This is a genomic window from Pseudomonas sp. PDM30, from assembly GCF_019218985.1.
In the GTDB taxonomy this organism is placed as follows: Bacteria; Pseudomonadota; Gammaproteobacteria; order Pseudomonadales; family Pseudomonadaceae; genus Aquipseudomonas; species Aquipseudomonas jessenii.
The window spans coordinates 631,978-686,845 of sequence record NZ_JAHUWM010000003.1 but is presented as its reverse complement, the minus strand read 5'-3'; the positions used below and the strand labels follow the sequence as shown (position 1 = coordinate 686,845).

General features: G+C 59.6%; 60 protein-coding genes, 1 tRNA gene and 1 pseudogene (2 of these 62 running past the window's edge). 28 read left to right on the top strand and 34 right to left on the bottom strand.

Annotation, left to right across the window (positions count from 1 at the left end):
* A protein-coding gene (locus tag KW840_RS10515; RefSeq protein WP_218495105.1) for an enoyl-CoA hydratase/isomerase family protein crosses the window boundary here: on the top strand, positions 1–646 show its 3' portion. Its footprint begins 467 nt before the window's first position; 646 of the gene's 1,113 nt are visible here — the last part of the coding sequence; its start codon lies off the left edge, out of view; its stop codon occupies positions 644–646.
* A gap of 144 nt (positions 647–790) precedes the next feature.
* Here KW840_RS10515 and KW840_RS10510 read toward each other — a convergent pair whose 3' ends face one another.
* Positions 791–1,243 (bottom strand): hypothetical protein, encoded by a 453-nt coding sequence (locus KW840_RS10510; RefSeq protein ID WP_218495104.1) that lies wholly within the window; start codon positions 1,241–1,243, stop codon positions 791–793.
* 167 nt (positions 1,244–1,410) lie between these two features.
* Positions 1,411–1,665, bottom strand: a complete 255-nt coding sequence (locus KW840_RS10505) for a hypothetical protein (protein WP_079246796.1) — start codon at positions 1,663–1,665, stop codon at positions 1,411–1,413.
* A gap of 287 nt (positions 1,666–1,952) precedes the next feature.
* On the opposite strand from KW840_RS10505, the gene KW840_RS10500 reads away from it, so the two are divergent.
* The 9 genes and pseudogenes from KW840_RS10500 to KW840_RS10460 form a co-directional block, all read left to right on the top strand.
* The gene (locus KW840_RS10500; RefSeq protein ID WP_218495103.1) at positions 1,953–3,446 is read left to right on the top strand and encodes a sensor domain-containing diguanylate cyclase; all 1,494 of its coding nucleotides are present in this window, start codon (positions 1,953–1,955) and stop codon (positions 3,444–3,446) included.
* Positions 3,433–3,651, top strand: coding sequence for a cysteine-rich CWC family protein (locus KW840_RS10495; RefSeq protein ID WP_008050697.1), 219 nt, complete (start codon positions 3,433–3,435; stop codon positions 3,649–3,651). The genes KW840_RS10500 and KW840_RS10495 overlap by 14 nt, the downstream gene beginning before the upstream one ends.
* Before the next feature lie 34 nt (positions 3,652–3,685).
* Positions 3,686–4,378, top strand: a complete 693-nt coding sequence (locus tag KW840_RS10490) for a pseudouridine synthase (protein WP_218495102.1) — start codon at positions 3,686–3,688, stop codon at positions 4,376–4,378.
* A 313-nt stretch (positions 4,379–4,691) separates the two neighbouring features.
* Positions 4,692–5,576 carry an alpha/beta fold hydrolase gene (locus KW840_RS10485; protein ID WP_090453634.1) on the top strand — a complete coding sequence of 295 codons (885 nt, stop codon included), beginning with the start codon at positions 4,692–4,694 and terminating at the stop codon, positions 5,574–5,576.
* Between the two features lie 181 nt (positions 5,577–5,757).
* Positions 5,758–5,831, top strand: a tRNA-Gly gene (locus KW840_RS10480).
* A gap of 252 nt (positions 5,832–6,083) precedes the next feature.
* Positions 6,084–6,386, top strand: coding sequence for a type II toxin-antitoxin system HigB family toxin (locus KW840_RS10475; protein ID WP_218495101.1), 303 nt, complete (start codon positions 6,084–6,086; stop codon positions 6,384–6,386).
* Positions 6,386–6,745: a type II toxin-antitoxin system HigA family antitoxin gene (locus KW840_RS10470; protein WP_007984691.1), complete on the top strand. Its 360-nt coding sequence runs from the start codon at positions 6,386–6,388 to the stop codon at positions 6,743–6,745. The genes KW840_RS10475 and KW840_RS10470 overlap by 1 nt, the downstream gene beginning before the upstream one ends.
* Before the next feature lie 487 nt (positions 6,746–7,232).
* Positions 7,233–7,502, top strand: coding sequence for a short-chain dehydrogenase (locus tag KW840_RS10465; RefSeq protein WP_218495100.1), 270 nt, complete (start codon positions 7,233–7,235; stop codon positions 7,500–7,502).
* 77 nt (positions 7,503–7,579) lie between these two features.
* Positions 7,580–7,834: pseudogene (locus KW840_RS10460) on the top strand (type II toxin-antitoxin system HicB family antitoxin); the annotation flags it as partial.
* A 370-nt stretch (positions 7,835–8,204) separates the two neighbouring features.
* Here KW840_RS10460 and tam read toward each other — a convergent pair.
* Together tam and KW840_RS10450 are read right to left on the bottom strand one after the other, a co-directional pair.
* Positions 8,205–8,975: a trans-aconitate 2-methyltransferase gene (gene tam, locus KW840_RS10455; protein ID WP_218495099.1), complete on the bottom strand. Its 771-nt coding sequence runs from the start codon at positions 8,973–8,975 to the stop codon at positions 8,205–8,207.
* A gap of 261 nt (positions 8,976–9,236) precedes the next feature.
* Entirely contained in the window at positions 9,237–10,322 is a 1,086-nt protein-coding gene (locus KW840_RS10450) for a type I restriction endonuclease (protein ID WP_102672066.1), read from the bottom strand.
* A 212-nt stretch (positions 10,323–10,534) separates the two neighbouring features.
* Between KW840_RS10450 and KW840_RS10445 the strand changes: the two genes are divergently transcribed.
* Positions 10,535–10,945, top strand: a complete 411-nt coding sequence (locus tag KW840_RS10445) for a low affinity iron permease family protein (RefSeq protein WP_090453624.1) — start codon at positions 10,535–10,537, stop codon at positions 10,943–10,945.
* Positions 10,946–11,000: 55 nt separating this feature from the next.
* On the opposite strand, the gene KW840_RS10440 is transcribed toward KW840_RS10445, so the two are convergent.
* The 5 genes from KW840_RS10440 to KW840_RS10420 form a co-directional block, all read right to left on the bottom strand.
* A complete protein-coding gene (locus tag KW840_RS10440; protein WP_218495098.1) occupies positions 11,001–11,504 on the bottom strand; it encodes a DUF4142 domain-containing protein in 504 nt (167 codons plus the stop codon).
* A gap of 72 nt (positions 11,505–11,576) precedes the next feature.
* On the bottom strand, positions 11,577–11,735 hold the full coding sequence (locus KW840_RS10435) for a KGG domain-containing protein (protein WP_007976786.1): 159 nt from the start codon (positions 11,733–11,735) through the stop codon (positions 11,577–11,579).
* A gap of 118 nt (positions 11,736–11,853) precedes the next feature.
* Positions 11,854–13,200 carry a bifunctional diguanylate cyclase/phosphodiesterase gene (locus tag KW840_RS10430; protein WP_218495097.1) on the bottom strand — a complete coding sequence of 449 codons (1,347 nt, stop codon included), beginning with the start codon at positions 13,198–13,200 and terminating at the stop codon, positions 11,854–11,856.
* Between the two features lie 79 nt (positions 13,201–13,279).
* Positions 13,280–13,918, bottom strand: coding sequence for a LysE family translocator (locus KW840_RS10425; protein WP_218495096.1), 639 nt, complete (start codon positions 13,916–13,918; stop codon positions 13,280–13,282).
* An 87-nt stretch (positions 13,919–14,005) separates the two neighbouring features.
* Positions 14,006–14,914 carry a LysR family transcriptional regulator gene (locus KW840_RS10420; protein ID WP_218495095.1) on the bottom strand — a complete coding sequence of 303 codons (909 nt, stop codon included), beginning with the start codon at positions 14,912–14,914 and terminating at the stop codon, positions 14,006–14,008.
* 77 nt (positions 14,915–14,991) lie between these two features.
* Between KW840_RS10420 and KW840_RS10415 the strand changes: the two genes are divergently transcribed.
* Positions 14,992–15,480: a DMT family transporter gene (locus tag KW840_RS10415; RefSeq protein WP_218495094.1), complete on the top strand. Its 489-nt coding sequence runs from the start codon at positions 14,992–14,994 to the stop codon at positions 15,478–15,480.
* A gap of 65 nt (positions 15,481–15,545) precedes the next feature.
* On the opposite strand, the gene KW840_RS10410 is transcribed toward KW840_RS10415, so the two are convergent.
* From KW840_RS10410 to KW840_RS10395, 4 genes are all read right to left on the bottom strand, one after another.
* Complete coding sequence (locus KW840_RS10410) at positions 15,546–16,877, bottom strand: MFS transporter (protein WP_218495093.1); 1,332 nt, start codon at positions 16,875–16,877, stop codon at positions 15,546–15,548.
* A gap of 184 nt (positions 16,878–17,061) precedes the next feature.
* Complete coding sequence (locus KW840_RS10405) at positions 17,062–17,988, bottom strand: hydroxymethylglutaryl-CoA lyase (RefSeq protein WP_218495092.1); 927 nt, start codon at positions 17,986–17,988, stop codon at positions 17,062–17,064.
* Entirely contained in the window at positions 17,985–19,178 is a 1,194-nt protein-coding gene (locus tag KW840_RS10400; RefSeq protein ID WP_218495091.1) for a CaiB/BaiF CoA-transferase family protein, read from the bottom strand. Before KW840_RS10400 ends, KW840_RS10405 begins: the two co-directional genes overlap by 4 nt.
* A gap of 236 nt (positions 19,179–19,414) precedes the next feature.
* A complete protein-coding gene (locus tag KW840_RS10395) occupies positions 19,415–20,323 on the bottom strand; it encodes a LysR family transcriptional regulator (RefSeq protein WP_218495090.1) in 909 nt (302 codons plus the stop codon).
* A 131-nt stretch (positions 20,324–20,454) separates the two neighbouring features.
* Here KW840_RS10395 and KW840_RS10390 point away from each other — a divergent pair, with 131 nt between their 5' ends.
* A complete protein-coding gene (locus KW840_RS10390; protein WP_218495089.1) occupies positions 20,455–21,474 on the top strand; it encodes a DUF4917 family protein in 1,020 nt (339 codons plus the stop codon).
* A 98-nt stretch (positions 21,475–21,572) separates the two neighbouring features.
* On the opposite strand, the gene KW840_RS10385 is transcribed toward KW840_RS10390, so the two are convergent.
* Positions 21,573–22,115, bottom strand: a complete 543-nt coding sequence (locus KW840_RS10385) for a helix-turn-helix domain-containing protein (protein WP_218495088.1) — start codon at positions 22,113–22,115, stop codon at positions 21,573–21,575.
* Positions 22,116–22,274: 159 nt separating this feature from the next.
* On the opposite strand from KW840_RS10385, the gene KW840_RS10380 reads away from it, so the two are divergent.
* Both KW840_RS10380 and KW840_RS10375 read left to right on the top strand, forming a co-directional pair.
* The gene (locus tag KW840_RS10380; RefSeq protein ID WP_218495087.1) at positions 22,275–23,057 is read left to right on the top strand and encodes an aldolase; all 783 of its coding nucleotides are present in this window, start codon (positions 22,275–22,277) and stop codon (positions 23,055–23,057) included.
* A gap of 26 nt (positions 23,058–23,083) precedes the next feature.
* A complete protein-coding gene (locus tag KW840_RS10375) occupies positions 23,084–23,971 on the top strand; it encodes a dihydrodipicolinate synthase family protein (RefSeq protein WP_218495086.1) in 888 nt (295 codons plus the stop codon).
* Positions 23,972–24,113: 142 nt separating this feature from the next.
* On the opposite strand, the gene KW840_RS10370 is transcribed toward KW840_RS10375, so the two are convergent.
* The 3 genes from KW840_RS10370 to KW840_RS10360 all read right to left on the bottom strand — a co-directional run bounded on the left by KW840_RS10370 (position 24,114) and on the right by KW840_RS10360 (position 25,532).
* Positions 24,114–24,458 (bottom strand): YegP family protein, encoded by a 345-nt coding sequence (locus tag KW840_RS10370; RefSeq protein WP_218495085.1) that lies wholly within the window; start codon positions 24,456–24,458, stop codon positions 24,114–24,116.
* Between the two features lie 172 nt (positions 24,459–24,630).
* Entirely contained in the window at positions 24,631–24,936 is a 306-nt protein-coding gene (locus KW840_RS10365; protein WP_095945146.1) for a ribbon-helix-helix domain-containing protein, read from the bottom strand.
* A gap of 14 nt (positions 24,937–24,950) precedes the next feature.
* Positions 24,951–25,532: a DJ-1/PfpI family protein gene (locus tag KW840_RS10360; protein WP_008051822.1), complete on the bottom strand. Its 582-nt coding sequence runs from the start codon at positions 25,530–25,532 to the stop codon at positions 24,951–24,953.
* 322 nt (positions 25,533–25,854) lie between these two features.
* Between KW840_RS10360 and KW840_RS10355 the strand changes: the two genes are divergently transcribed.
* Complete coding sequence (locus KW840_RS10355; RefSeq protein ID WP_218495084.1) at positions 25,855–26,832, top strand: DMT family transporter; 978 nt, start codon at positions 25,855–25,857, stop codon at positions 26,830–26,832.
* On the opposite strand, the gene KW840_RS10350 is transcribed toward KW840_RS10355, so the two are convergent.
* The 3 genes from KW840_RS10350 to KW840_RS10340 form a co-directional block, all read right to left on the bottom strand.
* Positions 26,823–28,037 carry an SAM-dependent methyltransferase gene (locus KW840_RS10350; protein ID WP_218495083.1) on the bottom strand — a complete coding sequence of 405 codons (1,215 nt, stop codon included), beginning with the start codon at positions 28,035–28,037 and terminating at the stop codon, positions 26,823–26,825. The two genes, KW840_RS10355 and KW840_RS10350, sit on opposite strands and share 10 nt — an antisense overlap.
* Positions 28,038–28,169: 132 nt before the next feature.
* On the bottom strand, positions 28,170–28,532 hold the full coding sequence (locus KW840_RS10345) for a hypothetical protein (protein ID WP_057716059.1): 363 nt from the start codon (positions 28,530–28,532) through the stop codon (positions 28,170–28,172).
* A 2-nt stretch (positions 28,533–28,534) separates the two neighbouring features.
* Positions 28,535–28,813: an ogr/Delta-like zinc finger family protein gene (locus KW840_RS10340; protein WP_057716060.1), complete on the bottom strand. Its 279-nt coding sequence runs from the start codon at positions 28,811–28,813 to the stop codon at positions 28,535–28,537.
* A gap of 300 nt (positions 28,814–29,113) precedes the next feature.
* Between KW840_RS10340 and KW840_RS10335 the strand changes: the two genes are divergently transcribed.
* The gene (locus KW840_RS10335; RefSeq protein ID WP_057716061.1) at positions 29,114–29,542 is read left to right on the top strand and encodes a helix-turn-helix domain-containing protein; all 429 of its coding nucleotides are present in this window, start codon (positions 29,114–29,116) and stop codon (positions 29,540–29,542) included.
* Between the two features lie 16 nt (positions 29,543–29,558).
* Here the strand turns inward: KW840_RS10335 and KW840_RS10330 are convergent, their stop codons facing one another.
* The 6 genes from KW840_RS10330 to KW840_RS10305 all read right to left on the bottom strand — a co-directional run bounded on the left by KW840_RS10330 (position 29,559) and on the right by KW840_RS10305 (position 32,661).
* Positions 29,559–29,840 carry a phage holin family protein gene (locus tag KW840_RS10330; protein WP_090453589.1) on the bottom strand — a complete coding sequence of 94 codons (282 nt, stop codon included), beginning with the start codon at positions 29,838–29,840 and terminating at the stop codon, positions 29,559–29,561.
* Complete coding sequence (locus tag KW840_RS10325) at positions 29,837–30,196, bottom strand: putative holin (RefSeq protein WP_218495082.1); 360 nt, start codon at positions 30,194–30,196, stop codon at positions 29,837–29,839. Before KW840_RS10325 ends, KW840_RS10330 begins: the two co-directional genes overlap by 4 nt.
* Positions 30,183–30,485 (bottom strand): helix-turn-helix domain-containing protein, encoded by a 303-nt coding sequence (locus KW840_RS10320; RefSeq protein WP_218495081.1) that lies wholly within the window; start codon positions 30,483–30,485, stop codon positions 30,183–30,185. The genes KW840_RS10325 and KW840_RS10320 overlap by 14 nt, the downstream gene beginning before the upstream one ends.
* A gap of 131 nt (positions 30,486–30,616) precedes the next feature.
* The gene (locus KW840_RS10315; protein WP_218495080.1) at positions 30,617–31,234 is read right to left on the bottom strand and encodes a TPM domain-containing protein; all 618 of its coding nucleotides are present in this window, start codon (positions 31,232–31,234) and stop codon (positions 30,617–30,619) included.
* Positions 31,235–31,262: 28 nt separating this feature from the next.
* Complete coding sequence (locus tag KW840_RS10310) at positions 31,263–32,018, bottom strand: YgcG family protein (protein ID WP_057716066.1); 756 nt, start codon at positions 32,016–32,018, stop codon at positions 31,263–31,265.
* A gap of 37 nt (positions 32,019–32,055) precedes the next feature.
* The gene (locus tag KW840_RS10305) at positions 32,056–32,661 is read right to left on the bottom strand and encodes a LemA family protein (protein ID WP_150717735.1); all 606 of its coding nucleotides are present in this window, start codon (positions 32,659–32,661) and stop codon (positions 32,056–32,058) included.
* Between the two features lie 263 nt (positions 32,662–32,924).
* Here KW840_RS10305 and bglX point away from each other — a divergent pair, with 263 nt between their 5' ends.
* Positions 32,925–35,216 (top strand): beta-glucosidase BglX, encoded by a 2,292-nt coding sequence (gene bglX, locus KW840_RS10300; protein ID WP_057716068.1) that lies wholly within the window; start codon positions 32,925–32,927, stop codon positions 35,214–35,216.
* A 139-nt stretch (positions 35,217–35,355) separates the two neighbouring features.
* Here the strand turns inward: bglX and KW840_RS10295 are convergent, their stop codons facing one another.
* From KW840_RS10295 to KW840_RS10275, 5 genes are all read right to left on the bottom strand, one after another.
* Complete coding sequence (locus tag KW840_RS10295) at positions 35,356–36,513, bottom strand: phosphatidylserine/phosphatidylglycerophosphate/cardiolipin synthase family protein (protein ID WP_090453582.1); 1,158 nt, start codon at positions 36,511–36,513, stop codon at positions 35,356–35,358.
* Between the two features lies 1 nt (position 36,514).
* Positions 36,515–37,105, bottom strand: a complete 591-nt coding sequence (locus KW840_RS10290) for a YceI family protein (RefSeq protein WP_090453580.1) — start codon at positions 37,103–37,105, stop codon at positions 36,515–36,517.
* A 271-nt stretch (positions 37,106–37,376) separates the two neighbouring features.
* Positions 37,377–37,700, bottom strand: coding sequence for an amidase (locus tag KW840_RS10285; RefSeq protein ID WP_154909684.1), 324 nt, complete (start codon positions 37,698–37,700; stop codon positions 37,377–37,379).
* Complete coding sequence (locus KW840_RS10280) at positions 37,697–38,791, bottom strand: serine hydrolase (protein WP_218495079.1); 1,095 nt, start codon at positions 38,789–38,791, stop codon at positions 37,697–37,699. Before KW840_RS10280 ends, KW840_RS10285 begins: the two co-directional genes overlap by 4 nt.
* A gap of 155 nt (positions 38,792–38,946) precedes the next feature.
* Entirely contained in the window at positions 38,947–39,834 is an 888-nt protein-coding gene (locus tag KW840_RS10275; RefSeq protein ID WP_218495078.1) for an acyl-CoA dehydrogenase family protein, read from the bottom strand.
* Positions 39,835–39,989: 155 nt separating this feature from the next.
* Here KW840_RS10275 and olsB point away from each other — a divergent pair, with 155 nt between their 5' ends.
* Both olsB and KW840_RS10265 read left to right on the top strand, forming a co-directional pair.
* Complete coding sequence (gene olsB, locus KW840_RS10270; protein ID WP_218495077.1) at positions 39,990–40,745, top strand: L-ornithine N(alpha)-acyltransferase; 756 nt, start codon at positions 39,990–39,992, stop codon at positions 40,743–40,745.
* Complete coding sequence (locus KW840_RS10265) at positions 40,745–41,536, top strand: 1-acyl-sn-glycerol-3-phosphate acyltransferase (protein ID WP_218495076.1); 792 nt, start codon at positions 40,745–40,747, stop codon at positions 41,534–41,536. The genes olsB and KW840_RS10265 overlap by 1 nt, the downstream gene beginning before the upstream one ends.
* Positions 41,537–41,659: 123 nt before the next feature.
* On the opposite strand, the gene KW840_RS10260 is transcribed toward KW840_RS10265, so the two are convergent.
* On the bottom strand, positions 41,660–42,238 hold the full coding sequence (locus KW840_RS10260; protein ID WP_218495075.1) for an ACP phosphodiesterase: 579 nt from the start codon (positions 42,236–42,238) through the stop codon (positions 41,660–41,662).
* 170 nt (positions 42,239–42,408) lie between these two features.
* On the opposite strand from KW840_RS10260, the gene KW840_RS10255 reads away from it, so the two are divergent.
* The 4 genes from KW840_RS10255 to KW840_RS10240 all read left to right on the top strand — a co-directional run bounded on the left by KW840_RS10255 (position 42,409) and on the right by KW840_RS10240 (position 45,902).
* A complete protein-coding gene (locus KW840_RS10255) occupies positions 42,409–42,711 on the top strand; it encodes a helix-turn-helix transcriptional regulator (protein ID WP_008019443.1) in 303 nt (100 codons plus the stop codon).
* Between the two features lie 34 nt (positions 42,712–42,745).
* A complete protein-coding gene (locus KW840_RS10250; RefSeq protein WP_057716077.1) occupies positions 42,746–43,915 on the top strand; it encodes an MFS transporter in 1,170 nt (389 codons plus the stop codon).
* A 21-nt stretch (positions 43,916–43,936) separates the two neighbouring features.
* Positions 43,937–44,986 (top strand): alkene reductase, encoded by a 1,050-nt coding sequence (locus KW840_RS10245; protein WP_218495074.1) that lies wholly within the window; start codon positions 43,937–43,939, stop codon positions 44,984–44,986.
* A 205-nt stretch (positions 44,987–45,191) separates the two neighbouring features.
* Positions 45,192–45,902: a hypothetical protein gene (locus KW840_RS10240; protein ID WP_218495073.1), complete on the top strand. Its 711-nt coding sequence runs from the start codon at positions 45,192–45,194 to the stop codon at positions 45,900–45,902.
* Positions 45,903–46,143: 241 nt separating this feature from the next.
* Here KW840_RS10240 and emhR read toward each other — a convergent pair whose 3' ends face one another.
* Positions 46,144–46,776, bottom strand: a complete 633-nt coding sequence (gene emhR, locus KW840_RS10235; protein WP_218495072.1) for an efflux system transcriptional repressor EmhR — start codon at positions 46,774–46,776, stop codon at positions 46,144–46,146.
* Positions 46,777–47,053: 277 nt separating this feature from the next.
* On the opposite strand from emhR, the gene emhA reads away from it, so the two are divergent.
* The 4 genes from emhA (at position 47,054) to KW840_RS10215 (ending at position 54,534) form a co-directional block, all read left to right on the top strand.
* Positions 47,054–48,211: an efflux RND transporter periplasmic adaptor subunit EmhA gene (gene emhA, locus KW840_RS10230; RefSeq protein ID WP_057716081.1), complete on the top strand. Its 1,158-nt coding sequence runs from the start codon at positions 47,054–47,056 to the stop codon at positions 48,209–48,211.
* Between the two features lie 3 nt (positions 48,212–48,214).
* Positions 48,215–51,376, top strand: coding sequence for an efflux RND transporter permease subunit EmhB (gene emhB, locus KW840_RS10225; protein ID WP_090453569.1), 3,162 nt, complete (start codon positions 48,215–48,217; stop codon positions 51,374–51,376).
* Positions 51,376–52,836 (top strand): efflux RND transporter outer membrane subunit EmhC, encoded by a 1,461-nt coding sequence (gene emhC, locus KW840_RS10220; protein ID WP_090453567.1) that lies wholly within the window; start codon positions 51,376–51,378, stop codon positions 52,834–52,836. Before emhB ends, emhC begins: the two co-directional genes overlap by 1 nt.
* 438 nt (positions 52,837–53,274) lie before the next feature.
* Complete coding sequence (locus tag KW840_RS10215; protein WP_218495071.1) at positions 53,275–54,534, top strand: OprD family porin; 1,260 nt, start codon at positions 53,275–53,277, stop codon at positions 54,532–54,534.
* Between the two features lie 121 nt (positions 54,535–54,655).
* Here the strand turns inward: KW840_RS10215 and pcaC are convergent, their stop codons facing one another.
* Positions 54,656–54,868 carry the 3' portion of a 4-carboxymuconolactone decarboxylase gene (gene pcaC / locus KW840_RS10210; RefSeq protein WP_008016493.1) on the bottom strand. It continues 180 nt past the right edge of the window, so the window shows 213 of its 393 coding nt (coding positions 181–393); its start codon lies off the right edge, out of view — the gene reads right to left on this strand; its stop codon occupies positions 54,656–54,658.

Here is a 54,868-nt window from a genome sequence, read left to right as displayed (position 1 = left end):
GTTTCTGTCGCGCCTGCCCGGCAAGCTCGGGTTGTTCCTGGGCCTGACCGGTGCGCACATGAACGGCCGCGATGCCATCGACCTGGACCTGGCCGATCGTTTCCTGCTCGATGAGCAGCAGCCGGAATTGATCGAAGGCCTGTTGCAATTGAACTGGCAGGAACAGACACCCATGCAGCTCAACAGCCTGCTCAAGGCCTTGCAGCAGGAAGCCGCGGCGCAGATGCCCGAAGCCCAGTGGCTGCCGCGCCGCCAGCAGATCGACGAACTGCTGGATGTCAGCGACGTGCGTTGCGCCTGGAAGGCCATCAGCGCCTTGCGCGATCACACCGACCTGTTGCTGAGCCGCGCAGCCAGGACCCTGAGCGAAGGCGCTCCGCTGACCGCTCGTCTGGTGTGGGAGCAGATCATTCGAGCCCGACACCTGTCATTGGCCGAAGTCTTCCAGATGGAATACACCCTGAGCCTCAACTGCTGTCGGCATCCGGAATTCAGCGAAGGCGTACGTGCCCGGCTGATCGACAAGGACCAGAAGCCGCACTGGCACTGGCCGGACATCAACAACGTGCCGGATGCGGTGGTAGAGGCGCATTTTCACAAGGCTTGGGAAGGTCGGCATCCGCTGGCGGATTTGTCCGAATACTGAAAACTGCACACAACACTGTGGGAGCGGCGGTGCGACGATTCGACTTGCTCGCGAAAGCGTCATCTCAGCAACATTGATGTTGACTGACACTCCGCCTTCGCGAGCAAGCTCGCTCCCACATTCAGAGTTGTGTTTTGTACAAAGCTATCGGTGGCCGCCCCGCCCGCTGCGATAGCCTCGACCGTTTCCGCGATAGTCGTTGTTCCAGTTCCCGCGGTTACGGCCGTCCCAGCCATGGTTCTGATGCGTGCGGTAGTCGCCACGCGACGGCTGATAGTAACGAGGGGCCGACTGGTAATGGCGCGATGGTTGATACATCCGCGGCTGCGAGTAATAGCGCGACGGTTGATAGATCCGTGGCTGTGAGTAATAGCGCGGTGTCGGCTGGTAATACCGCGCTGGCGGCACGTAGTACCGGGGCGGCGGTGTGTAGTAACCGCCACCATTGGAGTAGTAGGAACTCCCCCCGGCGTAATAGGTTGGCGATGGCGAGGTATAGACCTCGGAACTGTAGTAACTGCCTCCTTCATCGTAATAAGGCACGCACCCACCAAGGGACAATCCCAACACAGCTAACAGAATAATTCGACAGAGCATGGCGGCCTCCTGGACCGCGGGTAAGCCACACCAACGACGCTGGCAGGCGACAGACAAATGTTCGGTGACTGTCGAAAGATCAGACACCGAATTCGGAATCTGGTGCGCCCTCGAAACAAGTGGAAACATCTGGCCGATGAAAGGTTTTTCATTCGTTCGCGCCCTGATTAACGGTGGCCACCTCGATGTCCACCGCCATGATGTCCGTGTCCGCCGCCGTGGCCACGGTAGTAACCATGCCCACCGTAGTAATAGGCGCGATAACCACCGTAATAACGCGGACCGTAGTAACCGTAGTAATAGGGCGAGTAGTAGCCGGGGTAGTAATAAGGTCCCCCGTAGACGTCGGCAGGACCGGCGTAGTAGTAGCAGCCAGACAATCCAAGACCCAGTACTGCACCTAACAATAATCGACGCAACATGGTGGCCTCCGTAAAGACCTGTAACAGCAGTCGGCACGCTCCGACTTACACCTGTTTTGACTGGCATTCCCCTGCCAAGTGCGACGTCACACCCACCGTCTGATCAGCGGCGGACAGGTTCCAATGCGGTGCACACGAGCACCATCAAAGTGCCGCCTCATTCACGCTGGCGGCGGGCGTAACCCTTCGTGGAATGTGGGAACGACCATTCGCGGCACACATAGAGCAGTTATTTCCCCGCAGTGCCATTAGAATGCAACCATCGGATGACTGCCAATGGAACTGCCATGCCGCTTCGCTCTCCGCTGTATTCTCAACGTTTGTTGGTTCTCACGCTGGTCGCGTTGCTGGGCGCAGGTTTCCTCGCCACCTCCTTCCTCAGTTACTACGCCTCCCGGGCCTCGATCCGCGACAACATCGTCAACACCGAACTGCCGCTGACATCGGATACGGTCTACTCGGAAATCCAGAAAGACCTCGTCAGGCCGATCCTGATTTCCTCGATGATGGCCCGCGACACCTTCATGCGCGACTGGGTGGTCAATGGAGAACAGGACTCCGACCAGATGACCCGTTACCTCAACGAGGTCATGACCCACTACGGCGCCTACACCGCGTTCTTCGTCTCCAACACCAGCCTGACCTACTACCACGCCAAGGGTGTGCTCAAGCAGGTCAAGACCACCGAGCCCCGCGATGCCTGGTACTTTCGCGTGAGGGACATGAAGGATCCGTACGAGATCAACGTCGACCCGGATCTCGCCAACAAGGACAACCTGACCTTCTTCATCAACTACAAGGTCTACGACTACAACAGCCGATTCATCGGCGCGGCCGGGGTTGGCCTGACCGTCGACGCCGTGATCAAGCTGATCGACAAGTACCAGCAGCGTTATCAACGCAGTGTGTATTTCGTCGACAACTTCGGGCGCCTGGTGCTCACCGGCGCCGAAGGGGGTCCGCAGGGTGCGCACATCGGGCAGAAACTCAGCGAACTCGACAGCATGAAAGACCTGGTCAGCCGGCTGCCCAAACCCCACAGCGGCAGCTATGAATACTCCGTGCAGGGCCAGGGGCATTTCCTCAACGTGCGGTTTATCCCGGAGCTGAACTGGTACCTGTTCGTCGACAAACGCGAAGACAGCGCCCTCGGTGAAATCCGCCAGTCGCTGTACCTCAACCTGCTGATCTGCCTGCTGGTCACCTTGATCGTGCTGGCCCTGCTCAACCGGGTGATCAAACGCTATCAGGACAAGATCCAGGCCCAGGCCATCCTCGACAGCCTGACCGAACTGCCCAACCGTCGCGGCTTCGATCTGCTGGCCGCGCAGGCCATGCACGAAGCCCGGCGCGAGCCCAAGCCGCTGACCGCTTTGCTGCTGGACCTGGACCACTTCAAGGCGCTGAACGACACCTACGGCCACCTGGCCGGCGACCAGGTACTGATCGGTTTCGCCCGGGATCTGGAAAGTTGCCTGCGGCACTCCGACATCGTCTGCCGCTGGGGTGGTGAAGAGTTCATCGTGCTGCTCAAGGACACCGACGGTAAGACCGGTCTGATGATTGCCGAGAAAATTCGTCAGCACGTGGAACAACAGCGCTATGCCTACAACAGTCAGGCCTTGCATGTGACCGTCAGCATCGGCCTCACCACCCAGCAGCCCGATGACACCTTGCACAGCCTGCTGTCACGGGCGGATCATGCGATGTATCGGGCCAAGCAAACTGGCCGTAACCGAACCTGCGTGGAAAAACCTCACTCCAGCTATGAACCAGCCTGACCTCTGCCCGGCCTGCGGTGCACCCAACGACTGCACCCTGGCCGATCCGCGAACCGCCGACCGCGCCTGCTGGTGCTACGGCGTCAGCATCGACCCGGCGGTGCTCCAGGCGCTGCCGGCGGAACTGCGCGACGCCTCGTGCCTGTGCCCGCGCTGCGCTGAAGTCGAGGCGCAGTTGCAAGCAGCGTCCGGGTCGATCAAGTAAGATGCGCGCCCCTGTCCTTACCGATCCTTAAGTCATGCGTGTCGACCGTTTCCTCAGCAACCTGCCGTGCTTCAACCGTAAGCAGGTGCGCTTGTTGCTGGTGGAAAAACGCGTCAGGGTTGACGGAAAAGTCGTCAGCGACCCGCACAGCGAAGTCCGCGAATTCAGCCGCGTCGAAGTCGACAACGAGGTGCTGCAGGCCGGTAAACCCCTGCGCCATTTCATGTTGCACAAGCCCGCCGGATGCGTCAGCGCCACCCGGGATCCGCAGCACCCGACCGTGCTCGATTTGATCCATGAACCGGACAAGGACGAACTGCACATCGCCGGACGCCTGGACTTCAACACCACCGGCCTGATGCTGATCACCAACGACGGCAGCTGGTCGCGGCGCCTGACCCAGCCGCAGACCAAATTGCCCAAGGTCTATTACGTCGAAACCGAGCAGGACATCGGCCCCGAGTACGCGATCAAATTCAACGAAGGGCTGTACTTCGCCTTCGAAGACCTCACCACGCAACCGGCCGGGCTAGAGCGGCTCGGGCCGAAATCGGCACGCCTGAGCATTGTCGAGGGCCGTTATCACCAGGTGAAGCGCATGTTCGGCCACTTCGACAACAAGGTGCTGCGCCTGCATCGCGAACGCATGGGGCCGCTGGTCCTCGACGACGCGTTGAGACCGGGCGAATATCGCCCGCTGACCGACGAAGAGATCGGATCGATCTAAACGCGCGACCGCTCAGCAGAAAGTTGTCGAACAATTTACCAACGGCACTTGCGCAATGATGTGACCCCTGCTTGAATCAGGACGTCGGCCGAAATGTGACCGATGAGTCACCCCATACTTCTAAGAAACTTTTTGCCGGTAGGAACCCAAGGGTTCCGGCCTCATCCGGCAGACTGCCCGCCAATAACAATACCCGTCGACCGGACTGCAATGGATCGACATGGGCCTCTCAAATTCCAGGCGTATGCCTACCTGTCACAAAGCTCGTGCAATCTCATTTGCGCGCATACCCGCTTGCCAGGAGTCTTATGACATGAGGCCAGAAATCGCTGTGCTGGATATACAGGGTCAGTATCGGGTTTACACGGAGTTCTATCGCGCAGACGCCGCAGAGAAGACCATTATCTTGGTCAACGGCTCGATGGCCACGACTGCGTCGTTTGCACAAACCGTGAAAAACCTCCATCCGCAGTTCAACGTCGTCTGCTACGACCAGCCCTACGCGGGCCGGTCAAAAGCCCACAACCTGCATGAAAAAATGCTCACCAAGGAAATCGAAGGGCAGATCCTGCTGGAGCTGATCGACCACTTCGCCGCCGAGCACGTGCTGTCGTTTTCCTGGGGCGGTGCCGCGACCATGATGGCATTGTCGCAACGGCCACGGCGCATCGAAAAAGCCGTGATCAGCTCGTTCTCCCCGGTGATCAACGCGCACATGCTCGACTACCTCGAGCGCGGCGTCGAACACCTCGGCAACCTGGACCGCGACCGGGTCGGGCACCTGGTGAACGACACCATCGGCAAACACCTGCCGTCGTTGTTCAAGCGCTTCAACTATCGCCACGTCAGCTCCCTGGCCGAACATGAGTACGGGCAGATGCACTTCCACATCAGCGACGTGCTGCACAGCGACCGCCAGTGCTACCTGCACGCGGCGAAGAAAATCGACGTGCCGGTGCTGTTCCTCAACGGCGAATGGGACGAATACACCGCCGCCGACGACGCACGGTTGTTCGCCGGCCACGTGCAACACAGCACGTTCAGCACCATTCAGGCCACCGGCCACTTTCTCGACATGGAGCACAAAGCCGCCTGCCGAGACAGCCGCAACGCACTGATGGGCTTCCTGAAACCAGCGCAACTCGAAAGCCGACCGCGTTACCACAACGTCCAGGAACACCATGCATTGGCAGGCTGAAGTAGCGTCATCGCGAGCAAGCCCCGCCCTGCTGCGTTAAACGTATTGCGCAGGCGCGAGGCTTGCCCGCGATCGACCGTCATGCGGTCCGGGCTTTTTTGTCACATCTGCGTTAAACCCGCTCCACGTAAAGAAAAACTTCAAATCGCCGGCCGTATCTGGTACAAAGTCAGCGCTCTGAGCGGGTGTCGTATAATGGCATTACTCCAGCTTCCCAAGCTGATAACGAGGGTTCGATTCCCTTCACCCGCTCCAATCGAATTTTGATCTCACGTCAGGGTGGTTTTGACGGGGGATGCAGAGACAGAAAAAACCGGCCTTGATGGCCGGTTTTTTTGTGTCCGGGATTTGGATTAGCTTCTCCAAACTCTGAAAATTAGCGTTTTTGCGCAAGAACCGGGTTTTGTTAACGTTTTTCTTATCCCGATAAAGGATTTCTTCCACGGAGTCAGAGATTGCATCTCTTCGAAACGAAGACTACTATCTCCCAAAATGGGAGGAAGTGCAGTGCGTGTGATTGCAAAAGGGACATTGCGGGAGTTCTGGGAAAGTAGCCCGGCTTATGCTGACTCCGAAACACCACTGGTTGAATGGTATCGGCACATGGAGAAAGCCGTTTATGGCACGCCGCAAGAGGTTAAAGCGGAGCTGAGAACGGCCAGCATCCTCAAGGGTGGCAGGGTTGTATTCAACATCGGTGGCAACAAATACCGGGTAATCATGGCAATCGACTATCAGCGCCAGCTCGGTTTCATACGATTCGTTGGCACCCACACCCAGTACGATCAGATCAACGCGGAGACCGTGTGATGGACATTAAACCTATTCGCAATCAAGAAGACCTGACTGCTGCATTTGCACGGGTGGAACAATTGTGGGGAGCTGAAATTGGTTCGCCTGAAGGCGATGAGCTGGAAATTCTGGCGCTGCTCATCGAGAAATACGAAGACGAGCATTACCCGATGCCGCCCTCCGATCCGATTGAGGCAATTAAATTTCGCATGGACCAGCAAGGCCTGACCCCTCGCGATCTGGAACCCTTCATTGGTACGAGCGGAAGGGTATCTGAGGTGCTGAACCGCAAACGTAAATTGAGCCTGTCGATGATCAAGCGCCTGCACGACGGGTTGCGGATTCCTTACGAAAGCTTGCTGGCGGGTGTTGCCTGATGGCGTAGACCTCCCTCCAGATTTCAGCCTCAGTACAGGTTGTCTGACGGGAGATATGGAGAACAAAAAACCGGCCCAAGTGGCCGTTTTTTTGTGCGCGGGATTTGGTGATGCGTCTGCCAACGCTAGTACTAAGGGCCCACTTTTAAAGGCCCAACGGAGATCAACGCTCAAAAAAGCAACGTCCTACACGACACTGGGAAATGTCCGTACACTTGCGCATTGCTGTGCTTTTGCCACGAGGCCTATAGTCCGAGCGCGCCAAAAATGGCGTATCGGGTTTGGCGACTTGATGGCAAAGCATAGAAACCTCCGAGCTGTCTCGGAGCGTTTCTGAACGCACTTGGCTACCTGTTTATGGTGGCTGTGCGTGGGAGACCTTCGGGTCTGCCGGTTTGCCTTGTCCCGGTTCGCCAACCTGCGTACAGCTGCCACCCTTTGTTTGGCGACACTGAGTGGTAGTTCACTTCAATTCAAGGAATCACTCATGAATGAATATATGGCTTTAACCAGCAACGCCGACGACCTCCCCTCTCTCTACGTCAACACCACCCAACCCCTGCACTCCCTGCTCAGCACCGCCAGTTACAGAATTCGAGCCGTCACTCAGCTCCTGGAAAACCTCGCGATGCGTGGCGACCTGAGCTCCGACACAGTGGTCCTGAGCGACTTCGCATTGCTCTGCTGCGTGCCATTGCGCGATGGATGCGATGTGCTTGATGTAATCGCTCGACGCATGGATGCAGAACCCTCCTGACAGTCCACCCGGCGCCTTTCGGGGGCGCCATTTGGGGTTCATAACCTCACCCGCTGTGTTCACGGAGGACCATGAACATGTTTTACCCGATTGCGATTTTCATGGACGACGACGAACATGCGTGGGGTGTTGAAGTCCCGGATGTGCCAGGTTGTTTTAGCGCCGGTGAAGATCTGGAAGATGCAATAGCCATGGTTCAACAAGCCATTGAGGGGTATTTCGAGATGCTCGCCGAGAACGGTGCACCCTTCCCCTCAGCCAGCAGCGTTACCCTGCACACATCTAATCCAAAGTACGCTGGCTGTACGTGGGCGCTGGTGGAAGTCGACGTGATCGAGTAACTGATTGGAGCCCCTGATATGATTCAAAACAGTGGGTTGGTGTTCAGCGCTGAATGTGACCCTGCCACCTGGACGCTCATATCTTTTGCGTATAGATCACCGCAAGCGAGTAAAGATGCCGTAGAGCTGCGTTGAGCCCAGCAACAGTTCCCTTATTCTCCCGGCTCATCCTTCGCCTGGAGATCAACATGCACAATTCAGAGTTGGGAATCATGATCATTTCATTGATCGGGTTGTTCGGCTTTGCGTCCTTTGCCTTTGAGTACTTGAGTGCCCGGCGCTCAAAAAAGAACAAGCCACAGTGATTTTTCAAAACCATAAAAAGGGGCAGATGACGCTCATCAACTGTCCCTGTTTTGCTTCAGCGGGTCGCGACGATAAACAGTCGCGGAAACGGCAACAGCACCGAACCATCGGCCAAGGCCGGATACGCCCGTTCGATAGCAGTCTGATATTGCTTCAGATACTGCGCCCGTTCCGCCTCGTCCAACGGATCGAGAAACGGTCGCAAGCCACTGCCCTTGAACCACTCCACCACGCCAGACGCACCGCCCGCGAGCGGATGATGGTAAGTGGTGCGCCACACATCGACGCGGGTGCAACAGGCTTTCAAAATCGAATAGTAGCCACTGGCATCGACCATTTCGGTCCTCTGCCCAGCGGCACCTGCCAGCTTGCCGACCCATGGGCCATCAGCGGCGACTTCACGCATCAAGCGGTGCGAGTGTTCATTCAGGTTGTCAGGCATCTGGACGGCCAGGCTGCCACCCGGCGCCAGTTTGCTCACCAGCGATGGTAGCAAGGTGGCGTGATCAGGCACCCACTGCAACACCGCGTTGGCGAAAATCACATCGAACGGGCCACTGTCATTCCAGGTGTCGATGTCGGCGATGTCGAATTGCACCTGCGGCAAGCGCTTGCGCGCGGCGTCAATCATGTCGCTGGAACTGTCCAGCCCACGCACCGTGGCATCGGCAAAGCGCTCCACCAGCAACTCGGTGGAGTTGCCGGGCCCACAACCGATATCGATGGCCAAGCGCACGTCCCCGGCGGGGACGGCCGCCAGCAGGTCACGGGCGGGACGGGTGCGTTCATCTTCAAAAGCGACGTACTGTTTGGCGGACCAACTCATTGCGTTCTCCTGTCGGTACGTTGTCGTGATCTGGGCAGACCACCAGTTCACTACGATACATCGGCCAATAGGCTCTGCTCTATTCCACCTTTGTTGCGAAAACTTTTGTGGGAGCGAGCTTGCTCGCGATGGCGATTGCACAGTCAACATCGTCGTCGACTGACATGGCGCTATCGCGAGCAAGCTCGCTCCCACAGTTTTTCACCTTAACTGATCGGCCTAGGCTCTATTAGCCAGTTTTTTCGTCGCTAGACAGCAATCTTAATCGTAGTACCCGACAGTCTTCTTCAAATGATCCGAGTACTCGTAAATGTCATCAACGGAGTTGATTGCATGCCGGGTTTCATTCTTCTCTTCGTCAAATATGCCGATGTATTTCTGTGATCGGTTGAAGTGCAGTCGGCAGATCGGCTTGCGGTTGTTGTCGTCGAGCAGGATGCCGAAGTAACTCTGTGTGTCACGCTGAACAATCCGCTTGGCATCAACAACCGACCGAACCACGGCCCGGACGATGTGATAGCCCTCCAGTTCTTCCAATGTCGTCAGAACTTTGTCCTCTGACTCATCTCGAACATCGGATTGTTCAGTGTCACCAGTAGCGACTGGTAAAGAGGCCTGCGCAGGCTGGAGGGCGCCACTCATTGCCGACTTGAGCCTGTCATTGATTTGGTCGTTGAGAAACTGCACCACAGCCTTTCTCGTGAGCTCATGGAACTGTTCTCGGACCTTCTGAGTAATCACTCCGTCGTAAACCCGAGAAGCAAACACTTTCACGAAGTCGTCGTCAGGCTTGCTTACCTGAGAAGCAATCACCTTCTTGATTTGGCTGACGTACTTCAGCTCACCTGCGGCGCTGATGATCGACTCCACATCGAATGCAGATTTGGTGAGTTTCACCAACTCTGGGACGGAATACTCGTCGATATCCAGCAGGTCGAGTTCAAGGAATGGCTTCTCGTCCATTTTGTTTGGCGCGTCCAGGTCAGTGAAAAACTTATAGACCTGGCCATTGGTGAGAATGGAGATTCGAGCGCTGGTGACATGAAAATAGCGGAACAGCTGGGAGGCATGATTGATATGCAGCGGCTCACCAATTTTTTTGCACTCGATGAGAATCTGAACCTCACCAGCCTTCATGATTGCGTAATCAATTTTCTCCCCTTTCTTCGTTCCAATATCGCAAACGAATTCAGGTGTCACTTCCGTCGGATCGAAAACATCGTAGCCCAGTACCGTACTGATAAAGGGCATGACAAAAGCATTCTTGGTCGCTTCTTCCGTTTGAATGGCAGCGCTCTGCAAACGAACTTTGGCAGCGAGACTTGCTAACTTTTCGAAGAATTCCATGAGTAGCCTCTTTTCCGGTTTCGATCCGTGTGAACACATGCTGGCAAATTGACTGCCATTGATACTAGACACAAACCGATACAAAGGAAGATTCCCACCCAAAATTAAGATCTTGCCTACCTCCATGCTTCATTGGTTTGCAACCCCAGCCGAATTTTCATTCTCCCGCCACTGTCTGAAAAATCAGGCGCCCCCTCAAAAGGAACACGGTCATGAAATTCGCAAAAATCGCGCAGAAACTCGCCCTCTGGGCCGGTAGCCCCAAGACATTCATGAGCGCGTTGATCCTGATTTTCCTGTGGGGTTTGAGCGGGCCGATTTTTCATTTCAACGATACGTGGCAACTGGTCATCAATACCTCGACCACCATCATCACGTTCCTGATGGTGTTCCTGATTCAAAACACGCAGAACCGCGACACCGACATCCTGCATTTGAAAGTCGACGAATTGCTGCGGGTGACCAAGGAGGCGCAACAGGCCATGCTCGGGCTTGAGGCGTTGGACCTCAAGCAACTGGAGGCGCTGCGCAGGCACTACCGCGCCATGGGCGAGAACCAGGTGTTCGACCTCGACGGCCTGAACCCAACGCATAACCCCAAGCCGCATCTGGACCAGTGCTGAACAGAAAAACGGCGCGTGACTGAAGCCCCGCGCCGTTTGTGTTCAAACCTTCAGGTCAACGACTGGCTTGCAACGCCTTGGCCATTTCCAGGTGATTTTGCAGTTTAGGCAGGGTTTCTTCGGCGAACGCCTTGATTTGCGGCACGTCGGTGGTCTGCGCCTCCTGCTGCAGCTGTTCGATGGCTTCCTGCGTGGTCTTCACCTGACTGGCGGTATAGGCCTCATCGTAGGTCGCCCCATCCATGACTTGTGGCATCAGGGCTTTGGCCTTTTCGACAATTTCTTCCCGGGGGGCGACCGGTATATCCAGTTGTTTGGCGATTTTAGCCAGGTGCTGGTTCGCCGTGGTGCGGTCGTTGATGACGATAATGGTGTAGTCCTTGACCTCTTTGGACTCGGCTTTCTGGTGCGCCAGGCGACTTGCTTCAATATCGGCAATACCTTTTGCCGAGGCCTCGTCGATGAACTCGGCAGTCGACTGGGCAAAGACGCCGCTGGCAAACAGGCCCAATAACGTGGCAAGACTGGTATTACATAATCGGGTGGCCATCCGGTTCATGGTCGCGCCCTCCTCTTCAAATTCAAACGGGAGCTTTCGCCCCCGCTTCTCAATCAAAACCACCATCATCCATTACTTGGATTTCTGTCCGGGCTTGCGGCCCATGTCGGGTTTCGCAGGCTCTTTGTCGACAGTCGTCGTGGTGGTTTTCCCACCCTTGCGACCGGCTTCAGAGGCCTTCGTTCGATCATTGGCGAAGTTCCCCGAGTTCGAGTTTCTTGAATTAGGCATGATTCTCTTCCTCTTGGTGGTAGTCGCGGCGAGCTGTAGCCCGCATAGAATCTGAATTTGCGCGCCCCAAAAGGTTTAGAAAATTACGTGGATGCCACGACGAACGGTGCGCGGTTTTTCAGACCAGTCGCAGGTGATGCTCGCGTTTGGCGCAGTACATCGCCTCGTCGGCATGCCGGAACAATTGCTTCTCTTCGGTGCCGTGATCGGGGTATCGGGCGACGCCGATGCTGGGCTGGATATTCAGGCTGTGCCCGTCCAGGCGCAGGGGCTGACCCAGGACCTGACGGACTTTCTCGACCACAAGGTCGGTATCGTCCGCCGCGTGAATGCTGTGCAGCAACACCACGAACTCATCGCCGCCGATGCGGGCCACGGTGTCGATTTCCCGCACGCAGCCCTTGAGCCTGTTGGCCACCGCTTGCAACAGCATGTCGCCGACCGCGTGCCCAAGGGTGTCGTTGACTTGCTTGAAGCGGTCAAGGTCGACGTACAGCAGCGCCATGCGCCCGCCGCCCTCCCGGGCCAATTGCAGTGACGCCTTGAGCCGTTCGCGTAGCAGCTCGCGGTTGGGTAACTGGGTCAGTTGGTCGTACTGGGCCATGTGTTGCAGGCGGGCGTGCAATTGCTTGCGCTCGATGGCGGTGGCGACCTGGGCGCAGACGTATTGCAGCAGCTCCTTGTCTTGCTCGGTGTAGCGTTCGCCGCCCGGAATGCTTTTGACGATCAGCGCGCCGATGGTGCCGTTTTGCGAACTCAGCGGCACACCCAGCCAACAGGGTGCGTTCTGTTCGGTCTGCAGCATTTCGAAGCCGGCAAGAGGTGGGCACTGGCCCGGAGTCAACAGGATCGGCTGCCCCGTGCAGATCACCTCGACACACAGGCGCCCGGTCATGGTTCCAGGCTGTTCGGGCTGTGGCTCGTGGTCATCGACGTGATAGGGAAAGTTCAGCTGTGCGCAGTGCTGGTCGTACAGCGCCACGGAAAAACTCAATGCCGGCAGCCATTCGCCGATGATCATGTGGATGCGTTTGAACAACGCCAGCAGATCCTCTGCCGCATGGGCCGCTTCGGAAATCGCATACAACGCTGCCTGCCGGGACTCGGCCTGCTTACGCTCGGTGATGTCACGAGCAACGGCGATGCGCAGTTGATCGTCCTCGGACCAGCGTGCCGACCAGAGGATGTGCACCACACTGCCATCCTTGCGCAGGTAGCGGTTTTCGAAGTTGAGCTTGGGCTCACCGCCCATGATCTCCCGGGCGGCGTCGAGGGTGCGCTGGCGATCGCCCGGGTGCACCATGTCGATCATCGCCTCGCCGATCATCTCATCGGCGCTGTAGCCAAAAATGCGCTCGCATGCCGCGCTGACAAAGACGAAGCGGCCCTGCTTATCCACCGCACAGACGGCGTCCAGCAACAGATCGATATAACTCGCCAGCGGCGCGGAATTCCGGTTTTCCATGGTTCAGCGTGGGTGCCCCGATAATGCAGCGCTCTTCAATCATCCCTGCCCCGTCAGCCTTGCATCCCTGTGATTACATTCAAGCCTTTTCCGGCATCAGCCCCGGCAACGCATGGACCAGCGCATTAATGGCGAAACCGATGAACATTACCCCGCACAACCGGGTGATTGCCAGTTCATGACGCTGGTACAAGGTGCGCACTCGCCGTGCACCGACGATGCCGATGAGAATAGCGTAGGCGAGCAACCCGCCGACGAAACTCAGGGCGATCAGCGCCGGCAGCATTGACCAGTTGAGCAGTTCCGCGCGACTCGACAGCAATGCCGTGAACGTCGCCACCGCCACTGGATAGGCCTTGGGATTGGTCAGGCCAAACAGGATGCCGTGCCAGAACGGCTGCCGCGCCGGGCCCTGCGGCGCATCACCGCTGCTACGCCGGGCGCGCACAGCACGCCAGCCGAGCCAGAACAGGTACAGGCCGCTGAGCACACCGAGCACGTCAAACGCCGTACTGCCGATCTCCCGCGCACCGACAATCGCGATCAGCGCCGTGCTGCACCAGAGCACATCACCGAGCAAATGCCCGCACAGAAACCCCGCCCCGGCCCGTCGCCCATGGGCCGCGCCAATGCCGAACACCGCCAGCACACCCGGCCCCGGGGTGATGCCGTAGATAAAACCCGAGGCAAGCACGGCCATTAGCAACGATGGGGTCATGGGGAGTCCTTTTGAACGGCTTGGTGAATGATGGCCAGTCTATATCAGGACCTCAACTGCCGACTGCCTGATCGCGACAGAAATCAGTCAACGGTGGGTCCCTTGGACGATCCGCTCATTCAACCAGTTCAACGCCTGATCCCCACCCCGCCGTTTATGCCACGCCAACACAAAGGTGAACGACGGAATGTGAAACGGCGGTGGCACGACAACCACTGAAGACTGATCGATATCGCGCAAGCCGCGCGACGCGACGGTGAGGATCAGGTCGGTGCCGCTGATGAGCTCCGGGGCCACGCTCCAGTGTGGCAGGCTGACAGCCACACGACGACGTTCGCGCAATGCAGTCAATGCACGTTCGATTTCCGGGGTGCCGCTGCCGCGCATTTCCAGCAGGACGTGAGGCCGAGCCAGGTAAGTGGGCAGGTCGAGGCCACCATCGGCGGGCAGGCTGTTGCGGTCCACCAGGCAGGCATAGTGCTCTTCGAACAGGGGCGTGCTGCGCAACTCATGGGGCATTTCCGGGAATACACCGGCGGCGACATCAATGTCACCGTTGAGCACCCCTTCGAGCATGCTTTCGCGGCTTCCATGGCTGATTTGCAGGTCGATGCCCGGCGCTTCGCGGCGCAACGTTCGGATCAGTCCCGGCAAGACAATGGCGGCGCCGTAGTCGGACATCGCCAGACGGAAGGTGCGCTGGGTGGTCGCGGGATCGAAGGCGTTCGGCGCCAGCAGCGCTTGCACCTGGGCCAGGGCTGCGGCCAGCGGTACCACGAGTTCCAGCGCTCGCGGAGTCGGCACAAGACCGGCACCGGCGCGCACCAGCAGCGGATCACCGAGCAGGTCACGCAAGCGCGCCAGCGCATGGCTGACCGCTGGCTGGCTCAAGTGCAGACGCTCGGCCGCCCGGGTCACGTGTTGCTCGCTGAGCAAGGCGTCGAGGATCACCAGCAAGTTGAGGTCGATACGGCGAAGATTATTCATCTGCTGCATGTTCTGGATAACAAAACGGAATTTAAATCTGCGTGACGAATACCCTAGAGTCCAGCAAAACCTGTTGGAGATCGATCATGAGTACGTTGCATTGGGCCGGTCTGATTGGACTGGCGATGATCGCCGGGGCGGTGGTGCCGTTTCAGAGCGCGATCAACGTCAATCTCGGGCGCGGGTTGGGCCATCCGCTGTGGGCGACACTCGCCTCGTTGCTGGTGAGCGTCGTGGTGCTGATGCCGATCATCGTTGCGATGCGCTTGCCGTTGCCATCACTGGCATTCATCAGCAAGGCGCCGCTCTGGATGTGGGCCGGTGGCGCTTTTGGGGTGATATTCATTTCCCTGGCATTGGTGTTGCTGCCCAAACTGGGGGCCGCGGGGTTCATGGCATTGGCGCTGGCGGGGCAAGTGGTGGGGTCGTTGTTGCTGGATCACTTCGGCTGGTTTGGGTTGGTGGAGCGGCCAGTCAGCTTGCCCAAGGTGTTTGGGGTGGTGCTGTTGATGGCCGGGGTGGTGCTGATTCAGTTTAGTGACGCTGCGGAAAAAGCGATGACAGCGACTTCTTGAAGATCAAAAGATCGCAGCCTCCGGGATGCGTGGTCCGAGCAGGCGCTGCCGAAGGCTGCGATCTTTTAAAACTTATCGAGTGTGCGCAACTTCTGCGGCAACCCCCACAGCAACAGCGCCACCGCAATCAGCGCACATACACCAATGACATACAGCGCCGGCGTGGTGCTGCCGGTCAGGTCCTTGATTCGGCCGACCATCACCGGACTGACGATGCCGCCGAACTGGCCCAGGGTGTTGATCACCGCAATCCCGCCGGCCGCGCCCGCGCCGGCACCGGCCAGCAGTTTCGGCGGCAGGGTCCAGAAGCTCGGGATGGAGGCGATGATCCCGGCACCGAGCAGGCCCAACGCGACAATCAGGAAGGTCGTGTGACTGGCGAAGATCCCCGCACAGAAGAACCCGACCGCACCGACCGCCACCAGACCGGCGACAAACTTGCGCCGCTCGCCAGTAGCATCGGACAGCCGTCCGATCACCACCATGCTGATGGCGCCGCAGATGTACGGGATGGCCGTCAGCAAGCCGATCATCACCGGACTCTCGGTACCTGCGCTGCGGATCAGTTGCGGCGCCCAGAAATTCAAGCCGTAGGACGCCACCTGAATCAGGAAATAGATCAGCCCCAAAGTCAGGAAGCCCGGAATCCGCAGGGCGGCGAGCAGCGAACCACCGCTCTTGTGCGGCTCATGCTGAGCGATGCGGCTGGCCAGCAAAGTCTTCTCCGAAGGCGTCAGCCAATGGGCGTCTTCGATGCGGTCCTTGAGCAGGGTCAGCACCAGCAAACCGAGGCCGATACACGGCACGCCACCGAGCAGGAACAGCCAGTGCCAGCCACGCATTTGCAGCACACCGTCAAGGTGTTGCAGCACAAGGCCGGAGAACGGCGCGCCCACCAGGCCGGCGAACGCCGACGCCAGGAACAGCATCGAGGTGATGCGCCCGCGATAGTGCTGCGGGAACCACAGGGTCAGGTAATACAGCACGCCCGGAGCGAAACCCGCCTCCATCGCGCCGATCACGAAGCGCAGCACGTAGAACTGCCATTCGCTGTTGACGAACACCATGGCCGCCGTGGCCAGGCCCCAGGACATCATGATCCGGGCGATCCAGCGCCGGGCGCCGACCTTGTACAGCATCATGTTGCTGGGCACTTCGAAAATCACATAACCGACCACGAACAACCCGGCGCCGAGGCCGTAAGCGGTGTCGCTCAGGCTCAGGTCGGCCTGCAGCTGAAACTTGGCGAAGCTGATGTTGATGCGGTCGAAAAAGGCGAACAGGTAGCAGACCATGATCAGCGGCATCAGGCGCCAGGCGACTTTGCTGACCAGGGCTTTTTCTTCGTCGTGGCTAACGGCCGGGCTCGCGCCGGCCTCCAGTGCATTAAGGCTCATTGCGTTTCTCCAGGCGGACTTCCCGTGGGTGTCCGATTGTTTTTGTTGTCTGGTAAATGTTCGATTTCACTGTAGGAGCGAGCTCGCTCGCGATGAACCTGAGATCGCCGCGGGGTATCTGGCATCCAGCGTTATCGTTGACGTCCATCGCGAGCATGCTCGCTCCTACAGGAGGGCAGTTTGCTCAGGAGGGCACGGGGTGCAGGTCGCAATTGCGCCCGGCCTTGGCCAGTTGACCGGGCACTTCGTGGCCGAGCAGCGCCGGCAGTCCCCGGGACAGTTTCAACAGCAGCGGCAGATCGATGCCGGTGTGAATGCCGACTTCATCGCACAGGTTCACCAGATCCTCGGTGCAGATGTTTCCCGATGCCCCCGGTGCGAACGGGCAGCCGCCGAGGCCGCCGAGGGCCGCGTCGAAGCGACGGGCACCGGCCTCGTAAGCGGCCAGCACGTTGCACAGGCCAAGACCGCGAGTGTTGTGAAAATGCAGGGTCAGGTCCGATGGGGAAACCCTTTGCAGCACCCGGCGCACCAGCCGGTCGACCTGACGCGGGTTGGCCATGCCCGTGGTATCGGCCAGGGTGATGCCCTGGATGCCAAGCTCCTGATAGGCGTCGACGATTTGCAGTACCCGGTCCTCATCGATCTTGCCTTCAAACGGGCAGCCGAAGGTGGTGGCGATGCTGGCGTTGAGTCGCACCGGGCTGTCGCCGACGAACTGCACAATCTCGCCGAACGCGGCCAACGAATCTTCACAGCGCATGCGCATGTTCGCCAGGTTGTGGGTCTGGCTCGCGGACATCACCAGGTTCAGCTCATCGACACTGCACGCCAATGCCCGTTGCGCGCCTTTGAGGTTGGGGATCAGCGCGACATAGATCACCCCCGGTTGCCGGGTAATGCCCTTGAACACCAGTTCACCATCGCGCAGCGCAGGAATGGCCTTGGGCGACACGAACGAACCGGCTTCGATGCGGCTGAACCCGGCCAGCGACAGTTGATCGATCAGAGCGATCTTGTCGTAGGTTTCAACCCAGGTCGGCTCGATTTGCAAACCGTCGCGCGGGGACACTTCCTGCACGATCAGGTGGTCGGAGTAATTGGTGATCATTGCACCACTCCTTCGACTTTCAGGCGTTCGATGTCTGTTGCAGACAGGCCCAGCTGCGCGAGGATGCCATCGGTGTGCTGGCCCAGCCCGGGGCCGGACCAGTTCACGCCGCCGGGCGTCTCGGAGAGTTTCGGCACGATGCCTGGCATCTTCACCGTGGCGCCACCGGGCAACTCGGCATTGAGCAGCATGTCCCGCGCCTGATAGTGCGGATCGGCGACGATGTCGGCCACCGAGTAGATGCGCCCGGCCGGGACTTCGGCGGCCTCCAGCGCGGCCAGCACCTCGTCGATGGGCAAACTGCTGGTCCAGTGGGTGATGGCGGCGTCGAGCAGGTTGCTCTTGGCTGCACGCCCGTCGTTGTGGGCGAACTCCGGGGCATCGGCCAGATCGGCGCGGCCGATGGTTTGCATCAGGCGTTTGTAGATCGGATCGCTGTTGCCGGCAATCACCACGTAGGCGCCGTCGGCCGTCAGGTAGGTGTTGGACGGCGCGATGCCCGGCAAGGCACCGCCGCTGCGTTCGCGCACATGGCCAAGCATGTCGTATTCCGGCACCAGGCTTTCCATGACGTTGAACACGCTTTCGGCCAGGGACACATCAACGATTTGCCCGCCGCCCTGCCCGGTCTTGACCCTTAGCAGCGACATCAGCGCACCGATCACCGCATGCAGCGAAGCCAGGGAATCGCCAAGGCTCACGCCGACCCGCGCCGGCGGCGAACCAGGCGTGCCGGTGGTGTAGCGAATCCCGCCCATGGCCTCGCCGATGGCACCAAAACCTGGACGGTCGCGGTAAGGACCGGTCTGGCCGTAACCGGAAATCCGCACCAGCGTCAGGTTGGGGTTGAGTGCATGCAACACGTCCCAACCCAGGCCGAGTTTCTCCAGGGCGCCGGGGCGCAGGTTTTCGATCAGTACATCGGCGCTGGTCGCCAGTTGCTTGACCAGTTCGATGCCTTCAGGGGATTTGAGGTTCAGCGCCAGGGACTTCTTGTTGCGCGATTGCAGGTACCACCACAGCGAGGTGCCTTCGTGCAGCTTGCGCCATTTGCGCAGGGGATCGCCCTGGCCCATGGATTCGATCTTGATCACCTCGGCGCCGAACTCGGCCAGCATGCGCGCCGCAAACGGCGCGGCGATCAGCGTGCCGATCTCGATCACTTTGATCGCACTCAAAGGGGCAGTCATCGCGGGGTACCTCTTGTTCTTGGAATATGTGCCAAGGCTAGAGGACAGGTCGCTCGGGAATCCAACCTTCAGTTGGCAACGGGCGTTCGCGAAATGCGAACGCCCGGGGAGATTATCGTTACCTGCAGTCCGCCATCGCGAGCAAGCTCGCTCCCACAGGGATCCTCAGTGCGGCGCCGACCCAGTGTGGGAGCGAGCTTGCTCGCGATGAGGCCCGCCCATTCAGCCGAGAACTATCAGGCTGTATCCCGCAAATGCTCAAACAACATCCGGCTCACCGGCGACAGCAACGCCTCATCGCGCACCACCAGAATCAACGCCCGATCGGACCATTCGTCCGTCAACGGCACCGCGTGCAAACCCAGCGCCCGGCCAAACAATTCATAGGCGCGCTGCGGAAGGATGCCGATCCCCATGTTGGCCTGGATCATCCGACACATCGCATCAAACCCCGGCACATGAATACGAACCCGCAGTACCTTGCCGGCCTGGCGCGCCGCCGCGTGGGTACGCATGTTGATCGAACTGGCGGCATGCAACCCAACGTAATCACTGTCCAGCGTATCGGCGAACGCCACGCTGGACCGGCTCGCCAATGGATGGTGCGGCGGCATCAACACCACCAGTTTGTCCTGGCGATACAGCACGCTGTGCAGGCCCTTGATGTCACTGTCGATGGAACAGATCCCGAGGTCGGCCACCCCGTCGAGCACGCCCTGAATCACCCCGGCGCTAGGGCGTTCTTCGAGGTCGGTCTTGACCTGTGGGTGACGCTCGGAAAAGTCCCGCAGGTCCTCGGGCAAAAACTGAATGATCGCCGACAGGTTGGCGAGCATCCGCACGTAGCCGCGCACACCGTGGCTGTGCTCGCCCAGTTCAAGTCCCATTTTCTCGACGTTGAACAACATCTGCCGGGCATGGTGCAGCAGGGTTTCACCGGCCGGCGTCAGGGACATGCCCTTGGCCTGGCGCACGAACAGGCTGATGCCCAACGCCTCCTCCAGCTCCATCAAACGCTTGCTCGCCGCCGAGACGGCAATCGCTTCGCGCGCCGCTGCACGGGTCAGCGTGCCCTCTTCGTGCACGGCGACGAACAGTTGCAGGGTGATCAGGTCGAGACGGCGGATCAGGCTTTTTTGCAGCATCGGGTACTCGGCGAAGTCGGCTCAGGCGAAGTCGCAGCATAGCGTTCTTCGCCCACGTCGTGCCGTGGTCCAGGCACCGGTCGTGATAAAGTCGCCGCCCACAGACCTTTTGCCGTGAGACGAAGAACGCAATGACCGATTTCCAGGATGTCGATGCTCAACTTGAAGACTGGAACGCCTTGCGCAGCACCACTTCGTTCAGTGGCTTGCTGGTAGGTAACGGTGCCAGTCGCGCGGTGTGGGACGATTTCGGCTACGAATCGCTGTTCGAAAACGCCCGCACCGTTGAAGAAAAACCCCTGAGCCCGTCCGAGTTGAGCGTGTTCGATGCGATGCAGACCCGCAGTTTCGAGCAGGTACTGAGCGCCTTGAAAACCACCAGCCGGGTCAACAAGGCCCTGGCCGTCAGCTCCGCCGCCCCGCGCAATCGCTACTACGCGATCAAGGAAGCACTGATCAACACTGTGCATGCGGTGCATATCCCGTGGCGGCTGGTGGTGCCTTCGACGCTGGCAACCATCAATCAGGAACTGGCCAGCTACCGCACGGTGTTCACCACCAATTACGACCTGCTCAACTACTGGGCAGTGCAACACCAGCCTGAGGCGATCACCGATCTGTTCCAGGGTGCCGAACCCGGTTTCGACCTGAGCGACACGGCCACCGATAAAACCCGTTTGCTGTACCTGCACGGCGGTCTGCATCTGGTGCGCAACCAGGACGGTACGGCGCGCAAGCTGATGTCGACCGAGGGCACGTTGCTGGGCAATTTCGCCATCAACAACACGATCAAGACCCTCGACGACGTGCCGCTGTTCGTCAATGAAGGCCCGAGTGCGGACAAGCTCAAGACCATTCGCAGTTCGGATTACCTGTCGTTCTGCTACGAGCAATTACTCGGTCACGGCCAGGCGCTGTGCATCTTCGGCCATGCGTTGGGGGAGCAGGACAGCCACATCATCCATGCCTTGCGCCTGGCGAAACCGCAGGTGGTGGCGATCTCGATTTACCCGCGCAGCAAGGCCTTCATCCAGCACCAGAAGCGGCATTACGCGAAGGTGTTTGAGGGGACGGGGGTTGAGTTGCGGTTTTTTGATTCGAAGAGCCATGCGTTGGGTGGCACGAAGCTGGCGGTTCCGGTCGAGGTTTAGCGGCAACTGATCTGACGCATTCGCGAGCAGGCTCGCTCCCACAGGTTCAGCGTGATCCCTGTGGGAGCGAGCTTGCTCGCGATGCTTTTGCAGTCAACTCATTCTTCAGCGCTGTGCACCACCACCAGCAACTGCGCCTGCACCTCGCCCACCGAACGAATCCGGTGCGGCTTTTGCGCATTGAAGTGCAACGCATCGCCACGATCGAGCAGCACGCGCTCGTTCATGAAGTCCACCTCCACCCGCCCTTCGTGGACGAATAAAAACTCCTCGCCCAAATGCTCCTTGAAGGTCTTGTCGGTGAACTCGGCCGGCGGGTAGATGATGAACGGCAGCAGGCTGCGTTCGCTGACCTGATGGGCCAGCACCGCGTAACCCGAATTGTTGTCACTGACGCCCAAGGGTTGCCGTTCGTGGCTGCGCACCAGGCTGTAGCTGTCGAGGCTGACGTTGTCTTCAGAGAACAGTTCCTCGACCTTCACATTCAGCGCCCTGGCCAGTTTCAGGGCCGCAGCAATCGACGGCGTGTTCAACCCGCGTTCGACTTTCGACAGGTAACTCTTGGTCATGCCGGATTGTTCGGCCAGGGTTTCCAACGTCACGCCAAGTTTTTTTCTGAGTAATTTCAAACGGATAGACATGTAGAGCGATTTATCCATCAAGGAGGCAACGATTTGTTCTTGCCAATGACACAATGTGTCATATAGCCTCTTTAGTGTCATTTGCACTCACCGACGACTTTGCGAGGAACCGGTGAACGGCAAACCCGACGTCCATTGAATCACCCAAAGGACACCGATATGGCCAAGACATTAGCGCTGCCCAAAGAGCAACTGGTCAAGCACGCGCTGAGCCAAATGCAAAATACCCTGGCGGATAATACGTGGACCGCCCGGCAAAAGCTGGCCCTGACCTGCCGCATCCTGTTCGAGCATGGTCACGATTCCGGCCTTGCCGGACAAATCACCGCCCGTGGTCCACAACCCGGCACTTACTACACTCAACAACTGGGCCTGGGTTTCGACGAAATCACTGCGGGCAACCTGCTGCTGGTCAACGAGGACCTGGAGGTGCTCGAAGGCCACGGCATGCCCAACCCGGCCAATCGTTTTCACAGTTGGGTGTACCGCGCCCGAGCGGATGTGAACTGCATCATTCACACCCATCCGACCCACGTTGCAGCCTTGTCGATGCTGGAAGTGCCGGTGCAGATTTCCCACATGGACCTCTGCCCGCTCTATGACGACTGCGCGTTTCTCGAAGGCTGGCCGGGCGTGCCGGTGGGCAACGAGGAAGGCGAGCTGATTGCCGGGGCACTGGGCGACAAACGGGCGATCCTGCTTTCGCATCATGGCCAATTGTCCACCGGCGGTACCATCGAGGAAGCCTGTGTCATCGCGCAACTGATCGAACGCGCCGCGAAACTGCAACTGCTGGCGATGAGCGCCGGGACCATCAAGCCGATCATTCCCGAACTGGGCCGTGAAGCCCACGACTGGATTGCCCGGCCCAAGCGGCATGCCGCCGCTTTCAACTACTACGCCCGGCAGATCCTGCGCCAACACGCCGATTGCCTGAACTGAACCCATCGATCGAACGGAGAGACACCATGTCCACCGCAAACATTCACGGCATCATCGGTTACACCATCACCCCTTTCACCCCCCACGGCGAGGGCGTTGACCTGGATGCCCTCGGGCGCTCCATCGACCGACTGATCGAGGGCGGCGTACACGCCATCGCACCGCTGGGCAGCACCGGTGAAGGTGCCTACCTGAGCGACGCAGAGTGGGATCTGGTCAGCGAGTTCAGCATCAGGCACGTGGCCAGGCGCGTGCCGACCGTCGTCAGCGTGTCCGACCTGACCACCGCTAAAGCGGTGCGTCGCGCGCGTTTCGCCGAAGCTCACGGCGCCGATGTGGTGATGGTGCTGCCCACGTCCTACTGGAAACTCAGCGAAGCGGAGATCCTCGCCCATTACCGCGCCATCGGCGACAACATCGGCGTGCCGATCATGCTCTACAACAACCCGGCCACCAGCGGCACCGACATGTCGGTGGACCTGATCCTGCGCATCGTCAACGCCGTGGAAAACGTGACCATGGTCAAGGAGAGCACCGGCGACATCCAGCGTATGCATCAACTGCAACGTCTCGGCGAAGGCCAGGTGCCGTTCTACAACGGCTGCAATCCGTTGGCCCTGGAGGCCTTCGCCGCCGGCGCTAAAGGCTGGTGCACCGCTGCGCCGAACCTGATCCCGCAGCTCAACCTGGATTTGTACGAAGCAGTGCTGGCCAACGATTTGCGCAAGGCTCGCGAGCTGTTCTATCGCCAGTTGCCGCTGCTGGATTTCATCCTCAAGGGTGGCTTGCCGGCGACGATCAAGGCGGGTTTGCGGGCGACGGGCCTGGAGGTGGGGGATCCGCGGCTGCCGGTATTCCCGTTGAGTGAGGCGAGTTGTGATCAGCTGGAAGATCTGTTGAAGGCCCTGCGCTGATCTCCAGCTGTACATAAAGCCACTGTGGGAGCGAGCTTGCTCGCGATGAGACCATTACATTCAACACGGATGTTGACTGTCAGACCGCCATCGCGAGCAAGCTCGCTCCCACAGGGATTTTTGCTGGATTTGAAAGCTGTACTCAAAGCACCGGCAACGTCTTGTCCTTGACCACCTTGGACGAACCGTTGGCCTTCACGCTGGCGATGCCTTTCTCCATGGCGGCATCGGAGGAATAGGCCTCGCTGCTGCCGATGATCTCGTGGTTGCCCGCCTTCAGGTTGAAATACGGTTGGCCATCCTTGGTGATTTTCTTCTCGTAACGCTCATCCAGCGGGCTGTTGGCCTGGACCGAGGCAATGCCTTTGTCGGCGGCGGCGTGGGTGGTGTACAGCTCGCTGGTCAGAATGGTCTCGGCGTTGGCCGCCTTGAGGACAAACCTGAACTGGCCATTGCTGCTTTTGCTCACTTCATACCATCCGGACATGCTCTTTCTCCTTGGCGATTGAAAGGTTGCGCGCTTCACAGTAAAGACCAGCCTCGGGTTTCTGTCGCCTGTTCTGGCCCCTTCGCGAGCAAGCTCGCTTCCACAGTAGATTTGTGTACACCAAACCATTGTGGGAGCGAGCTTGCTCGCGATGGTGTCGACACGATCTTCCTTACTTCGCCGCAGCCCGCACCACCGACAACTCCGGTGCTGACGTCCGCCGCTGGCTCAGATACCGCGTACAACTCACCCGCAGGAACGAAGCGAAATTGACCACCTCGCCGCGGTAGTCCATCACCTCTTCATACAGCTTGGCGATCAACTGATTGGTGGTCATGCCGTCGACCTCGGCGATTTCGCTGAGGATGTCCCAGAACTGATTCTCCAGCCGCAAGGTGGTGACCACCCCGCAAATGCGCAGCGAGCGGGAGCGCGATTCGTAGAGTATCGGGTCGGCTTTGACGTACAGCTCGCACATGGGCATGCCCCTCTTTACAGCGTGATTTTAGTACCCAGCAACCCCAGGAAACCGGCCAGCCAGTTCGGATGCGCAGGCCAGGCCGGAGCCGTGGCCAGATTGCCCTGGACATGGCCGTCCGTCACCGGAATATCGATATACGTACCGCCCGCCAGTCGCACTTCCGGAGCGCAGGCCGGATAAGCGCTGCATTCGCGACCTTCGAGAACACCCGCTGCCGCCAGCAACTGCGCGCCATGGCACACGGCAGCGATCGGCTTGCCGGCCTTGTCGAACGCGCGCACCAGTTCCAGGACTTTTTCGTTCAGGCGCAGGTACTCCGGCGCACGGCCGCCCGGAATCAGTACCGCGTCATAATCGGCGGCGTTGACCTTGGCGAAATCGAAGTTCAGGGCAAACAGGTGACCGGGTTTTTCACTGTAGGTCTGGTCGCCTTCAAAGTCATGGATCGCCGTGCGCACGGTCTGGCCGGCAGCCTTGTCCGGGCAAACGGCGTGCACCGTGTGGCCGACCATCAGCAACGCCTGGAACGGCACCATCACTTCATAGTCTTCGACGTAATCACCGACCAGCATCAGAATTTTTTTCGCAGCCATGGGGAGGACTCCTCTGGAAGTGGGCGTGCAGGAGTATTCAAGGTAGTCCTTATCCGGCGGGTCGGGTAACAACCGGCTACTACCTTGTGGCGAGGGGGCTTACCCCCGTTCGCCTGCGAAGCAGGCGCAAAATAGGACAGTGCGGTTCGTTTGATGAAACCGGATAGGGGCTGCTGCGCAGCCCAACGGGGGCAAGCCCCCTCGCCACATAGGTGTGTTCGCAACTGTACGGATAACTCTGCACCTAGCTGTAACAGCGGCTTACACCGGGTTTATGGCTAGATAACAACACCTCCCACCTTCCACGATTCTGGTTGCCATCATGTCCTCGCGCGAAAACACCGGCATGGCCCTCGGCCTGCTCGGCGTTGTGATCTTCAGCCTCACCCTGCCCTTCACGCGGATCGTCGTGCAGGAACTTCACCCGCTGCTCAATGGCCTGGGCCGGGCACTGTTTGCAGCAGTTCCGGCGGCGTTGCTGTTGCTGTGGCACCGGGAAAAATGGCCGACCTGGAAGCAGGTAAAAGGCCTGGTGCTGGTGATGGCCGGGGTGATCCTGGGTTTCCCGGTATTGTCGGCCTGGGCCATGCAAACCTTGCCGGCGTCCCACGGCGCGCTGGTCAACGGATTACAGCCGCTGTGCGTGGCGCTGTACGCCGCGTGGTTGTCCCATGAGCGGCCTTCGAAAGCCTTCTGGGCCTGCGCCGCATTGGGCAGTGCGCTGGTGCTCGGTTATGCACTGATCAGCGGTGCCGGCAGCATTCAGGCCGGTGACTTGCTGATGCTTGGCGCCATTGCAGTGGGCGGATTGGGTTACGCCGAAGGAGGCCGGCTGGCCAGGGAGATGGGCGGCTGGCAGGTGATCTGCTGGGCGCTGGTGCTGTCGACGCCGCTGCTGATTGGCCCGGTGGTGTATCTGGCACTACAACATCAGGGCGAGATTTCCGCCAAGACCTGGTGGGCCTTCGGATATGTCTCGCTGTTTTCGCAGTTCATCGGTTTCTTTGCCTGGTACGCCGGACTGGCCATGGGGGGCATTGCCCGGGTCAGTCAGATCCAGTTGCTGCAGATCTTCTTCACCATCGCCTTCTCGGCGCTGTTCTTCGGTGAACATGTGGAGCCGATTACCTGGCTGTTTGCTGGCGGGGTGATCGTGACGGTGATGCTCGGGCGCAAGACAGCGATCAAACCCAATCCTGTGGGAGCGAGCTTGCTCGCGATGGGGACATCACATTCAACATCTCTATCGACTGTAAATCCGCCATCGCGAGCAAGCTCGCTCCCACAGGATCAGAGGTAACCGTCGGAGCGCAGCAGGGTTTCCAGGCAATGCTCGCTGATGCGATAGAAATCCTTCAGTTCCTGAATCTTCGCCAGCAACTGAGCCGGGTCCACTGGTTCTGCGCGTTTGACCGCCAGGATCATCTTGTTCTTGTTGGTGTGGTCCAGTGAGATGAACTCGAACACCTTGGTCTCGTAGCCGCAGGCCTCAAGGAACAACGCGCGCAAACTGTCGGTGACCATCTCGGCCTGCTGGCCCAGATGCAAGCCGTATTGCAGCATCGGCTTGAGCAGCGCCGGGCTCTGGATTTGCAGGCGGATCTGTTTGTGGCAGCACGGCGAGCACATGATGATCGCCGCTCCGGAACGGATGCCGGTGTGGATCGCATAGTCGGTGGCGATATCGCAGGCATGCAGGGCGATCATCACGTCCAGCTCGCTCGGCGCCACGCTGCGCACGTCACCGCACTTGAACACCAGGCCGGGGTGTTCAAGCTTGGCGGCGGCGGTGTTGCACAGGGTGACCATGTCTTCACGCAGTTCGACGCCGGTCACCTCGCCTTCGGCCTTCAAGGTGTTGCGCAGGTAATCGTGGATGGCGAAGGTCAGGTAGCCCTTGCCCGATCCGAAGTCCGCCACACGCACCGGCTTGTCCAGCGCCAGGGGGGACGACGTCAGCGCATGGCTGAACACTTCGATGAACTTGTTGATCTGCTTCCACTTGCGCGACATCGCCGGGATCAGCTCGTGCTTGCGGTTGGTCACACCGAGGTCGGCGAGAAACGGCCGACTCAGGTCAAGAAAACGGTTTTTCTCACGGTTGTGCTCGGCCGATGGCACTTCGCGCAATTGCTGAGGTTGGCTCTTGAACAGCGATGACTTGCCTTTTTTGCTGTATTCGAGCTGGGCTTCGTCGGTCAACGACAACAAATGCGCATTTTTGAACGACGCCGGTAGCAGCCCGGCAATGCTCGCCACACCTTCGACCAGCGGCAGGTTCTTGGTGATATCGCGGGTCTTGTAGCGGTAGACAAAAGACAGGCAAGGCTGCGCCTTGACCGTCACCGGTTTGATGATGATCCGCTGCAGGTCCGTTTCATCACCCACGTATTTGGCCAGCACCAGTTTGATGAATGCGTTGTGCTCGAGGCTCGATTGCAGCAGGTCGATGAACTGGGCGTGATGATCCGGCGCGAGGCTGGCGGGAGTGGCGGTGACGGACATGGAAAAACGGCCTCGGCAATACGAATCTGGGGATGCCGGGTATTTTAGGGGGGACGAGGGTTTTGGGCACGGGGTAATTTTGCGCCAGGTCCCGTTCCCGCCGATCGGGACCTGAAATCAACCGTCGCTACCTCATGGCTCCACCAGTCGAAGTTTGCGATTGGTCGGCGAGTTGATGACGAACTTGACGATCAACCCTACCGGCACCGCCCACGTCAGACCGTTGACCGGATCAGTGACCACGGCGACAGTTTCGGAACTTGCAGCCAGATCCAGACGTCGGCGATCGTTGCTGGATTTGAGTAATCCATATGCATGGCTGACCAGCCGCTCCGCCTGGTGCATCGGCATATCCAGACTCTGCAAATGCCTCACCGCACGGCAGAACAGCACTTGATCATCAATCACACCCTCGCCTTCATGACGGGTCAGAAACGCCTGCGCTATGGCCAATAGCTCCTCATTCAAATGGGCCTGTTCATCAACCTCCTTCATGCTCAAGACTCCTGTTGCGCTTGCGCCGCCGGAGCACTCTCGGCGACAGGCCGTGCGGCGCGGCGCAAGTCAGGTCCGGCGCACGGCAGGTGCACGGCCGGATTGGGCATGCCACTGGGGGAAAGCTCATGGGTCATTTCGAACTCGGCCCGTACCGACCAGCCGCAGGCCTCCGACGTACATTGCAGGTATGCCACCCGCAGGAAGATATGCCGCCCTTCGCTGGTACGTATGCGCATCCGGTTCAGGCAGTGCGGGCACACCATCTTGTAAGTACTCATACATGCTTCCCTTGGGCCATCCGGTGGTAATCGAATTGATCAAACGCAATACTGTTTGAAACACAATTGGTGAAAGACAGGTGCTGCAAATAACGTCCGCCAGACAAAAGGAAGTGCAACGGGTGGACACGTAATAGATACGAGCCAAGCTCGTAGGAAATCACCCTGATACCATTAGGAAGTTTCGACATCGTATTCTTCAGATTCATAGTTGACGATTGATTACTTACAAGAAAAAACGTACTCATTACGCATACGTTAAGCACTCAAAAAGCATATGTCAAAAGGAAGAGGCTCAAATTGCGTAGCAAAAAATCACAAGCTGTTTTGGCCCGCCTGAAGCAAATCACGGGTACAAAAACTGACGCTTCCCTGTCTACTGCGCTACAGATCAGCCCCCAGACACTCAGCAGCTGGAAAGGCCGCGACAGCACGCCATACTCATTATGCGTAGATATTGCACAGACTCGCGGCATCTCCCTTGACTGGTTGCTGCTGGGCGAGGGGCCAATGCTGCGGCAGCCCCATGTCAACGCTCCTGCAAATGCTGCGGAAACTGCAACAACGCAGGAAAGCACCATCCTTTCGCTGTGGCGATTACTTGATGAGGATGACCGCTGCGCAATACAAAACGCATTGGAGGAAAAACGACGCCTGCGGGATCTGGAAACACAACTTTCGGAAATGGCCGCTACCCTGGCCTCACTTGGACACTCAAACAAAACCTGACTTGAAGTCCGACGTTTCAATGCTTGAAGGCATGCCACAAAACAATAATGTTGCCACTACTGCGAACAATCATTACGCATGAAAAAACACTCACCACTGCATGCCATGGGCTCACCGGCAGGAATGTCAGCAATACATCGATGCCGGCAAGGCAGAACACTGCGCCAAGCAAGCTGATCAATATCCTGTCGCACCAGTGGTAACGTTGTTCGTCGCGCTGGTAACACGCCAGCCTGAACGCACTGACCAGGTGAGCCACGCCCGCCACCCACACCAGAGCCGCCATCTCAAAGGTCATTGCCCTCGCCCTCTGAGATGACGAAGGATGTCACCGAGGCCGGCGCCATCGATCCACTGCATGAGCTTGATGCTGATGGGAATGACCAGCAACGCGCACAGAAAGGCCGTCACACCGGCTGTCAGAAAAGGCGCCAGTGGCTGGGCGACCGGGGCAAACAGGTACCCGACACCCGCCGACAACAGCCAGGAACCGATGCGTTGCCAGGCCTTGAAGTTGGCGCGAGTGGTCGTGACCAGCCACGCGCCAAGTGTCGCGCCGAACAGGGCTTCTCCATCGATAGCCGGCAACGTCGCAATACCCAACCCCACCATGAGCCCGCTGATACTGTTGTAGGTCGAATCAGTCAGGCTCATGGGTATCTCGCGACTGCAATGGCTCAACAGTGATGGCTCCCGACTCCAGCGCCCTGAACACGGCAGCGTTGCGAGATCTGACGGCGAACTTGCGACGGATATTGGAAAAGTGGAAGTTGATGGTGGATTCCGAGCAACTCTGAATCCTGGCGATCTCCCAGGACGTCTTGCCTTTGAGGCACCACTCCAGGGCTTGTGTCTCTTTCGTTGTCAGTCGCACCAGCGGAGTAAGCATTGCGCTACCGGGTGCATCCTCCACCAAGGTCTCCAGCGTTTGTTGCGTTTTCATAAGAACTCCCTCTACACAGAACGCCCATCGCAGGGCGTGCACCATGAGAGAGATGTTGAAGACAAGCTCCCCGCCGGACAACGTTCGGGAACTGTGTCGCGGCGCATTACAAAAGCACATGAAGCCCTGGCTTAACCCAGCACCACCAGACGATTCGGCAGCTCGTTGCGCACATGGGTCACCGGCACATGTACCTTGAGCAACTCGCCACAGGCCTCGACGCAACTGACAAAGCCCTGCAGCGTCTGCCCCTGTTTCACCTGCTGGGTGAACGTCTCGACGATCGCATCCCAGTTCTTGTTGTCCAGGCGACTGGAAATCCCTTCATCCACCAGGATCTCCACGTAACGCTCGGCCTCGGAAACGAAAATCAGCATGCCGGTGCTGCCCTCGGTGTGGTGCAGGTTCTGCTCCAGGAACTGCCGGCGCGCCAGGTTCGAGGCGCGCCAGTGGCGCACCGAGCGCGGGATCAGATGGGTGGTGACTTTCGGCAGGCGGAACACCAGGCACAGCACGATGAAGATGGCCCATTGCACCATCAGCAGACTGTGCATGGTCAGCCAGCCGGTGAGGTAATGCACGATGCCCGGCACCAGCAGCGCCAGCAGGCTGGCCCACAGCAACGGGATGTACGCATAGTCGTCGGCGCGGGCTGCGAGTACTGTCACCAGTTCTGCGTCTGTCTCGCGCTCGACCCGGGCAATGGCCTCGGCCACCTTGCGTTGTTCGTGTTCAGTCAGTAATGCCATGTCGTGAAGTGCCTGCTCGTTTTTATTATCACCAGCCGCCGGACGAACCGCCCCCGCCGAAACTGCCCCCGCCGCCGCTGAAGCCTCCCCCTCCACCGCCGCCGCCAAATCCACCACCGCCAAAGCCGCCCCCGGATCCACCGGAGCCGCCCCGGCCAGCGGGAAGAATACCGAGCATCTGGCACACAAAAACAGTCAGGATGAATAACATCACAAAAAACACGAACAACCCGGGATGCCGCGCGATGAAATCGTCCCCCGGATCGCCTCTGGATTCATACGCCGTGGAGGGTTCGTCCAGGGGGTTGCCGCCCAGCACCACCAGCATCGCCGCCACGCCGTCACTGATGCCTTTACTGAAATTGCCGGTCTTGAATGACGGGGTGATGACCTGGTTGATGATCACCGAACTCTGGGCATCGGTCAGGCGATCCTCCAGGCCGTATCCGACTTCGATACGCAGCCGGCGCTCGTCCCGGGCGATGATCAGCAAGGCGCCGTTGTTCTTGTCCTTCTGCCCGATGCCCCAGTGGCGGCCGAGTTGGTAACCGAAGTCGGCGATGTCGGTACCTTGCAAGTCCGGCAACGTCACTACCACAAGCTGCTCGCCGGTGGCTTGCTCATGGGCCTGAAGCTGTTGGCTGAGCTGCTGGCGCACCGATGGCTCGATCATCTGCGCAGTGTCGACCACCCGCCCGGTCAGCGCCGGAAAGCTCAGCTCGGCGCGAGCAGCGATCGCCACCACCCACAACAACAGCAACAGGCCTGTTTTCAGGACGCGCATTGGCAACCTCTTGCGTGGTGACGCCGATTAGCGCAGTTCAGAATTTGACCTCGGGGGTCTTTTCCGAACCCGGCGTGGCTTCGAAGGTCTCGCGCATCGGCAGGTCGCTATACATCACGGTGTGCCACAGGCGACCGGGGAACGTGCGGATCTCGGTGTTGTATTTCTGCACCGCGAGGATGAAATCGCGCCGGGCCACGCTGATGCGGTTCTCGGTGCCTTCAAGCTGCGATTGCAGGGCGAGGAAGTTCTGGTTGGCCTTGAGGTCCGGATAACGTTCGGAGACCACCATCAAGCGACTCAAGGCGCCGCTGAGCTGGTCCTGGGCCTGCTGGTACTGCTTGAGCTTTTCCGGGTTGTCGAGGGTCGAGGCATCCACCTGGATCGACGTGGCCTTGGCCCGGGCTTCGATGACGGCGGTCAGGGTTTCCTTCTCGTGGGCCGCATAGCCCTTGACGGTTTCCACCAGGTTGGGAATGAGGTCGGCGCGCCGCTGATACTGGTTCTGCACCTGGCCCCAGGCGGCCTTGGCCTGTTCATCGAGCGTCGGGATGTTGTTGATGCCGCAGGCGGTCAGCAACGTAGCCAGCATCAGCAGCGTGACGACCTGCAAACGCGAGCGATAGGTTGGACTTACATTCATCAGGATGATGCTCCCTTGTGCATTTCATGAAAAAACCGACCGTGAAACCTTCTGGGCCGGCTCTTGGGGCATAATCGCCCGCGCCTCTGGATTGCAACGGGCCGATGGGCTAAAAAGAGGCCCTGCGCGAAAACGCATCCGCCATCTGGCTGTGGTTTTTTGGCTCTGGTCTTTTGAGCCGGTACCCGAACAACAATAGACGCTCCCTAAATTTTGGCTGGCCGGCGTGTACATCGCCGTTTGGGCCCTTGAGAAAACTATTCATGAAGAAGCTGTGTTTGCTGGGCCTGTTCGTCAGCCTGGCCAGTCATAACGTATTGGCCGCCACGACGCCCGCACCTCTGGAGAACAAGGAAGCCTTTGTCAGCAACCTGATGAAGCAAATGACCCTCGATGAAAAAATCGGCCAGCTGCGCCTGATCAGCATCGGCCCGGAAATGCCGCGCGAAATGATCCGCAAGGAAATCGCGGCAGGCAACATCGGCGGTACGTTCAACTCGATCACCCGCCCGGAAAATCGGCCGATGCAGGACGCAGCCATGCGCAGCCGCCTGAAGATCCCGATGTTCTTTGCCTACGACGTGATCCACGGCCACCGCACCATTTTCCCGATCCCGCTGGCCCTGGCCTCGAGCTGGGACATGGACGCCATCGGCCTGTCCGGGCGCATTGCCGCCAAGGAAGCCGCGGCTGACAGCCTCGACATCACCTTCGCACCGATGGTCGACATCTCCCGCGACCCACGCTGGGGTCGTACTTCCGAAGGCTTCGGTGAAGACACTTACCTGGTGTCGCGCATTGCCGGCGTGATGGTCAAGGCGTTCCAGGGTACCGGCGCGAACGCAGCCGACAGCATCATGGCCAGCGTCAAGCACTTTGCCTTGTACGGCGCGGTCGAGGGTGGCCGCGACTACAACGTGGTCGATATGAGCCCGGTCAAGATGTACCAGGACTACCTGCCACCGTACCGCGCCGCCATCGATGCCGGCGCCGGCGGGGTCATGGTTGCGCTGAACTCGATCAACGGCGTGCCGGCCACCGCCAACACCTGGCTGATGAACGACCTGCTGCGCAAGGAGTGGGGCTTCAAGGGCCTGGCCGTCAGCGACCACGGGGCGATTTTCGAGCTGATCAAGCACGGTGTTGCCGCCGACGGTCGCGAAGCGGCGAAGCTGGCAATCAAGGCTGGCATCCACATGAGCATGAACGACACCCTGTACGGCAAAGAGCTGCCAGGGCTGCTGAAGTCCGGCGAGATCCAGCAGAGCGACATCGACAACGCCGTGCGTGCGGTACTGGGCGCCAAGTACGACATGGGCCTGTTCAAGGACCCGTACCTGCGCATCGGCAAGGCCGAGGATGATCCGGTCGACACCTACGCCGACAGCCGCCTGCACCGCGCCGAGGCCCGTGATGTGGCACGCCGCAGCCAGGTGCTGCTGAAAAACCGGAATGACACCCTGCCACTGAAGAAGACCGCGAAAATCGCCCTGGTCGGTCCGCTGGCCAAGGCGCCCATCGACATGATGGGCAGCTGGGCAGCCGCCGGTCGCCCTGCTCAATCGGTGACCCTGTTCGATGGCATGACCAACGCCCTGGGAGACAAATCGACACTGATCTACGCCCGTGGCGCCAACATCACCAGCGACCCGAAAATCCTCGGTTACCTGAACTTCCTCAACTTCGATGCCCCGGAAGTGGTGGACGACCCGCGCCCGGCGAACGTGCTGATCGACGAAGCGGTGAAAGCGGCCAAGGATGCTGATGTGGTGGTTGCCGCCGTCGGTGAATCCCGTGGCATGTCCCACGAATCGTCGAGCCGCACCGACCTGAACATCCCGGAAAACCAGCGCGAGCTGATCCGTGCCCTGAAGGCCACCGGCAAACCGCTGGTACTGGTGTTGATGAATGGCCGTCCACTGACGATCCTCGAAGAGAAGGAACAGGCCGACGCGATCCTGGAAACCTGGTTCAGCGGCACCGAGGGCGGCAACGCCATCGCCGACGTGCTGTTCGGCGACTACAACCCGTCGGGCAAACTGCCGATCAGCATCCCGCGTTCGGTAGGCCAGATTCCGACCTACTACAACCACCTGACCATTGGCCGGCCGTTCACTCCGGGCAAACCGGGCAACTACACCTCGCAGTACTTCGATGACACCACGGGCCCCCTGTACCCGTTCGGCTATGGCCTGAGCTACACCGAGTTCAGCCTGAGCGACATGGCGCTGTCGTCGACCACGCTGAACAAGACCGGCAAGCTCGACGCCAGTGTCACCGTGAAAAACACCGGCAAGCGCGACGGCGAAACCGTGGTGCAGTTGTACATCCAGGACGAGACCGGCTCGATGATTCGTCCGATCAAGGAACTGAAGAACTTCCAGAAAGTGATGATCAAGGCCGGCGAACAGAAAGTCGTGCACTTCACCATCACTGAGGACGACCTGAAGTTCTACAACACCCAGCTCAAGTACGCGGCTGAACCAGGCAAGTTCAACGTGCAGATCGGCCTGGATTCAGAGGACGTGACGCAGCAGAGTTTTGAGCTGCTGTAATTAATCAAACACCGCAAAACCCTGTGGGAGCGAGCTTGCTCGCGATAGCGGACTGACAGTCGACAGAGATGTTGAATGTTAAGCCCTCATCGCGAGCAAGCTCGCTCCCACAGTGGTTTCAGTGTTCAGAAAACTGGGGTCAACCCCTTCGATTCAGCAGGTTCACCACCACCCGATCCACCCATCCCCACACCCGTTGCTTGACCCGCCGCCACAGTGGCCGGCGCTTCCATTCCTCCAGGCTGACTTGCTCACTCAACCCAAAGTCCCGTTCGAAACTCGCCGCCACCGACCGGGTCAGTCCGGGGTCCAGGGCTTCCAGGTTGGCTTCCAGGTTGAAGCGCAGATTCCAGTGATCGAAGTTGCACGAACCGATGCTCACCCAGTCGTCGACCAGGACCATTTTCAGGTGCAGGAAACACGGCTGGTACTCGTAGATTTTCACCCCGGCCCTGAGCAGTCGCGGGTAGTAGCGATGGCCGGCATAACGCACGGATGGGTGATCGGTACGGGGCCCGGTCAGCAGCAACCGCACATCGACGCCCCGGGCAGCCGCCCGGCGCAGGGAGCGGCGGACTTTCCAGGTCGGCAAAAAGTACGGCGTGGCCAGCCAGATCCGTCGCTGACCACTGTTCAGGGCACGCACCAGCGATTGCAGAATGTCCCGGTGTTGACGGGCGTCGGCATAGGCCACCCGGCCCATGCCCTCGCCTATGGACGGCACCCGTGGCAGGCGCGGCAGACCGAAATGCGAAGCCGGTCGCCAGGCACGTCGATGGCGGTTGGCAATCCACTGACGATCGAATAGCAGCTGCCAATCGAGTACCAGCGGGCCGGTGATTTCCACCATCACTTCGTGCCATTCGCTGGCGTCTTCTCCCGGAGTCCAGAATTCATCAGTGACACCGGTGCCGCCGACCACGGCCAGGCTCTGGTCCACCAATAACAGCTTGCGGTGATCGCGGTAGAAGTTGCCGACCCAACGTCGCCAGCTCAGACGATTGTAAAAACGCAGCTCCACGCCAGCGGACATCAGCCGCTGACGCAAGGCCAGGGTGAAAGCGAGGCTGCCGTAATCATCGAACAGACAGCGCACCCGTACACCGCGCTCAGCGGCCTGCACCAATGCCTGGACCATGGCTTCGGCGCAGGCACCCGCCTCCACCAGATACAGTTCCAGCTCAACCTGCTCTTCAGCCCGGGCAATCGCCACCAGCATGCGCGGAAAAAACTGCGGACCGTCGATCAGCAGTTCGAAGCGGTTGCCTTCACGCCACGGAAAAATCGCTCCGGCCATGTCAGCGCGCCGTGAAAATCAGCACCGCACCCACCGGTACGGAAAGACTGATAGCTGATAAACCGGCCAGTTTGCGCAACGTTTCCAGGCCGGGAGCCAAATCGAAATCCTCGGCGTTGATCACCAGCGGTTCGAGGGTCACCACCTGGAAGCGCCGGTCATCGAGTCGGGTCGCCAACAGTTCGGCCTGGTATTCGTGTTGTTTGCCGTGCAGGTCGACCATCAGCGGCAGGCGCAACTCCAACTGCGCGCCGGGAGCGAGGTCGTTGATCGGGCGCAGATCGATTTTCGTGGTGATCATGGCGTCGGGAAACCGGTCGATCTGGAACAGTTCCTTGCGCATGCGCTCATCGCGCAACGGGATGCCGCTGTTGATCGACTCCAGCTCGACTTCCACCTGCGCCAGCCCCTCGGGGTCGACCTTGCCGTGCAGCACCAGGAAGCGCTGCACTTCGGAAACATTGGCATTCTTGGTGCTGACAAACGACAGGCGCGAAGACTCGCCATCGAGGTACCAGTCGGCGCGGGCCGACAACGCGGCACCGGCCAGCAGCAGGAAAGTGAGGGTTTGGAAGGTGGAGCGCTTGAACATAGAGACTCGTGGGGCAGATAAACCTGTGCTGAACCTTAACTGGCTTGTCACAGGTTGCAAACTTTCTGTTGCCCTTTGAACACATTACCTGTGGCAAGTGAGCTTTTGTCGCGAAGGGGTTTGCCCCCGTTGCGCTGCGAAGCAGTGCTGAAGTCTACAACCAAGTAAGCCTGACGGACCGGGGAGGCTGGCTTTGCGTCTGCTTCGCTGCCGAACGGGGGCAAACCCCCTCGCCACAAAAACTCACCACCACCCAAAGCACATACCCCGCTCAAGGCTGCAAACGACAACCCTGACGCTCGCCGATCCACACCGCGCTGTTGCTGCGGCCCATGCCACTGACCGAGACACGCTTGCCGGCCGGGTCATCGGTAAAGCCGCTGGCGGGCAGCCACTGTTTCACATAACCGTGGCAGTACTCGGCATCGTTGTTCATCACGTAGCGGCACGAACAATATTCCTTGGCGGTGTAGGCGCTGATGATGTCGGGGAACGCCCACAGCGCCGCCCGCTCGAGCCAGATCCAGCCGAGCAAGGCGATCAGCAGGATCAACAACAGGGAACTGAGCGGTCGACGGCGAATGAAACCGCTCATGGCTGCACCTTCCCGGCAAAGGCCTTGAGCGCGAGCTGGAGCAATTGGTTGTGCCGGTAAGTGCCGTCGCGGTCATCGCCGTAGCGGACGATCACCAGCTGTTCACTGGGGATCACGTACATCGCCTGGCCCCAATGCCCCAGCGCGGCGAAGGTGTCGGCGGGAGCATCGGGCCAGGGTCGTGCCGCGCCCTCAACGGCTCGATTGAGCCACCACTGGCCGCCGGGGACGGCCTCGTCTTGATCGGCGTGATAGTGAGCGAATGGCTCGCGGTTGAATGCCACCCAGTCCCTGGGCAGCAGTTGCCTGTCTGCCCAGCGCCCCTCGCGGGCCATCAACAGACCGACCCGGGCCAGGTCCCGTGCAGTGAGGTAGGCATAGGACGAAGCAACGAAAGTGCCCGTGGCATCGGTTTCCCACACGGCTTGGCGGATACCCAGCGGCTCGAACAGCGCAGTCCACGGATAATCCGGATAGCGGCCGGGGCCGACGATGGTTTTCAGCGCGGCGGACAACAGGTTGCTGTCACCGCTGGAGTAGCGAAACGCCTGGCCCGGCGCCGCGTACTCGGCATGGGCCGCGGTGAACGCAGCCATGTCGTGGTGACCGCGGGTGTAGAGCATGGCCACTACCGAAGACTTCAGCGGTGCATATTCGTAGTCTTCCTGCCAATCCAGGCCCGAGGCCCAGTGCAGCAGGTCGGCCATGGTCAGGCTTGGGTGTCTGGCCAGCGGCGGATAAAACTTCTGCACCGGATCCTGTAACTTGAACAGCCCTTCGCCGTAGGCCACACCGAGGACCGTCGCCATCAGGCTCTTGCTGATCGACCAGGTCAGGTGCGGCGTCTCGGCCGTCGTCGGGCCGGCGTAGCGTTCGTAGATCAACTGGCCGTCGCGGATCACCAGCAAGGCATCGGTGCGAATGCCCTGGCGAGTGGTGTCATCGCGGGATGGGAAGGCATAGGCCTCCAGGGCTTGAAGCGCCGGGCCAGCGGGCGTCGGCGCGGTCGGCCATTGCTCGGCAGGCCAGCTTTCAGCCTGGGTCGTGAGGCTGAGCAACAGCAGGAAAATCAGGGACAGGCCTTTGGGCATGACGGGGGCTCGAAGATTGAACCTGCTGAGCCTAGTCGAGGTTGATGACAGTTCAGGAATTCATGCTGCCAATCAGGCCGCCATCGCGAGCGAGCTCGCTCCCACAGGGGAATGCATTTCAAATGCGGGAGCGGGCTTGCTCGCGATGAGGCCAGTCAGGGCAGTGAAGATTGCGCCAATGCCTTGGCCAATCGCTTGCCCCGCGCCCCTGCCGCCAAATCCATCACCGCCTGATCCCGCTGCCACATCGCCGCCCACTCTTGAGGCCCTCCGGCCAACGCCTCATTCACCTCAGCCTTGAGCCCTTCGAACTGCGCAAACAACCCGCCAAGCAACACATGCCCGGCCGGATGGGTGGGTGGCTGGCGGCTGGTTTCCGCGCACCCCGCCAGCAACCCCAGCAACCGCAATTGCAAGCCTTGCGGCCAATCGCATTCCTGGCCGACGCCATACAACCACGCTGTCATGGCGCTCAGCACATAGATGTCTTCCAACGTTCGGAACGGTTTGACGTAAGCGTCCCAACCATCCCCTGCGAGCAACTCGCACAGCGCGTTATCCAGAAACAACCGGCCATGACTGATGTCCGGCATCAACGGGAGCGGCGCCAGCTTTTCCACCCGCACACCCGGCTCATCGCGATAGATCACCGCCAGGCTCAAGCGTGGATCGGCGTCGGGCTCCTCGCTGCGCGCCGCCACCAGCAGCCAGTCGGCGGCATTGCCCGCGGTGACGAAATCCTTGCGTCCGCTCAGGCGCAAATCAGTCAGTCGGGTTTGCATATCGGCCGGGCGCAGGCTGCCCTGCTCGGTGGCGCACAACGCGCCCAGACTCAGTGGCGCGCTCGGCCAGAGCATGCGCAAGGCCGCCTGATACCCCACCAGAAACGCTTGCCCCGGTGTCGCCATCAACCGCCCGCCAAGCACCGCCAATTCAAACGGAGTGACCGTTCCCAACTGCTGCAACAATGTCGCAAAACCTTCCGCCAGATCCGGGTTGGCGGGCAAGCGATCACGGCGGTTCAACAGGGTTTGCCAGGGCATAAGAGTCTCCTCGAAGGCTGTCATATAAGCATCACCAAAGCTTAATGGCGATGACACCGGGGCTACATAGCCTGACTTTGCACAACACGGCTAGACAAAGAAAGTCGATTCGCTGTAGCCCAAAGACGGGTGAGCAGCCCGCACGGAGATTCGCCATGACTCAGATCGCCCGCATCAGCGACACCGGCAACGAACGCCGCCTGCAAGCCGAACGCCTGGTGGGAGCCGAGGCTTTGCAGGAAGCCCAGGCCTTGCGCTTCAACGTGTTCAGCGGCGAATTCAACGCCAGGCTCAAAGGCGCTGAACTGGGTCTGGACATGGATGACTACGACGTTCACTGCGCCCACATCGGCGTGCGTGACTTGAGTACCGGGCGCCTGGTGGCAACCACCCGTTTACTCGACCACACGGCTGCCAGCAGCCTGGGCAAATTCTACAGCGAAGAAGAGTTCAGCCTCCACGGTCTGGTGCACCTGCAAGGCCCGATCCTGGAAATCGGTCGCACCTGTGTCGACCCAGCCTACCGCAATGGCGGCACCATCGCCGTGCTCTGGGGCGAGCTGGCCGAAGTCCTGAACCAGGGCGGCTACAGCTACCTGATGGGTTGTGCGAGCATTCCGATGCAGGATGGTGGCGTGCAGGCCCACGCGATCATGCAGCGTCTGCGCGAACGCTACCTGTGCACCGAACATCTGCGCGCCGAGCCGAAAAACCCGCTGCCGAGCCTCGACATTCCGTCGAACGTGATCGCCGAAATGCCACCGCTGCTCAAGGCCTACATGCGCCTGGGCGCGAAGATCTGCGGCGAGCCATGCTGGGACGAAGACTTCCAGGTCGCCGACGTGTTCATCCTGCTCAAGCGCGACGAACTCTGCCCGCGTTACGCCAAACACTTCAAGGCGGCTGTGTAATGGGCCGGTTGCGGGTGTACGCGCGAATCGCGCGAGTGCTGATGGTAGTGACGCTGGGCCTGGGCATGGCCAGTGTGTTCGGGCTGTTCGAGCGTTTGGGCATGGCCCATTCGATGGCGCGCCGGCAACGCTGGTCGCGGTTTTTCATGGCCCGGCTGAGCAATGCCCTGCCCTTCGACGTGACCGTCCACGGCGAGCTGCCGAAGGCACCGATGCTCTGGGTCAGCAACCACGTGTCCTGGACCGACATCCCGCTGCTGGGCATGCTCACGCCGCTGTCGTTCCTGTCCAAGGCCGAAGTGCGCACCTGGCCGGTAGCCGGCTGGTTGGCGGCCAAGGCCGGCAGCCTGTTTATCCGCCGTGGCTCGGGTGACAGCCAGTTGATCCGCAAGCAGATGACCCGTCACCTGGAACAGGCACACCCACTGCTGATGTTCCCGGAAGGCACCACCACTGATGGCCGTTCGCTGCGTACCTTCCATGGTCGCCTGCTGTCCGCCGCCATCGACTCCGACGTGGCGATGCAGCCGGTGGCGATTCGTTATGTGCGTGACGGCGAACCTTGCGCGCTGGCGCCGTTCATTGGCGACGATGACTTGCTGTCGCATCTGATGCGGTTGTTCGCCAATGACCGTGGCGGTGTGGAGATTCATCTGCTCAAGCCAATCGCTTGCGAAGGCCGGGAACGCGCGGCACTGGCGTTCGAGGCGCAGCAGGCGGTGCAGAAGGTGTTGTTTGGTGAAATTGTCGAACCGCAACGAGCACCGATGCGCCCTGCCATTGCGGCGTGACGCGATCTTTTATTCACCGAAGTACCCTGTGGGAGCGAGCTTGCTCGCGATAGCGGTGGGTCATTCAGCATCATCGTTGAATGTTAATCCGCAATCGCGAGCAAGCTCGCTCCCACAGGGGTTTTATGGTGTTGGATAGTTCCGGGCAAAATCCTGAAGCTGCGGATAGAACAACCGAAAGTCCTCGCTCAACGGTTCATACAACCGCCGCAATTCCTGCATCGCAGCCGCCAGTTCTTCCGGCCGGGTCAGGCGTCGCGAGATCCCGCGCAACACCTGCTCCAGCACTTCGAATTCCTGATACGAACCCAGCCAGTCATTGGCCACCATGTGCGGCGCAATCTTCGCCAGCCGCTCCGGCAATTGCCGTTCGCTGGACAGCACCCGGTAAACGTCCGAAGTGAACAACGCCAGGGGCCGGTCGGCATACAGCATCCAGTCCCGGGCCAGGCAATGGTCGAAAAACACATCGAGCACGATACCCGCGTAGCGACGACGGGTCAGGGAGAAACGCGACAACGCGACGTCCACCAGCGGATGGCGGTCGGTGAACACGTCGATGCTGCGGTGCAACTGGATAGCCCCCTCGATGTCCGGAGCGAACTGCCCTTGCAGGCGTCCCTTGACGAAATCGCCATACAGACTGCCGAGCAATTGGCCGGGACGCTGGCCACCGAGGTGAAGATGTGCGAGATAGTTCATGGGCGCAGCTTAGCACTGCCCCCTTGTCTTGTTACACTCAACATATCGTTATAACTCGATATACCGAAATGTGAGTTGGTCAGAGCCAAATCATATTTGTATATCGCGAAATACCGATTTAAAGTTCGCCTCATCGCGATATAGCGTTTTAAACATCACGAGCCCACATCATGACCATCAATCTCGACGAAATAATAAAAGCCCTGGCACACCCAGTACGGCGAGACATCCTGCACTGGCTCAAGGACCCGACCGTCGAATTTCCCGACCAGTCCCACAGTAACGAGCACGGCGTTTGCGCCGGGCAGATCGATCAACGTTGCGGCCTGTCGCAGTCCACGGTGTCCGCACACCTGGCGACCCTGCAACGCGCCGGCCTGATCAGCAGCCGCAAAGTCGGCCAGTGGCATTTTTTCAAACGCAACGAGGAAACCATCCAGGAATTCCTCAAAACCTTCAGTAAAGAGCTCTGACCCTTAACGTCAGTCGGCCGACAAGGAATTAAACATGCCCCTCTCGCTACTCATCCTGGCCTTGAGCGCCTTCGCCATCGGCACCACCGAGTTCGTCATCATGGGCCTGCTGCCCAACGTGGCGGCTGACCTCGGTGTCTCGATTCCCGGTGCCGGCTGGCTGGTGACCGGTTACGCCCTGGGCGTGGCCATCGGCGCGCCGTTCATGGCGCTGGCCACCGCCAGACTGCCGCGCAAGGCAGCCCTGGTGGCGTTGATGGGCATCTTCATTGTCGGCAACCTGCTTTGCGCAGTGGCCGGCGACTACAACGTGCTGATGTTCGCCCGTGTGGTCACCGCCCTCTGCCATGGCGCCTTCTTCGGTATCGGTTCAGTGGTAGCCGCCGGCCTGGTGCCTGCGAACAAACGCGCTTCGGCCGTGGCCCTGATGTTCACCGGCCTGACCCTGGCCAACGTCCTCGGCGTACCGCTGGGCACCGCACTCGGTCAGGAAGCCGGCTGGCGTTCGACCTTCTGGGCCGTGACCGTGATCGGTGTGATCGCGCTGATCGGCTTGATCCGCTTCCTGCCGGCCAAGCGTGATGAAGAGAAACTCGACATGCGCGCCGAACTGGCCGCACTCAAGGGCGGCGGCATCTGGCTGTCCCTGAGCATGACCGCGCTGTTCGCCGCCTCGGTGTTCACCCTGTTCACCTACGTCGCCCCGCTGCTCGGCGAAGTCACCGGCGTTTCGCCCCGTGGCGTGACCTGGACCCTGATGCTCATCGGCCTGGGCCTGACGGTCGGCAACATCATCGGCGGCAAGCTGGCCGACAAAGGCATGGCCGCGACGCTGATCGGTGTGTTCGTCACCATGGCCGTGGTGTCCACCGTGCTGACCTGGACCAGCGTCGCGCTGATCCCTACCGAAATCACCCTGTTCCTCTGGGCCACCGCGTGCTTCGCCGCCGTACCGGCGCTGCAAGTGAACGTGGTGACCTTCGGCAAGGCCGCTCCGAACCTGGTGTCGACCCTGAACATCGGCGCTTTCAACATCGGCAACGCCTTGGGTGCCTGGGTCGGCGGCAGTGTGATCGCCCACGGCTTCGGCCTGACCAGCGTCCCCCTTGCCGCAGCGGCCCTGGCGGTACTCGCCCTGCTGGTGACCCTGATTACTTTCCGTCAGGGCGGCAATCCCGACCTGGCCCCAGCTACTTCTAACTGATCTCCAAAAGAGAGCCACTAAATGACGACTATTTTCGATCCGATCAAACTGGGCGACCTCGAGTTGGCCAACCGCATCATCATGGCGCCACTGACCCGCTGCCGCGCCGACGAAGGCCGCGTGCCCAACGCGCTGATGGCCGAGTACTACGTGCAACGCGCCACCGCCGGCCTGATCCTCAGCGAGGCCACTTCGGTGACCCCAATGGGCGTCGGCTACCCGGACACCCCGGGCATCTGGTCCAACGATCAGGTGCGTGGCTGGTCCAACGTGACCAAGGCTATCCATGGCGCGGGCGGCAAGATCTTCCTGCAACTGTGGCATGTGGGTCGCATATCCCACGGTTTGTACCTGAACGATGAAGCCCCGGTCGCTCCGAGTGCCATCCAGCCCAAGGGCCACGTCAGCCTGGTTCGTCCGCTGGCCGACTTTCCTGTACCGCGTGCCCTGGAAACCGCTGAAATCGCCGACATCGTCGACGCTTACCGCGTCGGTGCCGAGAACGCCAAGGCCGCCGGCTTCGACGGTGTGGAAATCCATGCCGCCAACGGTTACCTGCTCGACCAGTTCCTGCAAAGCAGCACCAACCAGCGCACCGATAACTACGGCGGTTCCCTGGAAAAACGTGCCCGCCTGCTGCTGGAAGTGACCGACGCCGCCATCGAAACCTGGGGCGCCGGCCGCGTGGGTGTGCACCTGTCGCCACGCGCCGACCTGCATGACATGGGCGACGACAACCTCGCTGAAACGTTCACCTATGTCGCTCGCGAACTGGGCAAGCGTGGCATTGCCTTCATCTGCTCGCGGGAGAAAGAAGGTGCCGACAGCCTCGGCCCGCAACTCAAGGAAGCCTTCGGCGGCCCATACATTGCCAACGAGCGTTTCACCAAGGACAGCGCCAACGCGTTGCTCGCCAGTGGCCAGGCCGATGCAGTCGCCTTCGGTGTACCTTTCATTGCCAACCCTGACCTGCCGGCACGCTTGCAGGCTGACGCACCGTTGAACGAAGCGCGTCCGGAACTGTTCTACGCCAAGGGCCCGGTCGGTTACATCGACTATCCGACGCTGTAATCAGTAACAGTGGAAACGCAAAAGCCCCGACTCGAAAGAGCCGGGGCTTTTTATTTCAACCATATTAACAGCTCAATCATTTCGCCAACCCAACCAACACCACTACATCATATGCAATAAAACCAAACACAACCAAACGGCCTTTAAAGTGAATCCTGTTCGAACAACTGTTAATGTCAATCAAACATACCCAAGGAGTTGTCTCATGGAAGAAAACAAAAACACTAAAATAAACGCTGCAGATTACGAAGACTTTGAAGCGTACGACATCATTCAGGAAGTTGATCTTGTTTCCCTGAACTCAACACTGCTGTCAGTCTTGATGCAAATGAACCCGATCCTTGCCGTCACTTTACAAGCGTCGCTGGCCGGGTTCTCTATCGAAGAAATCCTGAGGATGGGAGAGCAATCCCAGGTCAATGAAAATTACCTGAACTACATCAAACAGGCCAAGCAGGACGAAAAAGATGAATGGAATTTAATCTCGCGCATCAAATCATACACGAGCATTCTGATCACTATATTCAACAGTTCGAACGAAGTTTTTTCTCTGCGCTATGCAAGTTGGGATTACAGCGGGCATCCAATATCGGACTTCGACATTCAACCTCTAGAGCACATGTGCTTCACACTACGTCACGAAACACCAGTACTTAAATCATCGAGCAGAACCAGGCTTCCAACCAGTATCAATCATAACTTCTCCTTTGAAAGCGCCTCACACGCCTTTGAGTTTTCAACACTGGTCAAACTCCAGAGAAAATATCAGACATTCTCCTTCTCGCCACCGACCATTCCCTATAGAGAACATACGGTCCTTTCTATCGGTAAAAAACCGCTGAAATGCAGCTCGCAGATCTCGCGAACGCTATCGAATAGTCCCTATAGCTACGCTGTCGCCATTACCCTCGGTTGAAGTGACTGCATGATTCAGGAAAGCACCTCGCAACGGGGCGCTTTTCGAAATATCTGTATTCAGCCACAGCATCCGCCCGAGTGAGGTTGGCTCCCTCTCACAAGCGCGCAACAATTTTCCTACAAAATATGCAGCTATCCGGCTGTCAACGCGGAAAGTGAGCGTATATAAATGCACCCGTGTTCAACACAGGCCCCGGCGCGGAAAACCCTGGTTCAACCGGCCGAGCATGAAGGTTGTTTCATTTGCGCAGGCTGGGACTCAATCGCAGCATATCCAGCCCGGTATCGACCCAACGCTCGGCTTCGGCGTGCAATTCAAAGCTGTCGGGGGCCAGCAGCCACTGGTACAGGATGCCATCAATATAAGCATGCAAGCTGATCGCCGCGCGGGCGGTGTCGAGGTTTTCCGGTAACTGACCGCGATTCACTGCATTACTCAGGGCCAGACCGATCCGCACATTGCATTCGAGGCTGGCTGACACCCGTTGTTGGCGTAGGTCGCACATTTCATCGGTGAATTCGCACTTATGAAAAAGAATCTCATTGATGCGTCGGGTTTTCGGGTCCAGCGCAATTTGATGAAACAAATGAATCAGCAACTTTCGCATGCAGCCCAGAGGATCGAGTTCGTCTTCGCTTTCGCTGGCCTTGGCCATTTCTTCCAGCGGCTCATGCAGAGTGTCGAGCATGGCCTGCACCAGATCGGCCTTGTTGCTGAAATGCCAGTAGATGGCCCCTCGAGTGACGCCGGCCAGGGTCGCGATGTCCGCCAGGGTCGTGCGTGCCACGCCTCGCTCGAAAAAGGCCTTTTCGGCCGCCACGAGAATTTGCGCGCGGGTTTCCTGAGCTTCCTCTTTGGTACGACGGACCATGGCAGTACAACCTCAATCAGGGTGCTTCAGCGATGCCTGAACATCAGCTGAATAAAAGTGGGGCGAACGTTCCGGGGATTCGTCCCCGGCCTACAATTCCAACCTTTCAACGGCTTGTGTAGCGGCTTGTGTAACGGCGTTGATACGCAGCCTGGGTATTTACAAACAGCCATGTACGTAAGTATATTCCTTAGCAAGCTACTTATCCACTCGGCAAACATTTTTCAACCTTCCACCTTTCTAGTGCGCACCTTGCGTGCCTGACCCGAGGATTTTCATGCAATTCAAGCCAGCTGTTACCGCTCTGGTCGCCGCCGTCGCCCTGGCATCGCTGCTCAGCGGATGCAAAAAGGAAGAGGCAGCACCGGCCGCCCCACCGCCTCAGGTCGGCGTCGTGACTCTGCAACCTCAAGCTTTCACCCTGACATCCGATCTGCCCGGCCGTACCAGTGCGTTCCGCATTGCCGAAGTCCGCCCGCAGGTCAACGGCATCATTCTCAAGCGCCTGTTCAAGGAAGGCAGCGACGTCAAGGCCGGCCAGCAGCTGTACCAGATCGATCCGTCGGTCTATGAAGCGACGCTGAAAAGCGCTGAAGCCAACCTGCGCTCGACCAAGTCGATTTCCGACCGCTACCAGCAACTGGTCAACGAACAAGCCGTAAGCCGTCAGGAATACGACACCGCCGTGGCCAACCGCCTGCAATCGGAAGCCGCGCTGCAAACCGCACAGATCAACGTGCGCTACACCAAGGTCTATGCCCCGCTGACCGGCCGCATCGGCCGCTCCTCGGTGACCGAAGGCGCGCTGGTGAGCAATGCCCAGGCCGATGCGATGGCGGTGATTCAGCAAATCGACCCGATCTACGTCGACGTGACGCAGTCCTCGGTCGAGCTGCTGCAACTGCGCCGTGAGCTGGAAAGCGGTCGCCTGCAGAAAGCCGGCGACAACACGGCTTCGGTCAAGCTGACCCTCGAAGACGGCAGCGACTACAAGCTGGACGGCAAGCTGGAGTTCTCCGAAATCTCGGTTGACCAGACCACCGGTTCCGTCACCCTGCGCGCCATTTTCCCGAACCCTGACCACACCCTTCTGCCTGGCATGTTCGTGCACGCCAAGTTGCTGGCCGGTGTGAACAGCGCGGCGATCCTGGCCCCGCAGCAAGGCGTGACACGCGACCTCAAAGGTACGCCGACCGCACTGGTTGTCGGCCCGGACAACAAGGTCGAACTGCGTCAACTCAAGGCCAACCGCACCGTCGGCAATCAATGGCTGATCGAAGACGGCCTGAAGGCCGGCGATCGCCTGATCACCGAAGGTCTGCAATTCGTCAAACCTGGCATCGAAGTCAAGGCCAGTGAAGCGACCAACGTAGCCGTAAAGAACCCGGCCCCCGCCCAGGTAGCTGATAAAGCCTCTGGCGGCAAAGGGGAGTAAACCATGTCGAAATTTTTTATCGACCGTCCGATTTTCGCCTGGGTAATTGCCCTGGTGATCATGCTGGTCGGGGCACTATCGATCCTCAGACTGCCAATCAACCAGTACCCGAGCATTGCGCCTCCAGCGATCGCCATCTCCGTGGCCTACCCGGGTGCTTCGGCACAAACGGTTCAGGACACCGTGGTTCAGGTGATCGAGCAACAGCTCAACGGTATCGACAACCTGCGTTATGTCTCGTCGGAAAGTAACTCCGACGGCACCATGACCATTACCGCGACCTTCGAGCAAGGCACCAACTCCGACACCGCGCAGGTCCAGGTCCAGAACAAGCTGAACCTGGCCACCCCGCTGCTGCCGCAAGAAGTGCAACAGCAAGGTATCCGCGTCACCAAGGCGGTGAAGAACTTCCTGTTGGTGATCGGCGTGGTGTCGCGTGACGGCAGCATGACCAAGGACGACCTGTCCAACTACATCGTGTCGAACATGCAGGACCCGATCTCGCGGACCGCCGGTGTCGGCGACTTCCAGGTGTTCGGTTCCCAGTACGCCATGCGAATCTGGCTCGACCCGGCCAAGTTGAACAACTTCAACCTGACCCCGATCGACGTCAAGACCGCTATCGCCGCGCAAAACGTCCAGGTGTCGTCCGGCCAGCTCGGCGGCCTGCCTGCCCTGCCCGGCACCCAGTTGAACGCGACCATCATCGGCAAGACCCGCCTGCAGACCGCGGAAGAGTTCGAAAAGATCCTGCTCAAGGTCAACAAGGACGGTTCCCAGGTTCGCTTGAGGGATGTTGCCGAAGTCGGTCTGGGTGGCGAGAACTACAGCATCAACGCCCAGTTCAACGGTGCCCCGGCTTCCGGCCTGGCCGTGAAACTGGCCACCGGCGCCAACGCGCTCGATACCGCCAAGGCCCTGCGCGCGACCATCGACAGCCTCAAGCCGTTCTTCCCGCAAGGGATGGAAGTGGTGTTTCCGTATGACACCACTCCGGTCGTAACCGAATCGATCAAGGGCGTGGTTCACACCCTGGTCGAAGCGGTCGCGCTGGTGTTCCTGGTGATGTTCCTGTTCCTGCAGAACTTCCGCGCCACCATCATCACCACGATGACCGTGCCGGTGGTATTGCTCGGTACATTCGGCATCCTCGCGGCCGCCGGTTTCAGCATCAACACCCTGACGATGTTCGGCATGGTGCTGGCCATCGGCTTGCTGGTGGACGACGCCATCGTCGTGGTGGAAAACGTCGAACGGGTGATGAGCGAAGAAGGTCTGTCACCCAAGGAAGCCACCAAGAAGTCCATGGGCCAGATCCAGGGTGCACTGGTCGGTATCGCCCTGGTGTTGTCGGCGGTTCTGCTGCCGATGGCGTTCTTCAGCGGTTCCACCGGTGTGATCTACAAGCAGTTCTCGATCACCATCGTCTCGGCCATGGCCCTGTCGGTACTGGTCGCGCTGATCTTCACCCCGGCGCTTTGCGCCACCATGCTCAAGCCGATTCCCAAAGGCGAGCACGGCGTACCCAAGCGTGGTTTCTTTGGCTGGTTCAACCGCAATTTCGACCGTGGCGTTCGCGGTTACGAGCGCGGTGTCGGCAATATCCTGCAGCGCAAGATCCCGTATCTGCTGGCGTACCTGCTGATCGTGGTTGGCATGATCTGGCTGTTCACCCGCATTCCAACGGCGTTCCTGCCGGAAGAAGACCAGGGTGTACTGTTCGCCCAGGTGCAGACCCCGGCCGGTTCGACGTCCCAGCGCACCCAGGTGGTCGTGGACGAAATGCGTGAATTCCTGCTGCGCCCTGGCAAGGATGGCGGCGAAGGCGATGCGGTGAACTCGGTGTTTACCGTGACCGGCTTCAACTTCGCCGGCCGTGGCCAGAGTTCGGGTATGGCGTTCATCATGCTCAGACCGTGGGACGAACGTAACGCCGACAACAATGTGTTCAAGGTGGCGGCCCGTGCCCAGCAGCACTTCTTCACCTTCCGCGATGCCATGGTGTTCGCCTTCGCGCCACCGGCGGTACTGGAACTGGGTAACGCCACCGGTTTCGACGTGTTCCTGCAGGACCGTGCCGGTATCGGCCACGAAAAACTGATGGAAGCGCGCAACCAGTTCCTCGGCATGGCCGCACAAAGCAAGATTCTGTCTCAGGTGCGTCCGAACGGCCTGAACGACGAACCGCAATACCAGCTGGAAATCGATGACGAGAAGGCCAGTGCCCTGGGCATTACCATCGCCGACATCAACAACACCCTGTCGATTGCTCTGGGCAGTAGCTACGTCAACGACTTCATCGACCGTGGTCGAGTGAAGAAGGTGTACGTGCAAGGCCAGCCAGGCGCTCGAATGGGCCCTGAAGACCTGCAGAAGTGGTACGTGCGCAACAGCACCGGCACCATGGTTCCGTTCTCGGCGTTCGCCAAGGGCGAGTGGATTTACGGTTCGCCGAAACTGGCCCGTTACAACGGCGTGGAAGCGATGGAAATCCTCGGTGCCCCGGCGCCAGGCTATTCCACCGGTGAAGCCATGCTCGAAGTCGAAGCCATCGCCAAGAAACTGCCGGCGGGTGTCGGTATTTCCTGGACCGGCCTGTCGTACGAAGAGCGTCTGTCCGGTTCGCAAGCACCAGCGCTGTACGCCCTGTCGCTGCTGATGGTGTTCCTGTGTCTGGCGGCGTTGTATGAAAGCTGGTCGATTCCGATCGCGGTGATGTTGGTTGTACCGCTGGGGATCATCGGTGCGCTGATGGCCACCAGCCTGCGTGGTTTGTCCAACGACGTGTACTTCCAGGTAGGTTTGTTGACGACTATCGGTCTGGCGGCGAAAAACGCCATTCTGATTGTCGAATTTGCAAAGGAATTGCACGAACAAGGGCGTAGCCTGCGCGATGCAGCGATCGAAGCCTGCCGCATGCGTCTGCGACCGATCATCATGACCTCGCTCGCCTTCGTCCTCGGTGTGGTACCACTGGCGATATCCACCGGTGCGGGCTCCGGTAGCCAGCATGCAATCGGTACCGGCGTAATCGGCGGTATGATCACGGCCACTGTGCTGGCGATCTTCTGGGTCCCGCTGTTCTTCGTCACCGTGTCGTCCATTGGCCAGCGCAAAATCGCCGACCAGGATGACGCTATTGAAACTTCTAAAGAGGCTGGCTAATGAGCAAGTCGCTACTCTCCCTGGCAGTCGCCGCCTTCGTGCTCGGTGGCTGCTCGCTGATACCTGACTATCAGCAGCCCGAAGCGCCGGTGGCGGGCCAGTACCCGCAGGGCCCGGCGTACTCGCCGGCCCAGGCACCGGCGCAAGCGGCTGCCGAGCAGGGCTGGAAGCAGTTTTTCCATGACCCGGCGCTGCAACAGCTGATCCAGGTTGCCCTGGAAAACAACCGTGACCTGCGTGTCGCGGCCCTGAACATCGACGCGTTCGCGGCTCAATACCGCATCTCCCGTGCCGATCTGTTCCCGGCCGTCTCGGCCAATGGCAGCGGCAGCCGTCAGCGGCTTCCGGCTGATGCTTCCCAGACCGGCGAAGCCGGCATCACCAGTTCCTACTCGGCAACTGTTGGCGTCAGCGCCTATGAACTCGACCTGTTCGGTCGGGTTCGCAGCCTGAACGAAGAAGCGTTGCAGAAGTACTTCGCCACTGAAGAGGGCCGCCGCAGCACGCAGATCAGCCTGGTGGCCAGCGTGGCCAATGCCTACCTGACCTGGCAGGCCGACAAGGAACTGTACAAGCTGACCCAGGACACCCTCGCCGCCTTCGAGGAGAGCTACAAGCTCACCGCCCGCAGCAACGAAGTGGGCGTCGCCTCGGCCCTGGACCTGGCACAGTCGCGCACCTCGGTGGAAAACGCCCGTGCGCAACTGGCCAAGTACACCCGTCAGGTCGCCCAGGACGAGAACAGCCTGGTGCTGCTGCTCGGCACCGGTGTCCCGGCCAACCTGCAAGCGGCCAAACCACTTGACGACGACCTGCTGAGCGACGTTCCACCCGGCCTGCCGTCGGACCTGCTGCATCGTCGTCCGGACATCCTTCAGGCCGAGTACAACCTGAAGGCCGCCAATGCCAACATCGGCGCGGCGCGGGCTGCGTTCTTCCCGAGCATCAGCCTCACGGCCAATGCCGGCACCCTGAGCCCGGACCTGTCCGGTCTGTTCAAGGGAGGTTCGGGCACCTGGTTGTTCCAACCGCAGATCAACCTGCCGATCTTCAACGCCGGCGCCCTGAGCGCCAGCCTGGATTACTCGAAAATCCAGAAAGACATCGGCGTGGCGAACTACGAGAAGTCCATTCAAACGGCCTTCCAGGAAGTCGCCGACGGCCTGGCCGCCCGCCAGACCTACGTCCAGCAGTTGCAGGCACAGAAAGATTTCGTCAGTGCCAACCAGGACTACTACCGCCTGGCCGAGCGTCGCTACCGCATCGGTGTCGACAGCAACCTGACCTTCCTCGATGCCCAGCGTCAGTTGTTCAGTGCGCAACAGGTGCTGATCACCGACCGACTGGCGCAGCTGGTCAGCCAGGTCAACCTGTACAAGGCCCTGGGTGGTGGCTGGAACGAACAGACGGCGAAGAACGAGCCGTTGAAAGAAGAAGCGCCGAAGATGAAGTATTTCTGATAGCGCTGTAAAAACGAGAAGCCCACCGATTGGTGGGCTTTTTGTTGGCTGCGGGAAAAGGTGTGTTCTCAGTGATGGCCCCATCGCGAGCAAGCTCGCTCCCACAGGAGGCTGGGTTTGGCAAAAATCTTATGCACGCTGTAAGTCCACTGTGGGAGCGAGCTTGCTCGCGATGAGGCCCGCACAGGCCACACAAAATCCAGCGACATGTTGCGTTCGATAATCGCCCAAAACCTGCTTTTAACAATTGAACCATCCAGTACATTCCACGCACCATCCGAACCACAAAACCAATAACAACAGGTTCGACACCATGCCCCCGCGCCCTGCCCTCTCCGGCTGATCCGCTTCGTTCGTGCTGATTTCGAATATTCGTCTGCAACCCAGGGTTGCGGCATTACCCCGCTTCATCCCAAAGAATTAGAGAGACCCGAGCCCATGACGCCTTCTCCCGCGCAGTACTTCGTTCCCAGCCTGATTGCCATGGCCCTGGCCAGCGCGGCCCTGCCCGCCATCGCCGAAGAGTCGGGTTTTGTCGAAGGCGCCAAGGTCAACCTGAACCTGCGCAACTTCTACATCAACCGCAACTTCACCAACCCGACCAAGGCCCAAGGCAAGGCTGAAGAGTGGACGCAAAGTTTCATCCTCGACGCCAAGTCCGGCTTCACCCAAGGCACCGTCGGATTCGGCATGGATGTGCTCGGTTTGTATTCGGTGAAGCTCGACGGCGGTAAAGGCACAGGCGGTACGCAACTACTGCCGCTGGATCATGACGGTCGCCCGGCGGATAACTTCGGGCGCACCAATGTCGCGTTCAAGGCCAAGCTGTCGCAGACCGAAGTGAAAGTCGGCGAGTGGATGCCGGTGTTGCCAATCCTGCGTTCGGACGACGGTCGTTCGTTGCCGCAAACCTTCCGGGGCGGCCAGATCACGTCGAAGGAGATCAATGGCCTGACGCTCTACGGCGGCCAGTTCCGGCAGAACAGCCCCCGCGATGACAGCAGCATGGACGACATGTCGATGACCGGCAAAGCGGCGTTCACCTCCGACCGTTTCAACTTTCAGGGCGGCGAATACCTGTTCAACGAAAAGCGCACCCAGATCGGCCTGTGGAACGCCGAGCTCAAGGACATCTACAGCCAGCAGTTCATCAACCTGACCCACAGCCAGCCATTGGGTGACTGGACCCTGGGCGCCAACCTGGGTTTCTTCTACGGCAAGGATGACGGCAGCGCCCGGGCCGGCGAGCTGGACAACAAGACCATGTACGGCTTGTTCTCGGCCAAATACGGCGGCAACACCTTCTACGTCGGCCTGCAAAAACTCACCGGCGACAACGCCTGGATGCGGGTCAACGGCACCAGCGGCGGTACCCTGGCCAACGACAGCTACAACTCCAGCTACGACAATGCCCAGGAGAAATCCTGGCAAGTACGCCACGACTACAACTTCGCCGCCCTGGGCGTTCCGGGCCTGACCCTGATGAACCGCTACATCAGCGGTGACAATGTGCACACCGGCACCATCACCGACGGCAAGGAATGGGGACGCGAAAGTGAACTGGGCTACACCGTGCAAAGCGGTGCGCTGAAGGACCTGAACCTGAAATGGCGCAACTCGACCATGCGCCGCGACTACAGCAACAACGAGTTCGATGAGAACCGCCTGATCATTAGCTACCCGATCAGCCTGTTGTAAACACAAAACAAATGTGGGAGCGAGCTTGCTCGCGATGGCGGTGTATCAGGCGACATCAATAGTGAATGTGCCGACGCCATCGCGAGCAAGCTCGCTCCCACAGGTTGTTCACCGTTACCGCTTACTCCCGCGATTCAACCCCCAACTCATCCCACACCGACTCGGCCAGGTGGAACGTCGCATTGGCTGCCGGGATCCCGCAATAGATCGCGCTCTGCATGATCACTTCCTTGATCTCGCCACGGCTCACGCCATTGTTGGCGGCGGCGCGCAGGTGCAGTTTGAGTTCACCCTCGCGGTTCATGCCGATCAGCATCGCGATGGTGATCAGGCT

Coding starts and splice junctions, on each gene's coding strand:
- KW840_RS10510 (WP_218495104.1), bottom strand. CDS start 1,243: ATGCTCTGTCGAATTATTCTGTTAGCTGTGTTGGGATTGTCCCTTGGT.
- KW840_RS10385 (WP_218495088.1), bottom strand. CDS start 22,115: ATGTCTATCCGTTTGAAATTACTCAGAAAAAAACTTGGCGTGACGTTG.
- KW840_RS10400 (WP_218495091.1), bottom strand. CDS start 19,178: ATGACTGCCCCTTTGAGTGCGATCAAAGTGATCGAGATCGGCACGCTG.
- olsB (WP_218495077.1), top strand. CDS start 39,990: ATGACTCAGATCGCCCGCATCAGCGACACCGGCAACGAACGCCGCCTG.
- KW840_RS10410 (WP_218495093.1), bottom strand. CDS start 16,877: ATGAGCCTTAATGCACTGGAGGCCGGCGCGAGCCCGGCCGTTAGCCAC.
- KW840_RS10470 (WP_007984691.1), top strand. CDS start 6,386: ATGGACATTAAACCTATTCGCAATCAAGAAGACCTGACTGCTGCATTT.
- KW840_RS10490 (WP_218495102.1), top strand. CDS start 3,686: ATGCGTGTCGACCGTTTCCTCAGCAACCTGCCGTGCTTCAACCGTAAG.
- KW840_RS10285 (WP_154909684.1), bottom strand. CDS start 37,700: ATGAGCGGTTTCATTCGCCGTCGACCGCTCAGTTCCCTGTTGTTGATC.
- KW840_RS10215 (WP_218495071.1), top strand. CDS start 53,275: ATGACGCCTTCTCCCGCGCAGTACTTCGTTCCCAGCCTGATTGCCATG.
- KW840_RS10325 (WP_218495082.1), bottom strand. CDS start 30,196: ATGAGCCTGACTGATTCGACCTACAACAGTATCAGCGGGCTCATGGTG.
- KW840_RS10380 (WP_218495087.1), top strand. CDS start 22,275: ATGGCCAAGACATTAGCGCTGCCCAAAGAGCAACTGGTCAAGCACGCG.
- KW840_RS10420 (WP_218495095.1), bottom strand. CDS start 14,914: ATGCAGCAGATGAATAATCTTCGCCGTATCGACCTCAACTTGCTGGTG.
- tam (WP_218495099.1), bottom strand. CDS start 8,975: ATGAGTTGGTCCGCCAAACAGTACGTCGCTTTTGAAGATGAACGCACC.
- KW840_RS10355 (WP_218495084.1), top strand. CDS start 25,855: ATGTCCTCGCGCGAAAACACCGGCATGGCCCTCGGCCTGCTCGGCGTT.
- bglX (WP_057716068.1), top strand. CDS start 32,925: ATGAAGAAGCTGTGTTTGCTGGGCCTGTTCGTCAGCCTGGCCAGTCAT.
- emhB (WP_090453569.1), top strand. CDS start 48,215: ATGTCGAAATTTTTTATCGACCGTCCGATTTTCGCCTGGGTAATTGCC.
- KW840_RS10495 (WP_008050697.1), top strand. CDS start 3,433: ATGAACCAGCCTGACCTCTGCCCGGCCTGCGGTGCACCCAACGACTGC.
- KW840_RS10305 (WP_150717735.1), bottom strand. CDS start 32,661: ATGAATGTAAGTCCAACCTATCGCTCGCGTTTGCAGGTCGTCACGCTG.
- KW840_RS10430 (WP_218495097.1), bottom strand. CDS start 13,200: ATGGAAAACCGGAATTCCGCGCCGCTGGCGAGTTATATCGATCTGTTG.
- KW840_RS10390 (WP_218495089.1), top strand. CDS start 20,455: ATGACCGATTTCCAGGATGTCGATGCTCAACTTGAAGACTGGAACGCC.
- KW840_RS10345 (WP_057716059.1), bottom strand. CDS start 28,532: ATGAAGGAGGTTGATGAACAGGCCCATTTGAATGAGGAGCTATTGGCC.
- KW840_RS10440 (WP_218495098.1), bottom strand. CDS start 11,504: ATGAACCGGATGGCCACCCGATTATGTAATACCAGTCTTGCCACGTTA.
- KW840_RS10310 (WP_057716066.1), bottom strand. CDS start 32,018: ATGCGCGTCCTGAAAACAGGCCTGTTGCTGTTGTTGTGGGTGGTGGCG.
- emhA (WP_057716081.1), top strand. CDS start 47,054: ATGCAATTCAAGCCAGCTGTTACCGCTCTGGTCGCCGCCGTCGCCCTG.
- KW840_RS10265 (WP_218495076.1), top strand. CDS start 40,745: ATGGGCCGGTTGCGGGTGTACGCGCGAATCGCGCGAGTGCTGATGGTA.
- KW840_RS10370 (WP_218495085.1), bottom strand. CDS start 24,458: ATGTCCGGATGGTATGAAGTGAGCAAAAGCAGCAATGGCCAGTTCAGG.
- KW840_RS10255 (WP_008019443.1), top strand. CDS start 42,409: ATGACCATCAATCTCGACGAAATAATAAAAGCCCTGGCACACCCAGTA.
- KW840_RS10245 (WP_218495074.1), top strand. CDS start 43,937: ATGACGACTATTTTCGATCCGATCAAACTGGGCGACCTCGAGTTGGCC.
- KW840_RS10350 (WP_218495083.1), bottom strand. CDS start 28,037: ATGTCCGTCACCGCCACTCCCGCCAGCCTCGCGCCGGATCATCACGCC.
- KW840_RS10505 (WP_079246796.1), bottom strand. CDS start 1,665: ATGTTGCGTCGATTATTGTTAGGTGCAGTACTGGGTCTTGGATTGTCT.
- emhR (WP_218495072.1), bottom strand. CDS start 46,776: ATGGTCCGTCGTACCAAAGAGGAAGCTCAGGAAACCCGCGCGCAAATT.
- KW840_RS10320 (WP_218495081.1), bottom strand. CDS start 30,485: ATGAAAACGCAACAAACGCTGGAGACCTTGGTGGAGGATGCACCCGGT.
- KW840_RS10465 (WP_218495100.1), top strand. CDS start 7,233: ATGAATGAATATATGGCTTTAACCAGCAACGCCGACGACCTCCCCTCT.
- KW840_RS10340 (WP_057716060.1), bottom strand. CDS start 28,813: ATGAGTACTTACAAGATGGTGTGCCCGCACTGCCTGAACCGGATGCGC.
- KW840_RS10315 (WP_218495080.1), bottom strand. CDS start 31,234: ATGGCATTACTGACTGAACACGAACAACGCAAGGTGGCCGAGGCCATT.
- KW840_RS10435 (WP_007976786.1), bottom strand. CDS start 11,735: ATGCCTAATTCAAGAAACTCGAACTCGGGGAACTTCGCCAATGATCGA.
- KW840_RS10405 (WP_218495092.1), bottom strand. CDS start 17,988: ATGATCACCAATTACTCCGACCACCTGATCGTGCAGGAAGTGTCCCCG.
- KW840_RS10415 (WP_218495094.1), top strand. CDS start 14,992: ATGAGTACGTTGCATTGGGCCGGTCTGATTGGACTGGCGATGATCGCC.
- KW840_RS10280 (WP_218495079.1), bottom strand. CDS start 38,791: ATGCCCAAAGGCCTGTCCCTGATTTTCCTGCTGTTGCTCAGCCTCACG.
- KW840_RS10375 (WP_218495086.1), top strand. CDS start 23,084: ATGTCCACCGCAAACATTCACGGCATCATCGGTTACACCATCACCCCT.
- KW840_RS10250 (WP_057716077.1), top strand. CDS start 42,746: ATGCCCCTCTCGCTACTCATCCTGGCCTTGAGCGCCTTCGCCATCGGC.
- emhC (WP_090453567.1), top strand. CDS start 51,376: ATGAGCAAGTCGCTACTCTCCCTGGCAGTCGCCGCCTTCGTGCTCGGT.
- KW840_RS10290 (WP_090453580.1), bottom strand. CDS start 37,105: ATGTTCAAGCGCTCCACCTTCCAAACCCTCACTTTCCTGCTGCTGGCC.
- KW840_RS10485 (WP_090453634.1), top strand. CDS start 4,692: ATGAGGCCAGAAATCGCTGTGCTGGATATACAGGGTCAGTATCGGGTT.
- KW840_RS10360 (WP_008051822.1), bottom strand. CDS start 25,532: ATGGCTGCGAAAAAAATTCTGATGCTGGTCGGTGATTACGTCGAAGAC.
- KW840_RS10330 (WP_090453589.1), bottom strand. CDS start 29,840: ATGACCTTTGAGATGGCGGCTCTGGTGTGGGTGGCGGGCGTGGCTCAC.
- KW840_RS10395 (WP_218495090.1), bottom strand. CDS start 20,323: ATGCTGCAAAAAAGCCTGATCCGCCGTCTCGACCTGATCACCCTGCAA.
- KW840_RS10295 (WP_090453582.1), bottom strand. CDS start 36,513: ATGGCCGGAGCGATTTTTCCGTGGCGTGAAGGCAACCGCTTCGAACTG.
- KW840_RS10500 (WP_218495103.1), top strand. CDS start 1,953: ATGCCGCTTCGCTCTCCGCTGTATTCTCAACGTTTGTTGGTTCTCACG.
- KW840_RS10450 (WP_102672066.1), bottom strand. CDS start 10,322: ATGGAATTCTTCGAAAAGTTAGCAAGTCTCGCTGCCAAAGTTCGTTTG.
- KW840_RS10365 (WP_095945146.1), bottom strand. CDS start 24,936: ATGTGCGAGCTGTACGTCAAAGCCGACCCGATACTCTACGAATCGCGC.
- KW840_RS10425 (WP_218495096.1), bottom strand. CDS start 13,918: ATGACCCCATCGTTGCTAATGGCCGTGCTTGCCTCGGGTTTTATCTAC.
- KW840_RS10275 (WP_218495078.1), bottom strand. CDS start 39,834: ATGCCCTGGCAAACCCTGTTGAACCGCCGTGATCGCTTGCCCGCCAAC.
- KW840_RS10240 (WP_218495073.1), top strand. CDS start 45,192: ATGGAAGAAAACAAAAACACTAAAATAAACGCTGCAGATTACGAAGAC.
- KW840_RS10445 (WP_090453624.1), top strand. CDS start 10,535: ATGAAATTCGCAAAAATCGCGCAGAAACTCGCCCTCTGGGCCGGTAGC.
- KW840_RS10260 (WP_218495075.1), bottom strand. CDS start 42,238: ATGAACTATCTCGCACATCTTCACCTCGGTGGCCAGCGTCCCGGCCAA.